This is a genomic window from Streptomyces sp. NPDC033180, from assembly GCF_055577645.1.
On the sequence record NZ_JBVIPU010000023.1, the window covers coordinates 1 to 56,575 of the forward strand.

Genomic DNA, 56,575 nt, shown 5'->3' on the forward strand with positions numbered 1-56,575 from the left:
CGTCCGCAGCGGAACCCCTCCAGTGGGCCCAGCCGATCGGACCAAGCCCGCAGCGCAACAGCGCTGCGGGCACACACGTGCGGGCATCCACGTGCGGGCATCCACGTGCCCTGAACAGCGCAAACACCCACCCGGACACCATTCACACCGCAGGTCCACACAGACACCGCGCGGACTCCGACTGACTCCGTGGGAAGGGCTGGGCACACGGCGACGTCCAGCCCGCCCACTTCGTGCTGGGCCCCGGACGCGGCCGCGCTGCTCTGCCCGGCCGCGTCGATGGCCCAGGTGCGACGTCGTGCCCTGCGCATACAGCTGCGGCGCTGCCCCCAACCTCTTTGAAGAGATCGGGTGGCAACACCGCGCCATACAGCTTGAGTTTGGCGCACACCGTCAAGGCGGGTGTGATGAGCGGTTGTGCGGCACACCGAGCCGGAGCCTGCCTCAGTTTCGCCACGTGTAGGTGAGAGGTACCGGCGCGGACGACGCGTACAGCTCGTTGATGGCGGTGACTTGGAAGCGCGAGGCCTTGGTCTTGCCGTTGCGCCGGATCTCCATGAAGTAGGCGGGCTCGCTCGTACCGCCGACGAATCGGAGGCTCTTGTCCGGCAGAACCTCGTGTACTTCGTAGTGGTGGACCTTGCTGGTCGAGCGGTTCCAGCGCAGGCGGATCAACGCAGATCCTTGGCTGGTCATGGATACCGTTTCAATCCTGACTGCGGTTGGTTTGGCCGGGGGCGCGGGCTGGGAGGGGGAGCTGCGGACGGTCAATGCCCCGAGTCGCCAGTTGGTTTCCTTCCTGGTGGCTGCGGTGAGCCGCACGGCGAGCCGGTGGATCGTCTTCCCGCGCAGGGCGGGGAGCAGGCGCCTCAGTGGGAGGTTCACGGTGGCCCACCCGCTGCCGCCTGCACGCAGCGACCCGGCGGGCACGAACAGAAAACGGGTCGGGGCGCCTGGGCTGTCAGGCTCGGCGAGGGCGACCGCGAGGTCGATACGCAGGGCGGGGCTGCCAGGATCGCTGCGGTGCACCAGCTGAACGGTGGCCTCGGGTGCGGTGATGCGAGTGGCATACAGTTCGACGGTGACCGGATCGGTGAGTGAGCCCGAGACCAGGAGACTGCTGCCGCCGCGCCAGGCGGCTTCAAAGTCAAAACTGACGCGAGGCTCTCGGCCCTTGGTGTAGGTGACTCCTCGCCGACTGGGCAGCCGGTCCTGCAGACCGAGGTGGTTCCACGGTGTGCGCGAGACGACCTTGCCGTTGCGGTACCAGCGAAGACCGTGGCCGGTGTTGAAGGTGGTACCGAAGGGCAGCGATGTCACCGTGCTGCGGTCGCCCTCGTAGACCGATGCAGGGCGCCAGGCCTCTCTCTGCGGCGCGGAGGGGTCGTGGTCGCGACCGGTCCAGAAGTGGTCGTCACGCTCGTGGAAGGCGACCGGCCTGCGCTGGGCGGTCCCCTTGCCCACCTTGAGGGTCCAGTCGGTCTCGAAAAAGCCGACGGACAGGTTGTGGGGGCTGTCGGCGGGAACGATTCTGTCCCAGTCGTACACCTTGTTGTATCCGGCGCGGCGCTGCCGGTCCGGCTCGGTGGTAATCCCGGCGTACAGGTCGTAAGGACTACGTCCCATGGACTTGGCGTGGCCCGTCGACCTCTCGAGGAAGCCGAGGGGACTGCTCGACCACCAGAAGTTGAGGAACATCGAGTTGGCCTGGGCGAACATCGGCTCGTTCTGGCTGTTGAGCTGGTTCTGCCAGGCCAGTTTGCCGTTCGGCAGCAGCGAGTCGTACCACTGGATGTGCAGATCCGGCGCGGTCTTGCGAAGGTACTTGAGGAACGCCAGCATGCTGGCGCCGATCTTGGGCGCGTCAGGGAAGTCCACACCACCCCGCTCCGTTTGCGTCTCAGGATTGATGAACCATCCGTCGAAACCGTAGGTGCGGGCCACTTGGATCAGTTTGTCCGCGATCGGGAAGCGTTTGCGTTTCTCGTCATACTCGAGCAGGTCACGCGTCCAGTCCAGGAGCCCGCCGTGCTCTCTCTGCGGCAGGAAGACGTTCCCCAGCACACGGACACCGTTACGGTGCGCGGCATCCACGATCGGCGCGGCCGGCGCGGTAATCACACCCTCGCCTGCTGAGCCCGCCCAGTAGACGAGTAGGTCGATCCAAGACCAGTGGGTGAAGGCGTAGTAGTCGGCGGTCGCCGCCCCCTGGGACGGGTGTCTGGAAGTCGATCCGAAGGACGCGAGGGCTGCGACACGTGCCTGACCGGTGTGCGCCGAGGCGTTGGCCGGTACGGGTGTGAAGCGTTTGGCCAACGGGACGACTGATCTGTTGAACGCCAGGTCCGGGTCAGACCGGGGCGTCCACTCGCTAAGCCGACGCCATACAGCTCCGGGATCCGGCTTGCGGTGCTCCTCCCCTCGGATCTCGTTGGGGAGCCTCTTGGGGAACCAGTACATGACGTACGGCCTGGCTGAACGAGGCGAAGGCGCCAGGGCGTTGGGAGCTTCCACCCATTCAGGGCTCTTGCCCGCCAGCGCAGTGGCGCTACCCGACGCCAGAGCTCCCACGGTCATCCCAACACCGGTGACCAGGATGCCTCGCCTGGTTGCACCCGCCCCCGGCATGGCGGGGTTAGCAGTTTCAATAGGGAGGCGTTCAGGCATGATCATTTTCCTTTACCTTCGCTGGATCCCGCTAACCTAGAACGCTCATGGTGTTGACCGCGGGGACGCGCAAGACAATCGCCCTGAATCACCTGCTCGGCCTCATCCGGCGAGAAGCGGTCGGATCACAGCCAGCCGACCTCGCTGACCGTCGGCGGCAAGACCTACGACGGCCCATACGGCTCCACGGACCAGAGCGAGCGCATCAAGCGCGGCGACACCTACTTCCACAGCCTCTTGTATGTAGCGGTAGACGGTCGCGACGCCGATGCCGAATCCAGCGGCGAGCTGAGCGTAGGTATCGCCGCACCGCAGGTGGGCCAGGGCGAGGAGAGCCTGTCGGCCTGCCGTCAGCCGCCGCCATCAGGTACCGATCACCCGTCCGCGGAGGGCGAGTTGGCCCGTCAGATACCGCAGAGTGCGGCTGGACAGGTCGATCGAGGACGGGTAGACAAGCACGCGAAGCTCCTGGCAGCGCGGTGGATCTTGGTCGTGACACCGTCCACCAGGAGCTTCGTCGTTGCGCAGCAACATCCAACTTGTGGCCTGCCCCGGCAGGTTGGAAAGGGCTCAGTTGCCGGCGGTGACACATACCACCGCCTGAACGACTTCACAGCAGCGAGCAATCCCCCGCACAAGCCGGAGCCGGCCTGATCGTCGGGTGGAGGTGAGCGAGGGTCACCTGCAGTGCGCCTGTGGCCTACATCGCGGCGCGGGTGTGTCAGCCGATGCGGCGGTCGAGGACCGTGCGGAGCTTGCCACTGCCGTTGGCGCGCTCGAACGCGGTCGGGGCGACCGCCTCGACCTGCAGGTCGAGCAGCCGTTCAGCCAGGACGCCTTCGCGCAGTTCAGGGTAGTGGGCGAGCAACGCCTCGTTCACTGCGTGCGGTTGGGGGCTGTGGTCGCGCTCCATCCGTACGGTCACACGCTCGCGCTGCTGCCCTGGTTCGATCACCAGTTGCAGCTCGCCGCAGTAGCCCAGCTGCTCGGCGGTGATTTGGACGAAGCGGCGATAGTTGAGGAAGTAGGTGCCGGTGCGCACTACATCACCTGTGCGGCCAAGTAGTTCGAAGCGCGGGGTGGTGCGTCCGCAATCGCACGGCTCCTCCAACCAGCGGCCCACGTCGCCTTGTTCGTATCGGTTGATGGCGGGGGCGCTGCGGGTATGCGGGGTGAATACCAGGCGGCCGGTCTCGCCGGAGGTCACCGGTTCGTCGGCGTCGACCTTGAGGATCTCCAGGGTGAACAGGTCGCTGAACAGGTGGTGCACGCTGCCTTCGGCATGACTGCACTGGTGGGCCATGGTGCCCAGGTCACTACCGCCGTAGACGAAGGAGCGGATCACGTCGATGCCGTAGTGTTCCCGCAGGTGGCGGCGCTGTTCCGGGCTGAAGTGCTCACCACCGTAGAAGATCTTCTTGATGCCTCCGTATTCCCGCAGCTGGTGCCCGCTGTGCTGGAACAGCTGCCAGATATACGAGGGCATGGCCAGCAAGGTGTTTGCGTCGTGCTGGATGAGGGTGCGGGCGATCTTCTCGTAGTCCAGACCGGCAGCCACCGGCAGCTGGGCGGCGCCGATCGCCGCCAGCATCCCGTTGCCGTACAGGAAGCTGCCGTACATGCCGCCCGCGTAGAAGAGGTTGGCGACACGGTCCGTGCGTACGTCGAGTCCGGCGGCGACGAGTCCTTCGCCCGCGTGCCGCTCTTGTATCCGCCAGTCCGCGTAGGTGTACACAGCTAGCGCTGGGGTGCCGCTGCTACCACCGCTGTGGATGTGCAACTGCGCCTTGTCCTGTGCGATGTGCTCATTGAGCTGCTGTACATCGGCCTTCGTCAGTACCGGCTGAGCGGTGTCGGGCAACTGCCAGGCCGGAATCTCGGTCGTGGTGCGGGGACTCAAGTCGTCCAGGCGGGCGTCGTGGATGAATCGTTCATCCAGGCGAACGCTGAGGCGGCGGCTGTAGCGCTGCAGCGGATACAGGCCGTCGTGCGGCTCGCCCGCGTAGCTGTCCAGCATCGAGTCCACGGGAGTGACGCGGAGCACGCCCGCGGTGAACAGCCGGGCGGTGAGCTCGGCCACGTCCGTTCGGGCGGCGGCCAGTCCCGCGGTCTGCAGGTAGCGGCGCATGGGCCGCAGGACGGGGCCGATCGCCTCGCGCGGCAGAGGCTTGACCCAAACCGTGCGGTACAGCGGCGAGGCCCGCAGCGCAGAGCGGTGGTCGACCAGGATCCGCCAGGCCCCGTCGGCGCTCTCGTGGACCTGGGTGAGACCGAGGTGTTCCTCGGCCTGGGCGACCAGGACTGTGGTGGTGATCTCGGCACGCTCCTGCACGCTCGGTGCGGCAGCGGAGAAGTTACCGCCGCGCTCGTCGAGCGCTGCACCCAACTTCGTGGCGAAGTCGGCGAGCTCGGTGCGGTCAGTGGTGTCCAGGTAGACCACCTGTGGGCTGGAGCATGCCTGCTGGTCCAGGCGGCAGACGCCGTCCGCGACACCGTTCAGGGTCTCGGGGTCGGCCCAGGCATCGGCCGTGAGGTAGGCGAAGGAGATGCGGTGGCCCCAGGAGATGAGGCGGCAGCCCGCCGGGACATGCTCCGCCACACCGGCGATGGCCTGCTCGCCGCCCCAGGCGGCGACCGCGTCGGCCGACGCGCACATCAGCTTCAGCCAGTCGGCGCGCGCCGAGGAGAAGCGCAGCACGATCAGGCGCTCGGCGATGCGGCCATCGGGGTCCTGGGCGGCCAGTTTGTCCAGGATCAGATGGGTGAACAGCGAGTCACCGCCACTGGTCTTGATCACGTTGAGATTGCCGCTGAGCAGGCCCTCGACCGCACTGAAGACGCCGACGATGGGGTCGTTGCTGGCGGTGATGTGCGCCAGCAGGCCCACCGGCGCCCACGCCTCGAAGACGGGCGTGCGGAAGTCGGCCCGGTGAAGGCTGTGCGGGTCGGTGCCGCCCAGTTCGACGGTCAGTTTGCGCTCCAGACCGTCGCGGCGCAGGAAGTCGGCCACCTCCTCAATGCTCTGTCGGGCCGCCCCATCGTCCATGCCGGAGGCGACGAGGTAACCGCGGAGTTCGGCGCGCAGCGGGTTGGCTTCGTCGGTCAGGACGCGGGAGAGCTTGTCGCACGCGGCGATGACCTGTCGGGCGGGCAGAGGTCGGGCGAGTACCTCACCGCTGAGGGCCGGCAGCTCAGTCAGGAGCTTCTCCGCTTCCGCGTCGTCGATCCAACGTCCCTGCCACAGGTGGTTGTTGAGGGCGGGCATTACGCCGCTCCCTTCATCAGTTCGGCAGCGGCGATGGCACAGCTGCGATTGGTGCTGGTGCCGGCCCGGCCGTGTATCTCGAACCAGTCGGTCTCCAGGCCGCAGCCGCAGTCGGAGCCGGGGCGCACGGAGACCAGATCGCCCATGAGCACGCTGTGCACGGGAACGGAGGTCATGAACGGCGATACGCAGTGCAGATTGCCCTGTTCGCCGTACGGCAGCGGGGACAGCGTCTGCACATCCCGGACGAAGATGCGCGACCACACTGGTGCGTGCAGGTGGTGACGGGCGCACTCCGCGTAGGTGACGCCATGCTCGACGGCGCCGTAACTGTCCCGCACGCGCTCGTGCGGGATGCCCAGCTGCTCCTCGATGCGGTCGTACAGCTCGGTCTTGCTGATCTGGCGACCAGTGTGGCCCTTCCAGCCGCCGCCGAGGTAGATGAAGGAGTCTGCGCGTAGCTTCAGCGGCGGGATGCCCATGGCTCGCATCCGCTCCAGGGTGAACCACAGGAAGGATGGGAAGCCCAGGATCCGTACGGGAAGGTCCTCTTCCGCATAGCGCAGCAGGGCGGCGACGCTGCCGAAGGGGTCGAAGACATGCTCGTCGCTGACCGCGCGCAGGGCGTAGGCACGGTCGTTGATCGGGGCCATGTCGCACAGAAAGTCATCGGTGAAGGCGGTGCCGAGCTTGAGGTCGTCGGTCGGCTCGTAGCTGTAGAGCAGGTAGTTGTTGGGCTGCTCGGGGGTGACGAACCCGTAGTGATCCAGGACGAAGGCGGCCATCCGCATGACCGAACCGATTGACCACTCGTCGAAGAACATCTGCGACTTCTGGCCGGTGGTGCCCGAGGAGGTCAGGTGCGCCGCGATCTGCTCGGGTGCGATCGACTTCACCTCGTGGGTCTTGAAGAAGTTGGCGTGTATCAGCGGCAGAGCAGCCGCGTCGTCCGCCGTCTTCAGAGCTGTTCTGCCGTGCTCCTGTCGCAGGCTGCGGTAGAACTCGGAGCCCGTGGCGTGCCATTCATCGACCTCGGCCAGAGCCTGGGTGAACAGCTCGTCGATCTCCCGGCCCGTCGCGTAGGGCGCGCGCAGGTCGCCGAGCTGCTGCAGATGCGGCAGGCGTGCGGGGTCGGGCACCGTCAGTGGTGCAAAGTACTTCAGATGCGCGGACCTGGCGCCCGTCGCGGCTTGGATGAGCGTCATCGCTTGAGGTCCTCCGAAAGGGAGTTGAGCGTCGAGGTACAGGTGCTGCGGTAGTGCTTGAGGTATGGAGTGAAGCCATGGTCCACGGACAGGGTGTGCGGGTCCGGCTGCCTTGAGGCGCGGGTAAGTACCACGTAGTCGTGCCAGACAGCGCCGAAGTGGCGCATCGCCGGGTACACCCCGCTGGGTACGAAGCCGTGGGCGAGATAGCGGTCCACCTGCTCGACGTCGGCCAGCGGCACCATCGTTTCGAGGTAGACCACACCGCGCTCTGTCGCGGTGCGGACGACGTTGCACAGCGCGCTGCCCATCGTGTAGGCCGACGGGACGACGTCCAGCAACACACCGCACCCGGTCTGCGGATCGATCGCGGCGTAAGCCTCGAACCGGCCGTCGTCCGGTGTGAAAAAGGTGTCCGGGGCGCTGAGCGGAAGAGTCATGTCGTGGCAGGTGTGCTTGCCGTAGCGCCGACGTACGAACTCGGTCGCTTGAACCACTTCAAGTGGTGCTGGTGCGGGTTCGGTACAGGTGTGAGATGCGGCCTGGTGGTGCAGCGATGTGACTGGGCGGGCGGGCCGCCCGTCGAAGTCGATAGCAGCTGCCTCGCGGGCCGCGTCCAGCAACGGCTGTATACGCTCGGAGACCTCCACAAGCGGGGCGCGCTCGGTCAGGATACCCGGGCGATGCCGGATCAACAGTGCCAGCGTCTCGCGCCCCTGCACTTCGATCGCCCCGGGCAGCAGCCCGAAGGGGCGAAACCCGTTCCTGATCAGGGCGCGTTGCGACGCCGGGGAGACACAGCGCGCGGTCGCGTACATCGAGTCCAGCTCGCTGTCCGGACCGAGGGCCTCCTCGCACAGTGCGGACAGCAGGGAGTGGGCAACACCCGCGCCGGCGTGGGCGGGGTGCACGGCGACGCCCTCGACCTTGCCGATTCGGGCAGCCGGATCTGCGCGCAGTACGGCCGAGCCCACCACCTCGTCGGTCGCCACGTCCCGGGCGACCCTCCAGCGGACGGTCGGGCTGCTGAGGGCCTGGCGCATTACTGTGGGGTCGGTGCCCAAGGGCAGCGGATAGGCGCCTCCGTAGACGGTGCGGTAGAGCTGGCGCAGCGCGCTGGTGTCGTGGACCGTCGCGGCGTCGATGAGTACGCGGTCTCGCCCTGTGGGGCGGGTCAACAGCTCGGTCATGGGGCTCCGTTCGTGAATGCCTTGAGTCATGGACGGGGGAAGTCAGCTTGTGGTGGGACCGGATGCCGACCGGTGGCGCAGCAGCAGTACAGCGGCGACCGGTAGCAGGCCTGCGGCCTGGACCAGGCACAGCACCTGGGCCGAGACGATGTCGCCGACCAGGCCGAAGGCCAGGGACGCCAGAGGGAAACTGACGCCCAGGAGGGCGAGCATGGCGGCGAAGAACACCGGCTTCGCCGCCGGTGGCACACTGCGCTGGAACAGCGCGACGAACACCACGTTCGTCACGCCGACGGCCCATCCCGCGGCGAAGAGGCACCCCAGGAAGAGGTTCCGGTCGGCGACGATGCCGGGAACCACGAGCGCTGCCCCGAACAGGGCCATGCAACCGGCGCCGATGCGGCCCGGATGCCCCGGGAGTCGCTTGCCGGTGAAGACGCCGAGCAGCATGCCCAGCCACAGGGCACCCTCAAGCAGCCCGAGGGTGAGCGCCGGGTGGTCGAGTACGTTCTTGGTGTAGAGCGGCAGGATCAGGAAGGTCGCGGTGATGAAGAAGTTGGCCACCGCGAAGCAGACCAAGGCCAACCGGATGAACGGCAGACCCGCCAAAAGGCGCCATGCACGCGTCAGCCCCCCTTGCACGTCGCCGTCCCCCTCCGCGGCCACCGGACGGAACCGGGCCCTGGCGAGGAGGGTGGCGGCCCCGATGTAGGCGAGCGCCCCGGCTGCTGTCACGCCGACCAGGCCGACCTGCTCGACCAGCATCGCGCCAAGGAGGGCGCCCGCCATGCCGACCAGAGAGAACGTCGACTGCTCAAAGGCGGTGGCGTCCTCAATATCCGCGTCGTCGACGAGCTCCGGCACGGCCTTGGCCAGGCAGGGGTCGAACAGCGCCTGACAGGCGGCCAGTCCCAGCATCACCGGATAGACGGCGACCGTGGGGATGTCGGACAGGGCGGTGTAGGCGGCGATCGCTGCGGCCAGGGCGGCTCCGACCAGCACGGCAGAGCGCAGCACACGGCGACTGCGGTGCCGGGCGATGGTACGGGCGATCAGTGGGGCGCACAGCACCGGCGGCAACGCGGCACACGCCAGGAACAACCCGGAGGCGATGCCGCGCGCATCACTGGCGACCCGGCCGAGCACCCACCACACGGCGGCCATCTGGTACATGCGGGTGGCGCTCTGGCTGAGCAGCTGGGCGCCCCACACACGGGCGAAGGAACGATTGCGGACGAGCAGTGGCCTCCGGGCCGGTTGCGGAATAGATCTGTGGGCAGAGGGTGCTGGGTCCCGAGCAGGGGGTGCGGCTGCGGCACCCCGGCGGTCGGTTATCTCGCTCAAGACACGTCCCCCATCAGACGCTTCACCATCGGCCGGCAGGCGAGCAGAACGGCGCCCGCGACGATCGCGAATCCCTTGTGCAGGGCGAAGTGGCCCACGCTGCCGACGGGTGTGCCGTCAAGGAGTTCGATAACGCCCACGACGGCCGATCCAGCCGCGACGGCCAAGAACCACAGGCCCACGATCTGACTCGCGTACTTCTGCGGTTGGAGCTGGGTGGAGGCGGCGAGGCCGACGGGGGAGAGGCACAGCTCCGCCACGGTCTGGATCAGGAAGACGATGATCAGCCACAGCGGGGAGACCTTGACCTCGCCCGCCGCTGCCCCTTGCGCCAGCGCCACGACGAGGAACGACGTGCCGATCCCGAACGGCGCCAGCGTGAACTTCGACGTCGTGCTCGGGTTGCGGCTGCCGAGCTTCATCCGGAGCGCGGCGAACAGCGGCGCGAGCACGACGATGTACAGCGGGTTGACGGACTGGAACCAGGAGGGGGGGAGATCCAGACCGAACAGGGGCTTGTCCGTGTGGCGCTCCGCGAACGCACTGAGTGGCGAGCCCGCCTGCTGGAAGATCGTGAAGAAGATCGTGGCGGCGGCGAAGAACCATAGGTAGCCCGACATACGGCGCTGCTCGGCCGCAGTCAGCTCACGACCACGCTTGATGCGTATGAAGCACACGACGGGCAGCAGCAGGATGCCGATCAACAGGGGCCACAGCGCCCACTCGACCGTGAGGCTGCCGGTGCTGGCGAGCAATGCGTATACGAGCAGCACGGGCCAAGCGAAGAGCGCGCTCCGGCTGAGGAGACGCGTGCGCTCCGGGCGGGTGATTGGGTTAGGGACGAGGGTGCTTTGGGGGCTCAGATGCCTTGCCCTGAGCAGGAGTTGGGCCAGGCCGAGAGGGGGCCCAAGAGCAGGCTGCATCAAAGAAGTCGGCAAGGCAGGCTCCCGAAGGTCAGGACGATGAACTAGATGTAAAGCGGAGAAGTTCCGCAAAAACACGTGATTGCGATAAATCAAGCATCAGGTGCCAAAAGGTACGCTGACAAACACATTGCCGCTCAGGCAAAGAGCCAACTTCGCCCTCCGTCAGAAGGGGCCCACGCCGGCCATGACGCCTGTGACCCGTAACCCGGAATCGACCGCCTTGTCCGGACCGCCCGAGCCGCTTCACGTGGGACCGCGCCTGAGGGAACTACGCCGACAGAGCTCACTGACGCTGGAGGCCGCGGCCCATCGCATCTGCCTGTCGCCCGCGTATCTCTCGAGGATCGAGACCGGAAAGCGACAGCCGCCCATGCCCGTGCTGCTGGCTCTGGCGCGCACTTACGGCACGACGGTGTCCGACCTGCTCGGCGAGACCATCCCCGAGCGCCACCAGATCCTCCGTGCCGATCAGGCGCAGGAGGCCACGGTCGGCGGCTGGACCTACTGGACGATCAGTGGCCCCGGTCGCGCACTCCAGGTCCTACGCCTGGAACTACCCGGACCCGCCAAGGGCCGTGGGACGTCCCAGAGCGTTCAAGAGGTGCGTATGCATCATGGGGAGGAGTGGCTACGCGTCGAGCGGGGGCAGATGCAGCTGACCCTCGGGGGCGGCGTACATCTGCTCGGCGAGGGCGATGTGGCCCATTTCGACTCCAGCACGCCGCACCGAGTGGTGGCGGTCTCGCGTGGCGGCGCCGAACTGCTTTTCATGCACACCCTGTTGCAAAGCAGTGCCGCCGAACTCTGTCTGGGAAACGTGGTGTCTGCCCATTCCGTTTGAGGCGGAGCGTTGCCACACGTTCGCCCGTCTGGCCCCCGGTGGCGCAGGCTGTCGATGCCCGGTTGCCTCCTGTGCGTCCGCCCGATCGTGCTGGGCGGTCGCTACACCGGCGCCGTGAACTCCGATGATCGGCAAGGCCAATGCGAACGCCGTACGCGATCCTGGCGTCCAGGCCGGATGTCGACCCGGCCGACTGCAACGCCTACGGGGGCATCCATCGGGCCCGATGCTCGCCTGCGTCGCTAGCCCCGTGGCCGCTGGCGACGATCCCGTGCGACGGGGCCTTCTCTCACAGACCAAGCATCAGGAGTCGCTTCGACGACAGTATTTTCGCGGCCACGGCCGCCATAGGTATCACCAGCACCGGCGCACACCTCCCTCAGCGAGTGGTCTCTAACGCACCCGTGGCCGAACGGGCGGGCGTCAGCGAGAAATGGATCGTCCGTAAGTCCGGCATTCAGGAGCGCGGTAATGCCGCAGGCGCAGAGGCGATACCCGACCTCGCCACCGAGGCCGTGCGTGCCGGGAAGGAGTACTCCGGCATCGCCGCCCGAGATGTCACCTGGCGATCGACGCGATCTCGTTCCCCGTAAGCCACAGCCGGACACCGCCTGCATCGTCCAGGACTGCCTGGGCGTCGTTTAGGCCGCCGCCTTCGATATCGACGCGGTCTGTGGGGGCTTCACCTTCGCCCTGCCAACCGGCGCCCAGCTATTGGTGGCCCGGCCGCAGCGAGCGCGATTGACAGCACGCCTGAGAAGCACCGCGACCGAGACGCGAGCACTCCGGCGATCCCAGCACAAAGGATCAAGGAGTGGCACATACGCACATCCGCACACTCGGACGCGCCCTGAAGGGTTCCGCGTTCGGCCTCGGTTGCACGGTGTCTGCCTTCCATGGCGGCAGCGAGGAAGCCGCTGCGATTGCCACCATCCACCCCGGAGTGCGCCCGAAGAGCCTGCGACGCCTCACTCGCCCGGCTGGACGTCCGTCGACTTCATCGACTTGGAGATTCCGCGGGTAGAGGACAAGGCGGCATGGTCGGCGGGCTGGCCGTGTGTCCCAGCGTTGGCTGGTCCAGGCTTCGCGGATGAGGCGTCGGATCACGATGATCGCGGTCATCAACGCGAGCAGCGCGTTGATGACGACCGGTCGACGTTCCGTGCAGGACAGGGTGAAGTTGAAGCCGCGGCTGTACCAGGAGTTGGTGCGCTCGACGACCCAGCGGCGAGTGTGGTTGATCGGGATCACGACGCCCTTGGGCTGGATCCGCCACTCGCAGCCGAGATCGGTCAGCAGTTTGCGGGTGACCGTGGAGTCGTAGCCCGCGTCAAGGTGCACCGTGATCTGCTCAGGCAACGCGAGCTCGAAACGCCCGAGCTTATCCAGCGTCGGGCGCAGCAACGGGGAGTCGTGCCGGTTCGCGCCGGTCACGACACAGCCCAGCGGGATCCCGCTTCCGTCGGTCATCCGCGACCACTTGATCCCGAGTTTTCCTCGGTCGATCGGTGATTTCCCGGCGACCTCGCCACCGCAGGGCGCTTTGGTGATCTGCCCGTCGACGGTGATGTCGGCCAGGTCCAGGCCCACGACAAGGTCGTAGGTCGCCAGCACGATCTGCTCCAGCCCTGCGAAGACACCGGCCGCGATCCACTCGTTGCGTCGGGCTCTCATCGTGGTTGCCGAGCACGATTGATCGGCGTGCTTCTCGTACGAGCCGCCGAAGACGAGTTTCGCGACGAGCTTGTCGAACACGATCCGGTCCGGGATCCGTGGGTTGTGACAGCCCCACGGATGTGTCTCGAGATGCGGTGGCAGGAGGGCCTCGAACTGGACCCACAAGGGCTCGATCGCCCATGCTTCGACGGCGGGCACCGGTGCTCCGTTGGCAGATGTGGAGATGTAGGAGTCCCACGTCAAAACGGATCCCGGTGCCCGCGTCACATCAGCCTGACGCCCCTACCCGCGAGATCTCTTACCAATTGACCAAACTCAGGAGCAGTCGGTGGACGTCAGCTGCTTCGGTGCCCACGGGCACGTTCCGCTGTGCGTGGCCCTGCTGCTGGCTGCGGTGGCGGGCATCCCGCACACCGCGCTGGAGGGCAGAGCGCAGATCATGCGGGTGCGCGCGACCGCCCGCAAGCACCGCCGGGCCCACCACAGGGCTGTGAAGGACGAGGCCAAGGACTAGGGCCTGTTCTGAGTTGAGATCACGGGATCGGTCATTCCCGCTTCAGGAGGGTGCTGGCTGCGGTAGACCGGTCCCGTGACTCGTGGTGATCTGGCCGATGCCGAGTGGGAGTTGATCGAGCCGCACCTGCCGCTGGGGGGCGTTCGGACCGATCCCTGACCTGCGCAGCTACTTCAACGCGGTGATGTGGCGGTTCCGTACCGGCAGCCCTTGGCGGGATGTGCTGGAGAGCTACGGCTCCTGGTCGACGATCTATGACCGGTTCCGGATGTGGGCGCGTGACGAAGTCTTCCAGACCCTCATGGAAGCGATGATCGCCGAGGCGGCGGCCCGCGACGACGTCGATCTCAGCCTGGTCAGCGTGGACTCGACCGTTGCCCGCGCACATCACCACGCGACGGGCATGGTCGTCGACCCCGAACTCCTTGAGGATCTGGAGAAGGCCGCGGCGGAGGAAAAGGGGCTGCAGCAAAGGGGCAAAACGACCCCGTAGGCGAGCAGCGCGACGGCGGTGCCGGGGTTCAGGGCGACCCCGTAGGCGAGGGGTCCGCGGACAGGGAGGATCCCGAGCGGGAACAGCGCCGCGCCGTGTGCCGACGCTGCAGGGTCCGACTGCGGGTCGCCGAACTGGGCCGCTCCCGGGGCGGGCTCACCAGCAAGGTCCACCTTGCCGTCGAGCGGCGCTGCCGCCCGCTGTCCATCATCCTCACCCCCGGGCAGGCCGCGGACAGCCCGCGCTTCATCCCGGTCCTCAAGAAGATCAAAGTGCGTGGTCCCGTCGGCCGCCCCAGGACCCGGCCGGACGCAGTGGCCGGCGACAAGGCGTACTCCTCCCGCGCCAACCGCGCCCACCTGCGCAGACGCAATATCAAAGCGGTGATCCCGGAGAAGGCCGACCAGGCCGCCAACCGCAAGAAGAAGGGACGCTTGGGCGGCCGCCCGGTCAGCCACGACGCCACGCTCTACAAGGACCGCAACACCGCCGAGCGCGGCGTCAACAAGATCAAGGAATGGCGGGGGCTGGCCACCCGCTACGACAAGACACCGGGCAGCTACCTCGCCGGACTCCACCTCTGCGGAGCCATGCTGTGGATACGCAGCCTCCCGGCCACTCCGTGATCTCAACTCCTGGTTGCGCTCGACGCGTCTGCGGGTTGGCCTGTTCGGATCCCGCCTCGGGACCCGAGCATCGAGCCTTACCCGGGTGGCCTCACTTCCACGGGTCGGTGAAGGACCGGCCGGGCACCGGCTTGGCGATGAGCGCCACGGCGATGAAGAAGTTGACCTGGCCGATCGCGAACATCAGCGTGGCCAGCGCCTTGTCCTCATAGTGCTCGGCTGCCTGTGCATACAGCTCGTTGGAGACCCTCTCGCCGTCTGCGGACGGCTGAAGCACGGCGTCCACAAGTGCCAGCGCGGCACGCTCAGCACCAGTGAAGTACGGCGAGTCCTGCCAGGACGCCACCGACATGATCCGCTCCTCCGACTCCCCGGCCTTGCGCAGGAAGCCCGTGTGCAGAACGGTCAGGTAGGTGCTGCCGACGATCTGACCTGCACGCAGCTGGATCAGGCTGATCGTGGAGCGCGGTACCGAACCGTTGCCGGTGACCTTGAACAGCGCCGCCGAGACCTCCGCCAGCTCGGGGACGAGCTCAGCGGGGTCCTCGGGCATCCGCGGAACCATCGGGACCTCTGCCGTGATCGAACGTGTTTCCATCGCCGTCTCCTTCGGGCTTCGTGTTGATGTCACTGCCCTGACGGATCGCGGCCGAGAAATGTGACACGGAAGCCAGTCGTTCTTGGTCAGGCAGAGGCCCGGTTCCAAGCAGTGTCAGTCAGTGGCACTCTCGCCCACCGTGATCTCAACCCAGAACAGGCCCTAGTCGAAGGCCCGGCGGTAGCCCGGACTACCGGGAGCCCGCCACAGGGCGCGACTTGTAGAAGGACTCCTCCAGGTAGGCGACCTCGTGCGGCTGGTAGGGCTCCTCCAAGTAGGCGGCCTCGTCTTCGTCGAGTGCGACGTCCACCGCGGCGAGTGCGTCGGCCAGCTGGGCCGGCTTGGTGACCCCGACGATGGGCGAGGTCACCGCCGGGTTGCGCATGACCCAGGCCAGGGCGACCTGGGCCGGGGACAGACCTCGCTTGCCCGCGATCTCGTGGACGCGCTCGGCCACTGCCTGATCCCCGTCGCGGTAGAGGATCTTGCCGCCCTCGTCGGTCTCGGCACGCGCCGTGGCGGTGTCCCGGACCCGCGTCAGCCTGCCCCGCGCCAGCGGGCTCCACGGGATCACGCCGATGCCCTGGTCGGCGCAGAGCGGGAGCATCTCCCGCTCTGCTTCTCGGTGGATGAGGTTGTAGTGGTCCTGCATCGACACGAACCGGGTCCAGCCGTTCAGGTCAGCCAGGTACAGGGCCTTGGCGAACTGCCAGGCGTACATGGAAGAGGCTCCGATATAGCGGACCTTCCCGGACTTGACCGCGTCGTGCAGCGCCTCGAGGGTTTCCTCAATCGGGGTGTCGTAGTCCCAGCGGTGGATCTGGTACAGGTCGATGTAGTCGGTCCCCAGCCGCTTCAGGGAGGCGTCGAGCTCGGCGAAGATCGCCTTGCGGGACAGCCCGGCGCCGTTCGGGCCGGGGCGCATCCGCATCCAGACCTTGGTGGAGAGAACGACCTCCTCGCGCCGGGTGAAGTCCTTGACCGCCTGGCCGACGATCTCCTCGCTGCTTCCGGCGCTGTACCCATTGGCCGTGTCGAGGAAGTTGACGCCGCCATCGAGGGCCTGCTTGATGATGTCCCGGCTGGCGTCCGCGCCCAGCGACCAGGGCTCGCCGCCCCGGTCCGGCTCGCCGAAGCTCATGCAGCCGAGGGTGATGGCGGAGACTTCCAGTCCGGTCGTTCCGAGTTTGACGTATCGCATGCGCCGAACCTAGGAGTTGGAGTGCGCTCTAACACAAACTCGGAGGCGTGGGCATGTTCCGCTGGTCCGGGCGGCGGTATCGCAGCGCTCGCGACGGCGCCCCTACCTATTTCACCTGCCTCGCCGCAACCCGGACTCGCCCATCGAGGAGACGGCCGGGGCCACCGCTCATTTCTCTCGCGAGCGCATCCTGCGCCCCCGTCACTGAAAACGATCTTTGACAACGCTCAGGCGCTCGGCACCCTATCCGTGCGCGTGGCAGATACCGGCGGGGCGCGGGTGCTGGCCTCAATCGTGTCCAGCACCGAGGCGACGTGGCAGGTTGCGGTGCAAAGAAGAACTCGACGGATGCCCTATGTCGGTTCAGCCGTCGAGTGTGGTGCTCCTGCGGCGCAGAGCGTGGGTCGTGTAGCCAAGGACGCCTGCGATGAGGACGGCACCGGTGATCAAGGCCGTGCGGGAATCGGTGAAGGTGCCGCCCTCGCCAGCGTGGACGCCACGGTTGGGGGGCGTGCCACGGGCCACGGTGAAGGAGGCCGTCCACTGTCCGTCGCCGGGGCAATTGCCGTCGACGCCCCATTCGGAGGAGGGGCCGACGGGGTTGGGGCCGCCCTTGAAGTTGCCGGCGGGGGCGACACGTGCGGTGCCGCTGTAGGCGGGGCCCGCGACAGTGTCGTCGTTGCCGGGGACGTGTGCGAGCTTGACCGTCCCCTGCTCGAAGGCCTGGGAAGTGGCGTCGATGGCCGGCGGGGGCGTGCCGCCGGTCGCCGGGCAGGAGACCGACACGGTGACGGTGCCGCCGGGGGCGATACGGCGCGGCGATACCTCGGCGTCTCCGCCCGCGTGAGCGACGGCCGTAGCGCCGAAAACCGCGGCGACGGCAAGAGCGAGGGTGGCCAAGGATCTGCTGGTACGCATGAGACCCATCAGAGCCTACCCGTACGTCACACGCACGGCGGGGGCCCCCGGCTGGGTCTCGGCGTAGTGCTCGCGCTGGGACGCCTGCAGTCCTTCTTCAGCCACAGGCTGTCAGCTACCCGAGCTCGGCGTGCCACGCTGATCTGTGCATCACAGGCCTGGCCCGTCAGGCGGGGGGTGCCCCTATGTCTTTGGTCAAGGGAAACAGGGCTGCGTTGTACCCGGGGCCGGGCGACATGGCGGGGTGACTGACCTGCTGTGGGATGACGTGAAGTGCTTCTTCGCCCCGGACTTGGTGGGGTCGTTGCCGGACATGCGTGTCCCGGATGCCTCGGTGGAGAACTGGCAGGCGGTCCTCGATCTCGTCGCGGAGAAGGGCTGGAAGTGCCAGTACTTGGAGGGAGAGATGGTGCTTCCGGTGCCCCGGGGCCCGGGCGGCGGCCGTGCTGTCCCGCTCTGCGGATGCCGAGTGCCCGGATCTGCGGGTCTGGCCGAAGCACAAAACGCACCACCCGTGCATGCCCCCACCGCGCCCCGCAGCTGAAAGGCCCCCGCGATGACCACCCCGTTCCCCTCCCCGTACGTGGCCGACGCCCTGCGCCCGCGCTTCGAGCTCGTCGTGAACCGTTACGGGGCAACGCTCGGCGCCCGCCCCAACTCGGCCGCGCGCTGGCTGTCGGTGATCGAGACCCGCAGCGCGTCGACCGTGGAGCGTGCGATGAAGATGGCCGGGGAGACAGCCCGCGGCCACAACATGATCATCCGATACCAGCTCGCGCGCCGGGAGAACGGGATGACGTACTACCCGTGCGTGAAGAGCACCGAGATCCCCGCCTGCTGATCGACGTTGTCAGTGCTGCCGTGCACCCTGACCAGACAGACCGATACCCACGAGGAATGGAGCCGCACCGTGTTGGACGTGTACCACCGGGCGAACGCGTGGGCCCAGAGCGCCAAGGCGGCTCGCGCGCACGCCGACGCGCTGCACACCCTGCGTGCAGCCGCACAGGCCCATCCTGAGATCGCTACGGCGCTCGCCGCCCTCGATCTTGAGCAGCTCGACGCCCACCGCCTCGACCCGATCGGCCTTGACCTCAACCTGGCCGAGGCGGAGCGCGAAGTCGATCTGTCGGCAGCCCACGCCGAGGGCTACCGACGCTCGGCAGAGGCCGACGGCAACCGCCGGTGCATGTGCGGGCACACGCTGAACCACCACGCACACGAGCTCACCGATGGTGGCACCCTGCCGTGCGGGATCAACGGCGACGAGGGGCCGTGGAACTGCCTCGACCTCACATTGACCAACACACGTTGGTCGTTTGCTAGTTGATCGCATACGGCACGTCGGCCAGCACTGTGTGAGTCCGCGGACGAGAGTTGCGCAAGCCGGGCCAGGCGGGCGGCGTGATCAGCTTCTTGCTGTACGTCGCCCGGGGCCGGCATTCTCATTGGCCCTTTGACCCATGCCTCGGTCAGTCCCCGTGTGGGCACACGCGCGCCGTGGCGTACGAGACTTTCGGCAAGTTGCTCCGCCGGGCCGACCCGGACGGCACCCGTAGGAGCCAGTACGACGCCATGGCCATCGGGCCCGCGAAAGAGCTCAAAGTTCCCAAGTCTGCTGCCCGAGGACGGGTCCTGAGTTATCGAATTCCGGTGCAGATGTCCGGGTACCTGGCCCATGCCGACGTCCCGGTGACGTCCGGCTGGGGCCGGGACAGCGTTATGTCTCGGCCAAGGGAGCCTCGTGCAAGTCGGCACGCGGGACGGCCGGCAAGTCTTCCACCGTCCGGTGCGCGCTGCGTCACATGCACCCCGGAGCCGGCCAGTTCAGACCTGTCGTCATCAAGGTGGTGGTGGCTAAGAACGCCCCGGCCAAGGTGACCGCCACCGCCACCGTCGTGTCCTCACCCCTGGACTCGGATAAGAAGGACAACACGCGCACGCTGGGTGTGGCCATCCGAAAGTAGCCGGCGGGTCCCATCCACCCCCGGGCCAGACCCTGGGCCAGCGTCCTAGGCCTGGAGAGGAACCTGCCAGTTGCCTCCTCCTTTAGCTGGGGTCCCACAGCCGACCGGAATGGCCTGCCCCTAGGAGGCCATTCCGGAACAGGGCGATCGACGTGTCTCACGAGGCATCGCGGGGGATCAGTTGTCCGAGCTGCAGGATGAGCCGCTCTTGATCAGCGTGCCGTACAGCAGGAAATCGTCGACCTTTTGCTTCACGCACTTCGAGGAGAAGTACGCGGCGTGCCCGTCGCCCTTGTTGTCGAGGACGACCGCCGAGTCTCCGAGCCGCTTGGCGGTCTCGACCGTCCAGCGGTAGGGCGTGGCAGGGTCGCCTCGCGTGCCCACCAGCAGAAACTTCGGTGTGTGCACGTTCTTGATCCTGCGGACGAAGTCGGTGCCTGCGGGGAAGCCCGCGCACATCTGGACCTGGAGCAGGGCGGTGGGGCCGAAGATCGGCGAAGCCTTGGCGTAGTCGCGCGCCATCCGCTCGAACTTGGCGGTGTTCTGAAAGTCGGCGACTGTGAGGCGGTCTGGGTCGTCCGCGCAGTTGACAGCCCTCAGCGCGATGCCGGAGTTGTCGTCCGGCGGTGGCTTGACCGCCTCCTCTTTCTGCGCTGTGCGCGTAGGGACGCGTGCGTTGGAGATGCCGTCGGGTCCCTCGTCGCCGGAGCCGTTGGGGTCGGGATCGGGCGGCAGCAGGGAGCCGCTGATCCGAAGCAGCGATTTGGGGTCGTCGTCGGTGATCAGCGAGGTGAGCGCCTGCGACAGGTAAGGCCAGTTGCCCCTGCCGTAGAGCGCTTTCGACAGGGATTGGACCAGGTCGTCGCCGGTGAGCTCCTGCCCGTTGCTGGCTGCCACGGGTTTCGCGTTGAGTGTGGTCACCAACTTGGCGATGTTCTGCTTGGCGTCTCGGGAGTTCGCGCCGAGCGGGCAGCCCTCGTTGTGCGCGCACCAGGTCACGAAGTTGTCCAGCGCGGTCTGCTGGCCCTGGGCGCCCACGAGCGATGAATCGCTCAGCGGTTCGGTGAGCGTGTCAACTCCGTCGAGCACGAGCCGGCCTGTGTGCTTGGGGAACTGGGCGGTGTAGACGGCGCCGAGCCGCGTCCCGTACGAGAAGCCGAGGAAGTTGAGCTTCTTGTCGCCGAGGATGTGGCGCATCACGTCGAGGTCGCGTGACACGTTGATGGTCCCCATGTGCTGCAGCACTGGCCCGGAATGCTTCTTGCACTCCTCGTACGCCTTGGTGAACATGTCCATGGCGGAGGCCGCGCTGTTCTCGTCACCGTTCGAGGCGGTCGAGGGCTGGTCGCTGCCGTCACCGCAGGTGGCGGGCGAGCTGAAGCCGACACCACGCGGATCAAAGCCCACTACGTCGTACGACTTGGCGAGGTCCCCGAACGCCTTTGCCCGGCCCGCAACCTGGGCGACGCCTACGGCGCCGGGACCGCCGAAGTTGAGGAGCAGGGAGCCGCGCTTCTTGCCGGAGGCTGGAAGCCTGTTGAGGAAGAGCTCGATCGTGCCCTTGTCCGGCGCTGCATAGTCCAGGGGAACGGTGACCTTGCCGCACTGCATGTCCCTGGGGATCTCTTCGAGGACGTCCCCCAATGCCTTGCAGCTGGACCACGTGAACTTCTGCTCGTAGATGTGGGACAGGTCGGGGTCGTTGCCATCCGCGGCTGCAGCGGGCGCTCCCACTCCCACCAGGGTGAGCGCCACGGCATTGCCGAGCACGCAGCGTATTCGCATGGCTACCTCCAGCGATTACCCCTCGCCTCACGATAGGTGGCCTCGAGCGGTGCCGCCTGTTCGGCCACTCTCCGTCGCCGGAAGGCTGCCGGGCTTGGAGATTCTTCCTGCGCGCGTCCCCGTCTTCACCCGTCCGCCGGTACCGCGATGGCCTCGGCTGGGCGTTTCCGTGGGTGTGGCTCACCATGATCGAGAGGGAGCTTTCCGGTCCCGAAAAGGGACTCCGGTGCTGATCACCTAGGGCGGTCCTGACGTGACCTGTGCCGTGACCGCTCTCGTCTCAGGGCCGTTCGGTCCGGCGGCATCGTAGGCACCGACCACATGACGGGCGGCAGGAGCATGGCGTTGCCGGATGAATCGCTGTACCGAGTCAGCTCCCGTGGGCTGTCGAGTACGCAGGTGGCCGAGCGGGTCGCGCGCGGCGAGGTCAACGACGTCCCGGTGCGCAGCAGCCGTTCCACTGCGGACATCGTCCGCGGCAACGTCTTTACCCGCTTCAACCTGATCATCGGTGTCCTGTGGATGATCATGCTGTGCATCGCTCCGTTCCAGGACACACTCTTCGGCCTCGTGATCCTGGCCAACACCGGCATCGGCATCTTCCAGGAACTGCGGGCGAAGAAGACCCTGGACAATCTCGCGGTGATCGGCGAAGCCAAGCCGACGGTGCGCCGCGACGGCAGGTCGGCCGAGGTGTCCGCGTCCGAGATCGTGCTCGGCGACCTGATCGAAATCGGGCCCGGGGACAAGATCGTGGTGGACGGTACATGCGTGGAGACGGACGGCCTCGAGGTCGACGAGTCGCTGCTGACCGGCGAGGCCGACCCGGTGGTGAAGAAGCCTGGCGACCCGGCGATGTCCGGCAGCTTCGTGGTCGCGGGCGGCGGCGCGTTCACCGCGACGAAGGTCGGCAGAGAGGCCTACGCGGCGCAGCTCGCAGAGGAGGCCAGTCGATTCACACTCGTCCACTCCGAGCTGCGCTCCGGCATCTCCGTCATCCTCAAGTACGTGACCTGGCTGATGATCCCTGCCTCGATCGGCCTGGCCATCACGCAACTCCGAGTAGAGAACGAGGGGATGCGCAGAGCCATTTCCCGGGCCATTGCCGGGATCGTGCCGATGATTCCCGAGGGTCTGGTGCTGCTGACCTCCGTAGCCTTCGCGGTCGGTGTGATCCGGTTGGGGCGCAAGCAGTGCCTTGTGCAGGAGCTTCCCGCCATCGAGGGCCTGGCGCGTGTGGACACGGTCTGTCTCGACAAGACGGGCACCCTCACCGAGGGCGGCATGGATGTCACGGAGTTGCGCCTGCTGAACGGCTCGGACGAGGCCTACGTACGTAAGGTCCTCAACGCTCTCGGCGAGTCGGATCCCCGCCCCAACGCAAGCCTGCAGGCAATCATCGACGCCTATCCGGACGGCGAGGGATGGCGTTGTACCGAGGTGTTGCCCTTCTCCTCGGCCCGCAAATACAGCGGCGCAAGCTTCAGCGAGGGCAACGGCGAGAAGTCGACCTGGCTGCTCGGCGCCCCTGATGTATTGCTCCAGGGCGACGACCTCGCCCTCACCGAGATCGAGCACCTCAACGAGCAGGGACTACGCGTGCTGCTGCTCGCCCGAGCAAAGAAGGAACTCGACGACACAAACGTCGCAGACGGCGCCCAGGCAACCGCACTCGTCGTCCTGGAGCAGCGGCTGCGCCCGGACGCCGCTGACACGCTGCGCTACTTCGGGGACCAGAACGTCGCCGCCAAGGTCATCTCCGGCGACAACGCCGTCTCGGTCGGCGCGGTCGCCGGCAAACTCGACCTGCCCGGCGCGGACCAGACGGTGGATGCACGCGAACTTCCCTCCGACAAAGAAGCGTTGGCCCAGGTCCTTGACGACAACGCAGTGTTCGGCCGCGTCACCCCGCAGCAGAAGCGCGACATGGTCAGTGCCCTGCAGTCCAAGGGCCACACCGTCGCGATGACCGGCGACGGAGTCAACGACGTACTCGCCCTGAAGGACGCGGACATCGGCGTTTCCATGGGATCCGGCTCGGAGGCGACGCGCGCAGTCGCCCAGATCGTGCTGCTCAACAACAGTTTCGCCACGCTGCCTTCGGTGGTCGCCGAGGGCCGCCGCGTCATCGGCAACATCACCCGCGTCGCCACCCTCTTCCTCGTCAAGACCGTCTACTCCGTCCTCCTGGCCGTACTCACCTCCATCTGGCAGGTCAGCTACCCCTTCCTGCCCCGCCACCTGACCCTTCTCGCCACGCTGACGATCGGCGTTCCTGCCTTCTTCCTCGCCTTGGCGCCCAACACGGAGCGCGCGAAGCCGCACTTCGTGCGCCGCGTCATGCGGCACGCCCTGCCGATCGGTGCGGTTGCGGGCGCAGCGACGTTTCTCACCTACGTCCTCGCCCTCGGTCATTACAGCGGGGCGGACGCGCGCAAGGCGGAGACCAGCGCCGCGACCCTGACGCTCTTCCTCGTCTCCCTGTGGGTCCTGGCGATTGTCGCCCGCCCCTACAACTGGTGGCGGATCTGCCTCATCGCCACGATGGGCGCCGGCTTCCTGCTCGTCCTCGTCGTGCCCTGGCTCCAGGACTACTTCGCGCTGCGCCTCGCAGGCAGCACCATTCCCTGGGCGGCGGCCGGAATCGGGATCCTCTCTGCGGGAGCAATCGAATTCATCTGGCGGTGCCTCGACCGCACCGAGAACGAGAAGGTGAGCGTTTGAGACGCGTGGGGGAGGGGCCGCATGGGGCCGCATGGGCCCAGCTCCTCCGGCTCTCACCAGCTGACGCGTCTGCGATGCCGAGCCCGCCGGTGGGTGGCATCGCGTATTCCAGGGCGTCGAGGAAGTCCTCGTCAAGTTCCATGGCCTCCGGCAAAAGCCCCCGGAACCTTGGCCGGCCAACCGCTCGCAGACGGGCGGCCCCTGCCCTCGCTCTGGGGCGGCCGTCCGGCTGTCGGAGGCGCGGTTTCCGCCATCCTGGTGCTCATGATCCGACTCTAGGAAGACCCCGCCGACATCGCCCCTCGGAACGCGCAGGGTTCGGACGGGCGCGGCACGGTGTGGAGTTGCCGACCCGTCGTGCGAGGTGTGAGCTGTACAGGGTCAGATTGGGAGAAGGCATGGCCTCTCCCATGGGCCAGCACGCCCTAACACGTCCGCATCCGCATCCGTATCCGTATCCGCATACGCATCCGCATACGACCGGCGGACGGTCGTTCAGGCACCGAACATCGACGTCAGGGCCTCCTGTGGGGCGTCATGTTTCCGAAGGAGCTAGGCATGGCGGGCTGGCACTGGTACCGCACGCGCCGTCGTCTGCGAGTACTGCCGGTGTGGCGACTGCCGCTGGCGATGCTGGCGGTCGCGGTGTTCCTGTCATGGCTGCTGCCGCTGGTGGACCGCAGCCTGGCCGGTTGGGAGGGCGACTACGGCGGTCAGTTCTTCCCCACGGTGGACGACAGCGCCATGTCCAACCTGCTCAGCGCCGTAGCCGGCGGCATGATCACGCTGACCGGTCTGGTCTTCACCGCGCTCACGCTCGCCATGCAGTTCGGGGCGGCACAGCTGTCCGTACGCGTGGTGCCGATCCTGCGCCAAGACCCGATCATGCGCTGGTCCATCGGGGTCTTCCTGGCTACGTTCGTCTATACCCTGCTGGTCTCCGTGCGCCTGGCGGTGCATGAGGAGGAATACCGCCCCATCCTGTCCGTCTTCTGCGCCATCGCCCTCTCGGTGATCTGCGCGGTGCTGTTCCTCGCACTCGTCACCCGCGTGACCGGCGTCCTGAACTCGGGCTACTTGCTACGCTCGCTGGCCGCCCAAGGGCGGCAGGCGGTACAGCGCACCCATCCTCGTCTCCCCGGCAGCTCTGTGCCGACGGCGCCCGTAGCCATACGGGACGAGGAACTTGTAGTAGTGCGGCTGGGCGCCCCGCCCCGCAACGGGCAGGTGCTGTTGTCCTTCGACGAGCGGCGCCTTGAGACGTTTGCCCAGGCGTGGGGCGTCAGACTCGAACTCATCCCGGTCGTCGGCGACTTCATCGCGCATCAGGCGCCGCTCTTTCACGTCCATGGCCCCGCCGACCACACCGCCCGCGCCGACCATGAAGTCCTCGTGCACTGCCTGCTCTTCGGCGAGACGCACAGCGCTGCCACCGACCCGGCCGGAGCCTTGCGCGCCCTGGTCGACATCGCGCTCAAAGCACTTTCCCCCGCCATCAACGACCCCGGCCGCGCCGTCCAGGCCCTCGACCACATCGAGGACCTGCTCGTCATGCTCGCGCCCCGCCTCCAGGGCACCTGCCATGCGGCGGGCGGCGGACACCTCACCTACCGCACCCGGTCGTGGCCGGATTACGTATGCATCGCCACTGACGAGATCCGGCACTTCGGCGCCACGTCCATCCAGGTCCAGCGGCGCCTGCGCGCCCTGTACGCCACGGTGGCCCAGGTCTGCGACCCAGCACAGGTCGCCCCGCTCTCTGTCCGTCTGGAGACGATGGACGCTGTAGCCGCCGTCCAGTGGCCCCAGGAACTCGACCGCTACCTGGCCCGCTGTGCCGACCCGCAGGGCCTGGGCACTGAGAGGGGCAGCGCTTTGGAGACACCCGGGACATCGACTTGAACTTCTGAGTGGCTGCAAGCTCATGAGAACCGACATCACAGCCCACGAACATCGGGGTTCCATCTCGCGGGCTGCCGAGCTCAGTAGCCGTTATGAGGCGTCGGCGTAGGCGAGGTGGGTGCCGCAGACGGTGCAGCGGAAGAGCATCGCGGTGGCGTCCTGGCCGAGGTGGGTGAGGAACTGCTCGAGGTGGGCCGCGTCGTGCCAGCCGTCCATGCGCAGGTCCTGCCTGAGCTGGTCGAGGGCTTCGGGGTGGGCTGCCAGTTCGCTGTGTCCGACCTCGCCGATAAAGGCGGCCGCGTCGTGGCAGTGGACGAGCCAATGCGGATCCTGCCAGGCGTGGAAGCCGGGCGTGCGGCGGGTGACGTTGTGCAGGATCTCGTCGCTGACGCCGTCGAGTCCGTAGGAGTCCGTGAACTCGCCGGCGAATCGTTCAGCCGCGTTGCCGTCGGCGATGCACCAGGGGCAGAAGCGTCCGCTGGTCTCATGTTCGGTGTAGAAGGTCGCGGTGTAGATCCACCCCGTGGCGCGGTTGCAGCACTCGCAGGTCTCGGTGCCCGCGCGGATGGACCCGCTGGCGAGCGGATCGGGGTGATAGCGGAAGGCAGGAAGGTCGGAGCTCACCGGTGCAGTGTGATCGCAAGGCAGCCCCGCGATCAAGCGGTGAGGGCGAATTCCTGCTGGTCGGGTGCCGGATAGAGGCGCTGGTGCTCATGTGTGGTGTGGTGACGCCAATAGGAATCGAAGTCACCGTTGTCGATCAACGTGCGGAGCCTGAGGACGGCTTCGGCGCCGGCGAGGCCCCAGCGGGCTCCGGTGATGTCCAGTCGGTCGCCGATCAGGTGTCGGCAGGCGCCCTCGATCGCGCCGGTGGCGATGGGGCCGGCTCGCGGCCAGGGCGATGCCGTAGCGGAGCTGGTCGAGGTGGCCGGACAGATAGCGACGGCAGGTATCGACGGCTTCTCTTCGGTTGGCACGGAGGCCGGCCTCGTCGGCTTGGGCGATCATCTCCCGGGCGGCACGGTCGGCTTGACCCGCGAGGATCGTCGTCAGATGGCCGGCGACCAAAGCGTCGGCCTCTGCGGTGCCGACCTTGTGGAAGGCGTGGGCTGCCGTCCAGACGTACTCGGTGACATGCACGAAATCCAAGAGCACGTTGATCGTGCAGCCGCGGCGGGCGGCTTCGCGCTGGATCAGGTCGAGTTGATGGCGGGCGCCGTCGACCAGAGCAACCCAGCAGCGATGATGGCCGGGATCGCGGGCCTCCGCCTGGGCGAAGACGTCGGCGATGACCTTCTCGGGCGGATGGCGGAGGGAGGCAGTGCACCATTTCCGTGTCGCGGCCGGGCCGCGGCGGATCCGTCGGCGGGTGCTGCGGCCGCCGGGCGGATGGATCACATCGTGCGGGCGGCGCGGAGCCGGGACGGCGTCGAAAACGCAGGCCACGGTGGCCATCCGCTTGCGGTTGGGCTTCTCGCCCGGCGTGAGTCGGCTGCGATGTCCGGCCTCGGCGGCGAGACGGGCTTTCTGAGTGGCGGGCCGCAACGCCTCCGGTCGCATGACCACGCCCCTGCCGTCGACCTCGATGACCAGCAGGACATCCCGGCTGCAGGGGACGGGAATGTGCTGTTGGTGGAAGGAGTCGATGTCACCGGAGGCGGCGGCCACGAGCTGTTCAAGACGGCGCTTGCCCAGCACTCGTCCGCAGCTCGCTCGATCGTCCTCTGAGCTTGGTCGAATGAGCCCCGCACCGCCTCGGCCACCGCGAGCCGCCGCAGTCCCATCGAATGCCGCCCCGCAGGAAGCGACAGCGTCGCATCGGCCGGATGAACATTGGCCATCAAAGGGCCTCGATAGGCCATGCGTTCCACACGCACCAGGCCGAACATGCAGGCCAGCCAGCGTGCATGGCCCGTCTCCCGCCACGGACACGGCCGCCCGTCCGAGCCGATCACCGGTGGCTGCACTTCCCGCCTGGCTGCCTTTTCTTCCCTGCGGGCCCGCAGATCCAGGTGATCCTGCAGTAGCTGCCGCAGCAGTTGACGTCCGGCTTCATCCAGGTGTTCTTCCAGCTCAGCGTGGGTCCACGACTGGGCCGGCTTGCCTTGCAGAGTGCGTAACAGCGATTCGAAGGCTCTGACCGAGCTGGCAAACAGGTCAGCACTCACGCTTGTGTCATACGGTTCCATCCCGGGGCTCTTCTCGGCTTGCGTCGATTTGGTTGGCACCTTCGACTCTTGAGAGAAGAGCCCCTCTCTCAAGAGGAGTTGGACCCCAATTCCGCCTCGTGGTGGGCCGGAGCGAACAAGCCCGGATCGCCCTCGGTCAGCCGGCCCCTGGCGACCAGCCGCTTCAACTTCCCCCGCGTCCCCTCGATCTTCCCCACCTCGGCGGGCAGCCCGATCCTCGGCACGACCTGCTTGGCCCGCACCGGCCCCGGCGCATCCCGAACCACCTCCACGATGTCCCGGTAGATCTTCGGGAGTGCACTCGTGTCCATCCCCGGCCGCCAGTGGGGCACCGCCAGCACCCCCACCATCTGCCGCTCGGCTCCGGCGTACGCAGATGCCTCCTCGGCCTCGTCCGCCCCCGACGGCTTCCGGCTCCGCAGGCATCGCGGCAGAGGCATCCGCCGACATCTCGGCCATCACCTCGGACACCGTCTCCCGAGCGATCCGCAACCGGTCCAGATTCTCCCAAGCCTCTTCCAACCCGGCCGGTCACCTCAGCCAGTTGCGCCCCAAGCTCGTCCACCCGCACCCGGGCAATCTCCTCCCGGGCCTCCAACTCCTCGAACAACGAGCCCATCAGGATCGCCTCCTCCACCGCCCACGGTAGAGAGAGGTTCAGCCGAACACACCCCGATCAGCACCGACCTACCGACTGCTTCCCTTCAAAGGAACCGCACCCGAACGAGAAGTGGGCGGCTCGGGGCGTGGTCCCGACGCGCACAACAGTGCCGCACATAGATGGACGCCGATGGCGTTCCCGGATGGCCTGGAATCACCAGCTGGAGTCGAGATCGCCGTCGCCCATCAAGGCATGAAGGTGCAGGAGGACTTCAGCGCCGGGCGCTCTCCGGCAGGGCACTGTCAGTGGTTGCGTGGGGTGACCAGGCCGGATTCGTAGGCGAGGACTACCAGTTGGGCGCGGTCGCGGGCGTGGAGTTTGGTCATGGCCCGGTTGATGTGGGTCTTTGCAGTCAGCGGGCTGATCACCATGTGGTCGGCAATCTCGTCGTTGGATAGGCCGTGGGCGACCAGGGTGACTGCCTCGCGTTCGCGGCTCGTCAGCTCCTTGAGCCCGATGCCGGCGGAGCCGAGGGACGGTTGGCTGACGTACCGGTTGATCAGCTTGCGGGTGATGGACGGTGCGAGCAGTGCGTCGCCGCGGGCGGCGACGCGTACGGCGTGCAGGAGGTCGTCCGGCACGATGTCCTTGACGAGGAATCCCGCGGCGCCCGCGCGCAGCGCGTCGAGGACGTATTCGTCCATGCCGTAGTTGGTCAGGATGACGACATGCACGCTGGCCAGGGCCGGGTCGGCCGCGATCCGTCGGGTAGCCTCGATGCCGTCGATGTGAGGCATCTGGATGTCGATGAGCGCGACATCGGGCAGGTGCTCCTTGATCAAGGCGAGCCCTTCGTGGCCGTCGGCGGCCTCGGCCACCACGTCGATGTCGTCCTCGAGGTCGAGCAGGGCGCGGAATCCGCTGCGGATGAGGGGCTGGTCATCGACCAGCAGGACACGGATCACGATGTCTGCTCCACGGGGAGTTCGGCCTGCACGGTGAAGCCGCCTTCGCTGTGCGGTTCCGCGCGCAGCCGGCCGCCGAGGGCAGTGACGCGCTCACGCATCCCGAGCAGCCCCAGGCCCGGCGTCGGCGCGGCAGGCGGGGTGGCAGTGCCGTCGTCATCGACGCGGACGGTGAGGGCGTCGGAGCGGTAGCCGATGCGGACCGACGCGGTGCCGGCGGCGGCATGCCGGGCGATGTTGGTCAGCGATTCCTGCACGATCCGGTACGCGGTCCGGCTGACCGCGGCCGGCACATCATTGCGGCTGCCTTCGATGGTCAACGATGCCTCCAGGCCAGTCGCCTGGAACCGTTTCACCAAGTCCGATATGTCGTCGAGACCCGGCGGGGGAGCAGTGTCGTCGTCGCGCAGCGCCTCCAGGGTCGCGCGCAGCTCTCGACTCGCCTCCCGGCCGGCCTCCTGGATCGCCAGCACGGCCTCCGGTACCTGCTCGCCACGCCGGCGGGCCACATGGACAGCCACTTCGGCCTGCACCTTGATGACCGAGATCTGGTGGGTGAGCGAATCGTGCAACTCCCGTGCGATGCGCAGCCGTTCCTCGTCCGCCCTGCGCCGTGCGGTCTCCTCCTTCGTGCGCTCGGCCTCCTCCGCCCGCCGCTCGGCCTGCCGTAGCGCCTCACCGGCGGCAAACGCGGCGATCAACCAGGCCACCTCGAGCACGTGCCGCGCCTGCGCCAACGCCTCGCTCGTAGGCCCGTCGCGAAAGACCAGCGCCGTCAGGTGCAGAACGACCAGCAGGGTCACGGATGTTGCCACCGCCAGGGCGCGGTGCCCGGCCCGTACCACACCGTAGATCGCGACCAGGTACGACACGGCGAGCATCTCGAAACCGGCCACCTGGTAGCCCACCGCGCACAGCCCGGTGACGGCCAGCACGGCGCGCGGAGCCCGACGGCGTGCCACCAGCGCCAGGCCCCCGGCCGCCAACAGCGCATAGCCGAGCAAGTCGTGATCGGCGTCGGGCTGCTTCCCGGACACCCCGGTGCCCAGCAGCAAGCCGGCAACGCCGAGGGCGATCGCCCAGTCCCCGGCCCCGGCCGGGACGCCGAACCGTTTGTCCATGCGCGGCACCCTAGCTGGACGCCAAGGCGGCGCGAGTCCTGCATGAGGACGAACGGCTCGCTACCGCACCCGTGGTACCTGCGCTGCGCCTGCCGCGTCCGCAGTATCCGGGTACGGCAACGGCGGCACTGCAAAGTGCCTGCGCCTGTGGGACGACCGGCGCCCTGGCCGGCAGGCATTCTCAAGCCACGTCCAAGACGCGGAATCCGCTATCGACGAACGAGGAGAAGGACAGTGAGCGCATCACAAACGATCCTGGCGGCTGCCGAGGGCGGAATCATCGGTGATGGGCGCACCGGGGCCAATCTGGCCCTCGGGGCAGCGCTGATCGGTGTGGCCCTCGGGTGGTTGGCCCTGGCCCGTGTCGGGGGACGCATCAACACCGGCAACGGCCGCATCGGTGCCCTGTCGGCCTTGGGGGCGGGGCTGGTCGGCACCCTCCTTGCAGTGTTGCACCTGGCCACCTCCAGTGGTGGTCCTGGCACTGGCAACGGGCTCGTCGGAGCGATCGCGGCCGTCCCGCTGGGGCTGACCGCCCTGATCCTCGGCCGCCGGGCGCTGACCCGCTCCCACCGCACCGCCCGGCCAGCCGACAGCAGCCGATACGAACGTACGGCTGAGTCTGCGTGAACATCGGCCATCACATGTCCCACCGCGCTCCCGGCCCCAGCCAAGACCTCATACCCAGCCACTCTCTCAGCGGGCGGCAAGGTGTTGGATGCCCTAGGCGGTTTTCGTTTAGATCAGTCTGTCCTGTCTGGGGTGGTTGGCCTGCACGTCGCCGGCCTGGCCGTGCCATTCGACCGGGCTATGACTTGTCGGCGAGGTTTTCCAGAGCGTCGTGGACTTCTTGTTGGGTTGGCTGGCTTGCGGTCAGGGGGTGACGGGCGGATGCGGCGCGTAGGCCGTCCAGGAGGAAGGCGGCTTGGCGGCGCCATCCGTTCGGGGCCGCCTCGGCGGTGGCTCGTGCCAGCAGTGCGTTGGCGGCGAAGGTGAACACCAGGTCTGCGTTGGTGAAATCGGGGCGGAGAGCGCCGGCTTCGTGGGCCCGCCCGACGATTTGCTGTGCAGCGTCCATGGTGCGGCGGCAGGCAGTCATGAGGCGCTCGGCGCCCGGGTAGCGGCCACTGATTACGTCGGCGACGGCGGGGTCGGTGGCCTGGAGTTCGCAGAGCTTCTCGACGTAGTGCGTGAATCCCTCCCAGGCATCCTCGAGAGACAGGGCCTCTTCGGCCACCTCATTCAGGCGACGTGCCGTGCGGTCGGTCACCACCTCGTCGATGAGCGTCTCGCGTGTGCCGAAGAGGTTGTAGAGGGTGCCGTGGCTCACTCCTGCCCGCCGGGCGATCTCTTTGAGCGGTACCTGCAGGCCGCGCTCCTGGAAGAGCTCCGCGGCGGCTGCCCGCAGCTTGTCCGCGTTGCGCTGTGCATCGGCCCGCATTCGGGGTCCTTCCTTCCGGCCTGATACCACTCATCGCGTCCTGTCCGCCCCACATATCTTGACCCACCGGTCAATCTGCATGTTACCGTCGAAGAGGAAGTTGACCAGGGGGTCAAGTTACTGGAGCGAGGAGCGCCCACATGTCTAAAGTGATCGCAGTGTTCGGCGCCGGCACCGGTCTTGGGTCCTCTGTCGCCCGTCGCTTCGGCGTGAGGGTTTCCGTGTCGCCCTGGTGGCACGCCGCCAGCATCGACTGGACGCCCTTGCCGAGCAGCTGGCGGAAGACGGCATCGAAGCAGCCGGTTTCGCCGCTGACCTGTCGCGGCCCGCCGAAGTTCCGGCGCTGATCGCGGCCATCCGCGACCGCTTCGGTCGCATCGACGTCATCGAGTACGGGCCCTTCAGCACCGAGCAGAGCCTCATCCCGGCTGCCGAGATGGGTGCCGCCGCCCTCGAAGAGGGACTCCCGATGTTCTTGCTGACCCCGGTGGAGGTGGTGCGCGCCGCCCTGCCGGAATGGACCGAGCGGGGAGACGGTGCCTTCCTCCTGACCACCGGGGTCACGGCCGTCCACCCCATGCCTCGGCTCAGCGGCCTGGCTCCCCTCGGTGCCGCCGCCCGCAACTACCTCTACTCACTCCATGGCGAACTGGCCGACGCAGGCATCTACGCCGGAACGCTCTCCGTGGGCGCGACGATCGCCCGCAGCGAGATGAGCGCCTTGATCACTCGGGCCGGAACTACCTCGGGATTTCCGGTTGTCGACCCCGACGACCTCGCCGAGCAGTACTGGGACATGTACACCAAGCGCGACCGGATCGAGCAGCTCCACCCTGAGCCGCAGGGCACATAGCGCACGGAATCAGCGAACGGACCACAGGAAGATGCCAGCAATGTGGAGCCCTGCCAAGGAGATAACAGCGGTCTTCTCGTAGCGGGTGGCGATGCCCCGCCACTGCTTCAGGCGGTTGATGCACCTCTCGACGGTGTTGCGCTGCTTGTATCTCTCGCGGTCAAAAGCCGGTGAAGTGCTGGGCCGACAAGGCCTATCAGTGCACCGGCGGCTCCACCCGGGTGCCCTTCCGCGGCCGTAAGGCTCAAGCGGTGGCAGCGTCGGCACAACAGCAGCCATGCCAAGCCCCGCTGCCTTGGCGAGCAGGCCATGGCCACCCTCAACGGCTGGCGGCTCCTGCAGAAGCTCCGCAGCAGCACCAACCGCATCACGACCTGGTGAAGGCGTCCTCGTTCTTCACCACGCACCAGCGTGAGAGGGGGCTTACTGGCCGATGACGGGGTCTCCCGCTCGGTCGGATCGCGGGGGTGCCGACGGAACAGAGAACAGACGCCTATCGCTCACTGTGTCCTCTTCGGCAGCGAAGAAGTCAGCGAGCTGCATCGAGCCGCAGCATTGGGCGTGTGCATGGTGCGGGGGGCGATACTGGCCTTCGCCGGTGGCGGGCACTCGTCGCCTGATCTCACCAGGACAGTCATCGTCGATTCCGCCACTTGCCCATGGCGTACGTCAGGCATGCGAGGAGGGCGCCCAGGGCCAGGCCCTTGATAGCGGCCCGGCTGGGCGCGGAGCCGGAGAGGCTGTCCAGGAAGCCGGCGGCGATGCCGAACACCGCCCCGCATACGGCCGCCTGGCCGCCAGTGCCCAGGAAGGGATAGACCCGCAGCACGACGTACGCCAACGCGATCACGACAGCGCAGATGACGGCGCCGAAAATCACGGCTTCGGTGGTCGAGGTGCCGTCGCCGGCGTCGACATAACCGGCCCAGGCACCCAGCCCGGCTCCCGCGAGAGACGCCACCAACGGAGCGGGCGCATGCCAGTGGCTTTCTGCGGCGTATGACATTACCTGTGTCCCCTCTCTCACCTCCTCCCGGCTCGCATCCGATACGCCAGGTCGGCAATCGTCACAGCCGGGTGGCCTATCCAGAGGTGGCCTATCCAGACCGCAGGCTGACGCCGGGCTTCATTCCGTCGCGGGTGCTCCGGTGGCCACTGAGGTGTGGTCGGTCCAAGATGAGCAGGTGGATCAGCAGGCGCCGAAACCACCCATAGCGAGCGACGGTGGCGCTGGATGAGCGTCAGCGGACGGCCGCGCTCAGTGAGGCGGTACGGGGGCTCACCGAGGCGGGATGGCGCGTGGAGACCAGCACTCCGCTGCGTGCGGTGCTGGTGAGAGGACGGCACCCGAACCGCCTGCTGCACGCGATGACAGTCGTCCTGCGGGTATTCACGCTCGGCGGCTTCAGCATGCCGCCTGCCGCACCACTCCAACAGCGCCAGGTGGTGACTGTGGACAAGTGGGGCGGCGTTCATCAAGACGGCGCTCGCCCGCCAACTGACCAAGGGGGCTAATACCGCGAACGAGGAACCGATGCCCACTAGCGCATGTTCCTTGGGGTTTTCCTTGCCTTGGACCGACTGGCAAATGGATCATTTGAGGCACCGGGTAGTGGGGCGAACGTCCCAGCGGTAGTGGATCGTTGCTCGGCGGATGAGCATGCGGAGCGTGACGAGAACGGCAGCGAGGTGGACGTGTTCCTGGACCTCCGCCCAGGAACAGGGCGATGTCGGTGAGGTGGGCGGTGAGGGCATTCGTGCGGCGTGCGTGCGTGCGTGCGTGCGTACGTGCGTACGTGCCGGCGGGTCAGGGCCGGGACCTGCTTGGCGAACGGCCCTTGGGCGCAACGGTCGTTGCTGCACACGAGACGACGTGCCCGAAGATCGAGCAGCACCCGTCGGCCGCCGACAGGGCGGTCTGAGAGAGACCGCTGGTAGTAGCAGTGCACCTGTGAAGGTCTCCGCCTACACCCCGGGTAGGCGGCCGAGCCTGCCGGAGACCGCACGACGATCCGGACCTCTGATGCTCCGAGGACCACCCTCTCGACCTCCACCCCACATCCGGCAGAAGTACGTCAGCGACGCTCACTGCATCCTTCACACAACAGGTGATGCCCACCCGTCCGCGATCGGTTGCACCCCCAAATCAGCGACAGAGCCCGCAAAGTAGACCAGAGCCCGTTCTCGTGAACAGAGCCAAACATCCCGTTCCTGCGGTGGGCAGTTGGAAGATGCCCGGTCGCCGCCGTAGATGTGGCGGCGACCGGAACCCGCGCGGGACCGCGGCTCCCCCTTGGTCCTCGCGCGAGGTGCCCTCCTGGCGTGGGGGCGAGGCTGCGGGAGTTGCCCCGCCGGCCGGTCACGCGTGGAGAGCGGAGGCTGGAGCCGTGTAGTCGGCGATGCGGCTCCAGCCGGCCTCGGTGGTCACGGCTCGGGGGCTGGGAGCCTGCGGTGCGGGACGAAGCCCAACTTCACCTGAAGTGAGGGTAGAGGGCGACCCGGGTGGATCGGAAGCGGGTGGTCGCGCTTGGAGCTGCTCAGCCGTCCTTGTCCTGTGCGCCCTGGGCTTTGGTGTGGGCGAGTTGGTAGGAGTCGGTGCCGGGTCTCAATGATTCCCCACGCCGGCATCCTTCCTCCCGTACCAAGGCCGCTGGATGCGCGACGTCGAGCATGCTGTCTCCGAGGAGGGAAATCGCATGTCAGAACAGCCTTGACGCCTGCGTGCGAGTAGGCGGAGCGGGTGCCTGTTACCGGAAACTGACCTGCTGGAAAGGGCGAGCGCAGAGGTGGGCCGGACGGGGGCAACCGCTTGTTGTTCAGCATTCAAAGGGTCGTTGGCGTATGCAGCAACTCGTGGAAAAACGGTTCATCATGGTCGGTGACGGATACAAACGAGTGTTGCTGAAATATCCGGATCTGGTAACACCCTCCAGTTGGCCCCCGCGCGGGCCCGCAGCAGTCCCACGCTGTGGTCATCCGGCAGCACGCCGGGGAACCCGCATCGTCCAGCGTCGCGCACACCGGGGCGAGGGACATGTACTTGAGGGGGCACTCATGTCCGCTGCACGTGACATCCGCCGTATCGCGGCTGCGATCCTGGCTTCCGGCGTCGTTCTGGGGGCCGGCGCTCTGCCGGCCGCTGCCGACGGCCACGGGGAACGACACCGCTCTGCTGTCGTCATCGGCGAGGTCCAGTACAACAGCCCCGGCCGCGACGACCACTCCAACCGAAGCCTCAATGCCGAGTGGGTGGAAGTGAAGAACAAGTCCCGCCACTCGGTGAAGCTGCGCGGCTTCACGCTGACCGACAAGCAGGGCAACCGCTACCGCTTCGACCGCCTGCGCCTCAAGGGCCACTCCAGCGTCAAGGTCCACACGGGCCACGGACACGACAGGCGCCACCACGTGTACCAGGACCGCCGCAACTACGTCTGGGACAACAACGACACCGCCACACTCCGCAACGCCCGCGGACACGTCCTGGACCGCGAAACCTGGGGCCGCGGCCACCATCACTGATCCCACCACCGGGCAGCCCCGCCCCCGCGGGGCTGCCCCACCGCACACCGCACCTGGCGGAACTGCACCCGGGCAGGATGGCCCCGACCGTGCCCGCCGTCTCCACGCGCAGCTGGCGGGTCAGCTTTCGAGCTCCGTACCAACCTCGATCGCCGTGGCGAAGAGCGATAGATGGCGGGCGTCCCCGGGAGCCATCAGCAACGCGCTGGACAAGCTGGTGGCGCTCGGGCTGGCGCGGCGGACCGGGGGAGGGCCTCGTCGGTTCACCGCGGTCGCGGGTGACAACCCCAAGCCTCGGGAGTAGTTCCGTCGGCAGCATCGGGCAGCCGCCAGGTCGGAGAACCGTTCTGGCGGGTGCCCTTTGTCTGCGACAAGGTGATGCCGCCCGCCGTCTCCGCCATCAAGCGCGAGATCGAAGTCGCTCGCGCGAGGGACCGAGTGCTAGGGCCTGTCCGATAGGTCGAGTCCTAGCGCAAGTTGAGCTCGCCGACTGTTTGGCCTCCGCTGGTCTCACCCATCAGACGGAATCCGAGCCCGAGGTAGAAACCTACGGGGCCGCCCGTGCCCGGATGCCAAGTGGTGGTCAGGCGGGAGCGGGGCTGCGTTCACACAGCTCGTCGAGACACTTGCGCTCGGCGTGTGAGTTGCTCGGGCCGTCGCATGATCCAGTTGGTGACGCGTCGGACGGTCAGATGCGGCAGCGGGGGACCGCTGGTAACAGCAGTGCACCCGTGAAGATCTCCGCCCACACCCCGGGGCTGGCCGTTGAGCACGCCGGAGACCGTACGACAAGCCGGACCTCGGATTCCCCGAGGACTACCACCTTCTCGAACTTCACCCCGATACCCGGCAGAAATACATCAGCGACGCTCCCATCACACACAGGTGATGCCCATCCGTCCGCAAGCCAGGAGCACCCCCAAATCAGCGACAGAGCCCGCAAAGTGGACCAGAGTCGATGAAAGTGAAAAAAGCCATCCGAGCGGCTCACGCTGGGAGACAAGCACACCCGACGACCCAAATGGCGGCTACCCAAACCCGCGTCAGACCAAGCACCCGACGACAGACGACTGAGGTCGACGACGGTGCTGTGCCCGCAGGAGGCCGGGACCGGCAGCGAGCCTGAGGTGCGCCAGTCCATGCCTGACGCGGTGGTGCGCCTGCCGATCGTGCCCTGCCCTCTGAGCGCGGACGTGGCCGGCCTCGTAGGGTTCAGCCCCTGCTGCCACGGTCGCAGAGGGCGCCGTGGTGGCGAGAGCCGTGCTGCATTCTCCGGTGTGATCCGGCGGCACAGTAGCTGCGGATGCATTTGGCCGACCGCAGGGCTTGGTTGCGCACGACCGCCTCCGGTGGCTGCTGCGAGTGGCGGGCGGTTCGTTCGACGCTGGCCTGGCTGAGACCCGACGCCGCGAATTCACGTGAGGGGAGGGGGTCGGCCCGAGGGCTCCGGCGGGGTCAGTCGGTGGACACGCGGATCGGGACGCCGTTGACATCGCGTTTTGTATACGCGGCCATGCTTCTTCGTGATCTTCTGCTCGATTTCGGCGGAGAGGTCGAGGTTGTTCATCTCGGCTACGGCTACGGCTACGGCTACGGCTACGGCTACGGCAGCGACGTAGAGGACGATCTCGGCGAGTTCCTCGCCGAGATCGGGCAGGTTCTTGCGCCAGGCGGTGGAGGATTCGCCGACTTCTGCGTTGAGCAGAGCGAACTCCAGGAGCACGTTTGTGGTGTTGAATCCCTTGGCTACTTCGTTGGCCCAGGCGCGTTTCTGCGCCTCGCGGATGTCTTGCCGCCGGAACGGCCGAAAGCGCTGAACCAATACCGCGAATCAGGCCGCGACGAGCTCCCGCTCGCGGTCCGGCGTCTTGACCTTGACCTTCTTGTTCGGCAGCGAGAGCCGGAAGACCTTGTGCCACGCGGAGAACACCTGCTTGGGCAGCGGCCCGGTGACGTACTCCAGCTCGTACTTCTCGAACAGCGCGCGTACCTTCACCGCGACCTCGGCGTACCGGTTGCTCGGCAGGTCCGGGAACAGGTGGTGCTCGATCTGGTGCGACAGGTTGCCGGTCATGAAGTGCATGGCCTTGCTGCCGCTGATGTTCGCCGAGCCCATCATCTGGCGCAGGTACCACTGGCCGCGCGTCTCGCCCTTGATCGACCGGCGCTCGAAGACTTGCACGCCCTCGGGGAAGTGCCCGCACATGATCACCGAGTGGGTCCAGAGGTTGCGGGCCAGGTTCGCGGTGAAGGTGGCGGCGAGCGTGGGGAGGAACGACGGGCCCGAAAGGAGCGGGTGGATCACGTAGTCCTTGAGCACCTGCTTGCGAATCTTGCGGCCCACGGCCTTGGCCCGCGCGCGGAACTCCGGGGTCTTGCGGCGGTGCGTGGGCAGGTTCTTGCCGAGCTCCAGGTCGTACGCTGCGATGCCGTACTCGAAGAAGCAGGCGTTGATGAAGTTCCACAGCGGCTGGCCGAGGTGGAGCGGGTGCCACTTCTGGTCCTCGTCGACGCGCATGATGCCGTAGCCGAGGTCGTTGTCCTTGCCGATCACGTTGGTGTACGTGTGGTGCAGCTCGTTGTGCGAGTGCTTCCACTGCTCGGACGGCGAGACGTGATCCCACTCCCAGGTGGTGGAGTGGATCTTCGGGTCCCGCATCCAGTCCCACTGGCCGTGCAGGATGTTGTGGCCGATCTCCATGTTGTCCATGATCTTCGCCACGGACAGACCGGCGGTGCCGATTAGCCACGCGGGCGGGAAGATCGAGAACAGCAACACGCCCCTGCTGGCCAGCTCGAGCTTGCGCTGCGCCGAGATGACTTTACGGATGTAGGCGGCGTCTTTCTCGCCGCGTACGGCGATCACCTCGTCGCGGATCGCGTCCAGCTCGCGGCCGAGCTCCTCGATCTGCTCCGCGCTCAGGTGGGCGGTGGGGTCGATGGCGGTCAAGGTGCTCCTACCGTTCGATGTCGCAGGGGCCCGCCGCGGCGGACACGCAGGTCTGGATGAGGACGCCCGGATCGGCCTCGGTGATTTCGCCGGTGCGCAGGTCGCGGACAGCGCCTGTCTTGAGCGGCGTGACGCAGCCGAAGCAGATGCCCATGCGGCACCCGGAGGGCATGAGCACGCCGGCCTCCTCGCCGATGTCCAGCAACGGTGTGGCGCCGTCCGCGTCGACGGTCTTGCCGGTGGCGCTGAACGTGACCTCGCCGCCGTCGCCGGCGACGACGATGCTGGGGCGGAAGCGTTCGGTGTGCAGGCGTTCTGGGACGCCGTGCTCACTCCAGTGCTTTTCGGCGGCGTCGAGCAGGCCCGCGGGCCCGCAAGCCCAGGTCTCGCGCTCGGCCCAGTCGGGCACGAGTTCGTCGAGACGGGCGATGTCGAGGATGCCGTCGGTGTCGGTGTGCACCTCGGTGAGCCGGAGCTTCTTGTCCGCGACCAGGCCGTGCAGGTCGTTGCGGAAGATCACGTCTTGCGGCTGTGGCGCGCAGTGGATCATGGCGACATCGTTGAACTCGGCGTCGCGCAGCATGCCCATCACGGGCGTGATGCCGCTGCCGGCTGTCAGGTAGAGCACCTTGGCGGGCTTGGCCTCTGGCAGCACGAAGTCACCGGTCGGCTGGTCGAGCTGGATCAGCGTGCCCGGTTGCGCCCTGCGGACCAGGTGGTTGCTGACCTTGCCGTCCGGGATCGCCTTCACGGTGATCGTGACGCGGCCGTCCTGGCGGTGCGTCGGCGAGGTGATGGAGTAGGCACGCCACAGGCGCACCCCGTCGACGTCGACCCCGATCCGCACGTACTGACCGGCCGTGTGGCCGCGCCAGCCCCGCCCCGGCCTGATCACGATGGTCGCGGCGTCACCGGTCTCGGGGTGCACGGCCTCGATGCGCCCACGCAGGTCAGCGCCCGCACGCAGCGGGCTGACCAGGTCGAGGTAGTCCGACGGCAGAAGCGGCGTCGTGACCATCTCCAGCAGTTTCCGCGCCCTGCTGCGGAGGGCTGTACTCGTCATGACTTCAGCTTGCTGCGCCCCACGGCGTAAAGTCCTAACCGCAGAACGTAAATCTGGTCGGCTGAATTGTTCGCAAGGAACAAAAACGTGAGCCATGCAATCCGGAGGGCCAGCGAACTGGCCCTTGATGAGACGACGGTCACCGCACTTCGGGCCGCGCTGAAGACCACCGCCGACGAGGTGGTCCAGGCGATCATCGACGAGGTCCCTCCCTACGCCAACGCCCTTTCGGGCAGCATGGGCGCCACCATCCGCCGAGCCGTCCGCACCGCCCTGGGGCACTACCTGGACCTCGCGAGCGGGAACGCCACAGGCGGCGACGCCGGTGACGCAGCCTACGAGCTGGGCCGCGGCGAGGTGCGCGACGGCCGTTCGATGGACGCCCTGCTCGGCGCCTACCGCGTCGGCGCCCGCGTGGCCTGGCGATGCCTGGCAGCGGGTGCCGTACCCGCAGGCCTGCCCGCCGCCGAGGTCGCCAAGTTCGCCGAGCTGACCTTCGCCTACATCGACGAGCTCTCCGCCGCGAGCGCCGCGGGCCACGCCGACGAACTGGCCGCCCGGGGCAGGGACCAGGAACGCCACCTGGAACACCTGGCCCGCGACCTCCTCGGCGGCGCGAGCCCGGACGTGCTGCTGGTCTCCGTTCAACGGGCCGGGTGGCAGCCTCCGGTTTCGCTGACCGCGGTCCTGCTGCCCGCGGCCCAGGCCCGGCCGGCCTACCGCGCGCTCGACCCGAGCACCCTCGTCCTCGACGATCTTCCGGACGCCACCGGTCTGCTGCTCGTCCCCGATGCCGACCGATCACGTCTTTTGCGGCAGCTGACCGACCGCACCGCCGTGGTCGGCCCGGCCCGGCCATGGACTCGTGCGTCCGCCTCGTACGCACGGGCCGTACGCGCACGCTCCCTCTCCCCTGAAATTCGCGACACCGAGGACCACCTGCCCGAGCTGGTGCTGAGCGCCGACGTGGACGCGCTCGCCGACCTGCGTGCCCGAGCCCTCGCACCGTTGCGGACCCTGCCTGCCGCGAAAGCGCGGCGGCTGGAGGAGACGTTGCGGGAGTGGCTGCTGCACCAGGGCAGGCGCGAGGAGGTGGCGGCGGCGTTGTTCGTCCATCCCCAGACGGTCCGGTACCGGCTGTCGCAGCTGCGGGAGCTGTTTCCTGATCTCGCTTCGCCACACCGGGTCCTTGAACTGACGCTGGCGGTCGGCCTTCGGGTCAGCTGACGCGTTCTTCGACCGTCCACGACCGCGTCCGTGAGCGGACCAGGGAACCGTGCCTCGTTCTCGGTCCCATCAGCTGGCTCATGCGGCCATTACAAGAGCGCTATCAGCCAGCTGAGACCGGGGGTGCGGTGAAGACCAGACAAGGGATCGGGAAGCCCGTCGGGGAGGCTGTCTCTGAGAAGCGCGGTGGCGGATACGGCTCGACCGGAGCCGGTGGACGGTGCGCACAGGCTGCCCGCTCATCGGGCATCTCGTCGGCAATCTGGGCCGCTATGTCCTTAAAAGCGGCCTTCATGTAGCTGTGGAGGGCACTGTCCTGGCGCAAGCTGCGACGGCTCCGTGCCTCCGTGCCGACAGGCCAACTGGACGATCGACCGGGCGGGCCCGGCACACCGAGCAAGGGATGATGGGGGTGGAATGACGGAATGTGAGGTCAGGAGCTTGCATGGCGAAGCGGGTCCACCGCCCCCGGGAAGACGCGGAGTTCAATTTCATCCTCGAGATGAGCGGAGTTCCGGTCCTCGCATACTTCACCGGGACATGGCCCAAGGCAATCGAGCCCTGCCGGGTGATGGACCTCGTCGTGGGTGACATCGCCGACGACTACACGGGCCGCCTGACGGCCGTCCGCGCCGACATCACGCGTTGTCCGGCCGCGACCGAGCGATACGGGATCACCGGAGCCCCGTCCTGCGTCCTGCTGAAGGAGGGAGAGGTGGTGGCGCACGGCACGGGACCTATGACCGTCGCCGAGGTACGGAAGTTCCTGGACGGCCACCTCTGAGCGGCCGCTGCGGCACGTGGCCGCGGCGCCGTCACGTCTCGTCTATGGGAGGTGCGCCGCCTGGGACACCTTGGGGCTGAGACACCCGCACAGGTCACATAGCGTCGTCCAGCACGGGCCCGGGGCGCAGCGCTGTTTGGCCGACCACTGCGAGGTCCAACTACGAGCTCGTGACCGTGGGCCCTGATCGGGTTGGCAGCGCGTCGTCTCCTCGGCCCGCTACATGACCAGTCGATGACCGTCGTTCACCAGACTTCGTGCTGTCTCATGAGACAGCTGGCAGCTCGTTCTCCGCCGAGCCGGTCACGGAGCAGGAGAGGGGCTGGTTCAGCCTGATGATCTCTATAACCTTGGCCAACTAGGAAGCTATTGCTTTGTAAGTAGCATTGCGCAGCAGCCTTTACGGCGCTCAGTAGCAAGCCGTAGCTTTATTGTATGGCTGTGGATGATGAGGATCTGTACACCGCCGAGCAGCTGCGCTGGGGTGTCTCGCGCCTGGCGTCGCGGCTGCGTGCGGAACACGTGGGAAGCTCCGAGCCACTGACTCGGCTGTCGGCCTCGGTTCTGGCCAATCTCAAGCACCGTGGTCTGCTGGCGATCAGTGAGCTGGCGCTGATCGAGGGGGTGCAGGCGCAGTCGCTGACGCGCGTGGTGCAGGAGCTGGAGGGACAGGGACGGGTCGAGCGGAGCCGGAGCCTCGTCGACAAGCGGCGTCAGGACATTGTGATCACCGAGGCGGGCCGTGCCGCGCTGGACGAACATGTCCGTGACGGCAATGTGTGGTTGGCGTCGGCAATGGCCCGCAGCCTGTCGCCGGCTGAGCGGGGGCTGTTGCGGCTGGCCGGCGGGTTGATGCAGCAACTGGCCCTGGTTGACCTGCCGGAGGCTGAAGACAGCGGAGGCCGCGGCTCCGGCCGCGGTGGGCAGGGCCGGCCGCGGTGATGATCCGTCAAGCTCGGGTGGGGCGGAGGCCGACCGGTGTCGGCGGGCGTTCGCAGGTGTTGTTTCTGGCGGTGATGGCAGGACTGGGTGCCGCCAGTCCACTGGCGACGGACATGTACGTCCCCGGACTGCCAGAGATGGCGCGGTCGTTGGACACCAGCAGCGCAGGGACGCAGGTGACGCTCACCGTCTTTCTGCTGGGCGTCATCGCTGGGCAGCTGGTCCTGGGGCCGCTGAGCGATCTGGTGGGGCGGCGGCCGGTGCTGCTGCTGGGTACGTCGGCGTTCGCTCTGTTCGGCTTCGGGTGCGCGTTGGCGCCGACGATCGAGGCGATGACGCTGCTGCGCTTCGGGCAGGGTTTCTCAGGGGCCGCGGGTCTGGTGATCGGGCGGGCCGTGGTTGCCGACCTCTTCCACGGCGTGGAACTCGCCCGTGTGTATGCGACGTTGGCGGGGGTCGGCGCGCTGGGTCCGGTGCTCGCCCCGGTGCTCGGCGGGGCTCTGTTGGCGATGGTGCCGTGGCAGGGCGTGTTCGTGGTGCTCGGTCTCGTCGGTGCTGCCCTGGTGCTGGGTCTGGCGCGGGGCGTGCCTGAGTCTCTGCCTCCGCAGCGCCGCATAGGTGGCGGTGCCGCGGGGGCGATGCGGGCCACGGGGAGCCTGGTGGCGCAGCCTCGTGTGCTGGTGCCGGTGCTGACCATGGGCTGCATGGGCGCGGCGGTCTTCGCCTATGTCGCGGGAGCCACCTTTGTCTTGCAGGATCTGCTGCATCTGTCGCCCACGATGAGCAGCGTCGTCTACGGCGTGAACGCGCTCGGGAACCTGGGGGCTTCCCTGCTGTACGGGCGTCTGGTCCGGCGGCACCGGGCGGAAACCTTGATGGTGCTCGGCGCGGCGGCCGGACTGTCGGGGCAGCTGGTGCTGCTGGGCCTGGCGACGACGGTGGGTGCGGGCCTGTGGGAGACCTGGCTGTGCTTGCTGGTGTCGGTGTCGTCCTTCGGGTTCCTCTTCCCGGCCCTGACCACGGTGGGTCAGAGCCGGGGGCGCCACGCGCCAGGGACGATGTCGGCGCTGCTGGGAGCGTCCCAGTTTGCCTTCGGCGCCGTCGCTTCGCCGCTGATCGGGGTGTTCGGCACCAGCAGCGCTACCCCCATGGCGCTGGTGATGGGCGTCTTCCTGGCGCTGACGACGGTGGGGGCGGCGCTGTGCCGACGGCAGAGCGCGGCGGTGGCGTCCGCCGTTCAGTACCGGCAGTGAGTTCGCCGCTGAGCCTCTCGTGGTCGCCCTGCCGCCTCCGGCTGGATTCCGTGACGGGCGGCCCCCAGGCGTGCGGGACCGGGAACCGAACCTGTGCTGCTGATCGAACCCCGGTCACTTCGTGTTCTGTAGAGGCGCGGCGCTTTGGAGGTCTTGCGGTGCAGTCTCTGTGAACGCCATCTCTGGTGGCGGAACGCGGAACATCCGAGTCAGACAAGCCAGGTACACCACGCCGAGGCCGAGCCAGATCAGGCCCAGGGTGAGCGCCCTGCCGTCAAGGTGGAAGAGCAGGTAGAGGTCCACGATCGTGCCGATCGCGGGGGCGACGACGTACGACAGCGGGTTCGGGCTTTCACCGACGCGGCGGCGCCGCACATACGTGGCCAGTACGGCGACGTTGACGAAGGTGAAAGCGGTGAACGCGCCGAAGTTGATGAAGGACGTCGAGGTTGCCACGTCCAGGCGCAGGGCGATCAGGCCGATCACGCCGGTCAGCAGGATGTTGAGCGCTGGGGTGCGGTAGCGCTCGTGGAGGCGGGCGAAGACCCTGCGTGGCAGGGCGCCGTCGCGACCCATCGCGTACAGCAGGCGGGAGGTGCTCGCCTGCGCGGCGATGCCGGATGCGAACTGCGCGACCACGAGCCCTGCCAGGAACACGGAGGAGAACAGGTCGCCGCCGATGGTCTTCGCGATCTCGAAGGCGGCAGAGCTGGGGTCGTCGAAGGCGCTGCCCGGATGGGCGAGCTGGGCGGTGTAGGCGACCAGGACGAAGATGCCGCCGCCGATCAGCGCGGTCAGCAGGATCGCGCGCGGCATGGTGCGCTTCGGGTCGACCGTCTCCTCCGTCAGCGTGGTGACCGCGTCGAAGCCCAGGAAGGAGTACGCGGCGATGGCGGCGCCCGCCGAGATCCCGGCGGCGGTGGTTGCGCCGTTGGCGAAGGGCGTGGCGCTCACCAGCGCACCGGCGCCGCCGGTGTGGAAGACGTGGCGCACCGAGAGGACGACGAAGATGCCGATGACCAGTACCTGAAAAACCATCAGCAGGTCGTTGACGCGCTCGGCGGTCTTGATGCCCCGGATGTTCAGCGCGGTGGTGACGGCGACGAAGCCGATGATCCAGATCCAGTGCGGCACACCGGGGAACTGCGCCTGGAGGTAGGCGCCGCCGATCAGCCAGATGACCATCGGCAGGAAGAAGTAGTCGAGCAGGGTCGCCCAGCCGACGATGAAGCCGAGCCGCCCGTCGATCGCCTTGCGGACATAGGTGTAGGCGGACCCGGCGACGGGATGCGCGGCGGCCATCTTTCCGTAGCTGTGCGCCGTGAACAGCATCGCGACGAGGGCGAGCAGGTATGCCGTCGGGACCGCTCCGCCGGTGCTGGCGGCGACCACGCCGAAGGTGCCCAGCACGATCAAAGGAGTCATATAGGCGAGACCGAACAGGACGACGGCTCTGAGGGTGAGGGTGCGCGCGAGTGCGGGCGCACCATGGGCGTCGTTGGCCATGGGGGGGCTCCGGGGACGTACGGGTGGGGGCGAAAAGAGGGTGAGAGTCGAGGTGTCAGGCTCGCGGACGCCAAGTGAGCGGGTCGATGCGGCCGCCGTACAGCGGCAGCTCGATGGGGGCGTCGGTATCCGTGAACTGGTCCCACATGCGGGTCACGCCTGCGGTGCCGTACTTCCGGACGCGGGTCACGTCGTCCAGGTCGATCACGTCGGTGAGGATGGTGCTGCCGTCGCCGGGCGCCTCGGCCCGGATCCGACCCTCGGGGTCGACCACCAGGCTGTGGCCGCTGCCCATGGGGCCCGCGGTGTTCACGCTGACCACGTGCACCTGGTTGACGATGGCGTTGGCGCGGGCCAGGACGATCTCCTGCGCGCGGTCGGCGGTCGTCGTCATCACGGGGTTGACGATGACCTCGGCGCCCTGCCAGGCCAGGTGGCGGGCGACCTCCGGGAACCAGGCGTCGTAGCAGATCGCGAAGCCGATCCGTCCCGCCTCCGGGACGTCGAAGACCACGAACCGGTCGCCGGGGTCGTAGGGCTCGCTCGGCCGCCAGGGGAATACCTTGCGGTACCAGGCCGCCAGACGCCCTTGCGGGGAGAAGGCCAGGGCGGTGTTGAACAGCTCCCCGGCAGGGCCGCGCTCGCACACCGAGCCCGGCAGCAGCCAGATGCCCAGGTCTCCGGCCAGCGCGGCGAGATCCTTGACCCGAGGACCGTCCAAGGGCTCGGCGATCTCCCGCAGCTGTGCGTGCGCCTCGCCGCCGAGGGCGTCGACGCCGCACAGGTGCAGCTCGGGGAAGACGGCCATCCGGGTGTGCGGGAAGCGGGTCAGGATGCTCTCCGCCTCGGCCGCGAAATCTGCGAGCGGGGAATGCGCGAGCCGCGGCGGCAGCTGGGCGAGAGCCAGGGGCAGGGGACGGGACATGGACGCGAAACTAGTTCAATATGATCAGTTAAACAAGAGTGCTCAAGATGAGCATTCTTCAGCGATGATCGGTGCGGCTGGTTAGGGTGACGCCATGCCCGGCAGCGACAACGCCCCGACCACCGGTCTCACGGCGCCCGAACTCAATGGCGTACGCAGGCTGTCCGCCCTCGAAGCGGTCCGGGCCCGGATCGCTCTCGCCGTCGATCTGGGCCTGCTGACCCCCGGCGACCGCCTGCCCGGCACCCCGCAGATCGCCCAGGCCCTCGACGTCAGCGAGATCACAGTCCGACGGGCCCTGGTATCCCTGTGCAGTGACGGCGTTCTGGAGCGTCGGCGCGGACGCGGCGGCGGCACGCTGGTCGCCGCGCACCCCACCCCCGGGGCCGTCCTCACCACGGACGCCTACCGCACGGCTGGCGACGCCGTGCGCCGGCTGATCGACCACCGGCTCGCCCTGGAATGCGGTATCGCCCACCTGGCGGCGGTGCGTGCCTCCGGCGAGGACCTGTTCGAGCTGCGGGAACTCGTCGAGGAGATGGACCGCGCCCCCAGCTGGGCCGAGTTCCACAGCTGCGACGAGCGCTTCCACCTCCGGCTCGCCGAGGCAACCGGCAGCTCCTCGATCACCGCCCCCTACGGCGCGGTTCTGCGCGAGCTCTACCGCTACTACCTGCCCTACCCCATGGACGCGCTGCGCGCTTCCAACCGCGAGCACCGCGACCTGCTCGACGCCCTGCACCGCCAGGACACCGCCACAGCTGGGGAAGTCGCCCGGCACCACGTGGAAACCCTGCACCAGACCATGTTCGTAGGACTGCTCGGCCCGACCGACGCCCCCGGAACAGCCACCACCAGCGGCTGAACTTGCCACGGGTCGACCGGCTGTTGACGATCAGGGGTCGGCAGTCGGGCCAAGAAGGCAAGAAGTGCCGCTCGTGGTTGTGGGACGGGAGGGCTCGGGAGGCTATTCGGTGCGCACGCGGGAGCGCTGGATCGCGGCAGCCCCAGGCGGGACGCGTGCCCGACGTGCGTCCCCCGCGGGGGAACGCAGCCTGGTCGAAAGCTGCAACTCGCTTTCTACACAGCTTACTTCACTACTTGACGAAAGCGGTCCAGACCTTTAGGTTCACGGCTCAGCATCGCACCGTGTGGCGCATCCAGCGTTCATGAGGTGAACGCTGCCTCGGTTGCTCATCCCACGAAGGGCCACCTGCTCGCATGCCCACACCTCTTTCAACAGTTGTATCCTCCGCCACCGGCCTGTTCACCGCGTCCCCCTCGCAGGCGGCCACCGGCAACATCACCGGCCTCGCCGGAAAGTGTGCGGACGTCGCCGTTGCGAACTCCGCCGACGGCACGGTCGTCCACCTCAACGACTGCAACGACACCGTCGCCCAGCGATGGACGGTCGACTGCGGCGGCGTCCGCCACCCCTTTGGCAAGTGCCTCGACGGCACGGGCAATTCGAGGGCCGACGTCGCCACGGTGCCGCTGCGGAACTGCGTCGGCGGCGCCAACCAGAGATGGACGGTCTCCTCCGCCGGCGACATCGTCGGCCCACGGACCGGCAAGTGCCTGGACGAGGTCGACGACGCCGTCACCAGCCACCAGGACTACGGGCTCGGCAGCTGCTGCGACGTCAGCCCGAGCATGGCCGCCGAGCGGGCCGTCGAGGCGCCGAACAACGCGTGTGTGTGCTTCACCGGCACGGTGGCCGTCCCTCTTGGGGGAGTGGGCGCCATCCGGCATGTCGCAGGCGGTACGGGCGGCCCGTCCAACTCCACGACCAGCATGGCCAATCTGGCCGGCTCCCCCTAAGTACGCCAGCTCCGCAGACGACTGTCCCTAGCACGCCAGCTCCGCAGACGACTGTTCCTAGCACGCCAGCTCCGCAGACGGCCGTCCCTGCGCTCGAGGGACGGCCGTTCCACCCCCCCACACCCAAGGAGCGTCCTCAACCATGCACGGACCCCGTTTCCTCGGCCGGTCCGCGGTCTTTGTCGCGCTCCGCTCGCCGCCATCCTCACCGCCTCGTTCGCCGTGACGCCCACCCAGGCCGCCGACGGCTCGATGACCGGGCTCGCCGACAAGTGCGTCGACCTCGCGGGCGCTTGCGGTGCCAGCGGCACCGACACCCACAACCGCTCCACCTCGATCCTCGACGTCTCACCGAACAGCAACCTGTACTGCTGATGCCGACCGCTCAACAGGGAGCCCCCATGCGCAAGTTGCGATCCCTCACCCACGTCCTTCTCGGCACAGTCGGCGCGATGACACTCGTCGTCGCCATCCCGGCGGCCGCCCACGCGAACGTCCTGCCCCCACTGCCGGCGAACGCGGGCGGCTTGGAGCAGACCTTCTCCCCTACCTACGACTACGACAGTGACGGCTGCTACGCCACCGCCGCCATCGGCGCCGACGGCACCATCAACCCCGGGTTGAAACTCGGCGGCGACGTCAACGGCAATTGCCACGACCCCGCCCAGCTGAACAACGCCAACACCTACTCTCGCGAGAAGTGCAACAACGGGTGGTGCGCGGTCATGTACGCCAGCTACTTCGAGAAGGACCAGATCACGCTCGGCCCGGCGGCCCTCGGGCACACCCACGACTGGGAACACGTCATCGTGTGGGTCAACAACAACGAGGTCCAGTACGTGTCGGTGTCCCAGCACAACACCTATCAGACACTCGCGCGGTCGGAGATTCGCTTCGACGGCACCCACCCGAAGATCGTGTACCACAAGGACGGAATCTCGAGTCACTGCTTCCGCTTCGCCAACAGCGCCGACGAACCGGCGGAGAACGCCACGGGCAACTGGTTCTACCCGCGGCTCGTCGGCTGGGATGGCTACCCGGCCGGCTACCGCGACAAGCTCAGCGGCGCCGATTTCGGCTCGGCCACCTTCAAGATCGACGACGGTGACTTTCAATGGGCTCTCGACTCCACGAGTCCAGCCGGAATCCCCTTCGACCCGTATGCCTGACGCTCGGCCCTCCCGGCCGCCGACAACGGTACGGACCTCGCTTGCCAGGCGGCCGGACGCCGCGAAGTGATGCCGTCGGCGCAGGTCACCCGACCGCACCTACCGCCTCTCCGCCGACGGCAGCCAGAATGCCCGCCGCGCACAATGTGGCGGCGGGCAGGGAATGAACCGCCCCGTCAGGTGGCGGCGCCCGCGATGTCGCCGTTCAGCGTGGCCAGCAGCCAGTCGTGAGCCGCGCCCGGTGTGGGGTACGCGGGGCCGGTCAGTTCGGCGACGAGCTGCCAGTAGTGGTCGATGCGGGGGTCCGCCGCAAGTACGCCGGCGAGTCGATGCCGGAAGGCGGGCGTGTCGCGCGCGCCGCGCGAGCGGGCGTATGCGGCGACGAAGCAGTCGAGCGCGTCCCCCCGCGTCCGGCGGCCGCTGCGCTTGCAGGGCTGGGCTCGCCAGGGCGTAGGCCTCCGTGAGCCCTTCGTAGAGCACCTCGGGACGGTAGCCCACCTCCGGTCGGTGTGCCGCGGGCTGGGCTCGGTCGTTTCCGGCACAGGGGCGGGAGACGAAGGCGTGCAGGCGGGCGAAGGCCAGCACCTGAGCCAGGTCCGGATCTTCAGGAGGCTGTGGAACCGTCTGTTCGAGGATCGAGGACACCAGCGGGCCCGGAAGGCTCGGCGGCAGCCAGCGCCGCCAGAACCGCGCCAGCGCCTCCGTACTGGGCGGGGCGGTCACGGCCCCCACGAGCCGCAGCCGCTCAGCACGTTGCTCGATACGGGCGCGGCCATGGCGGCTGCGTAGGCTCCGGAACGGGTGGTTCGCCGGGTGGGCACGCGTTACTCAGATGGGCTTGAAAGGCTCGCACGACAGACTCCGGCCATTGCAGATGCACCAGACGTGGCTGAGTGGTGCAACGGATGAAGAGCGCATCCCGTCCACCACTGCCGCGGCCCGCAAGAACTTTCTCCCGGCCGGGATGGAGTGGTCGTACGCGGCGATGTCCTCGAGCCTGATGATCGCGGGCGCCGCCTTCGCCCTCGCCTACGGTCCGCTCACCATCGCGGCGACCGACAGCGTGGCCAAGCAGGAGCAGGGCCTGGCCGGCGGTCTGCTGTACACGTTCACCCAGTTCGGCTCAGCGGTTGGGATCTCCGCGGTGACCGCGGTGTACGGGATCGCCGCTGCCGGCACCGATGGCTCGCCGAACGCGGTGCTTGACGCCTACCGAGCCGCCCTCGTAGCCCCGGTGGTCATGGTGCTGCTGGGAGCGGTGCTCTGCGCCTTCGGCCTGCGCGGCACCAGGACATCCGGCTAGCGGAAGAGCCAGGCGGCCGCTACCGGCGACGAGGCCGAGGCGGCGTTCACCCCAGCCCTGCTCGCCAAATACCCATCGGTGCCCCGCGATCAGGCTGCCCTCGACACTTCGCGACCTCGGCGGTGACACGGACCCCGTCGCCGCGGTAGCCGGAGGCCTCGCGGGCGTACCACGGGCTGGACGCAGTCCCCGTCCGCTTGACCCAGGGGAATCCATGTGGCCCCACGTACTCCAACCCTGAGCCGCAGTCACTTGACCAGCGGCTCGGTGAGCCGCACCGCGGCTCAGTTCAGACGGCCTCCCCAGGCACGAATAAGCCCAGGGCGGGCGGGGGTTAGGAGGAAGACCCGAATACTTCGTCCGCTGTGGCGGGCGTAGTCGTCGAAGCAGGGCATTGCGGCCAGGATCTCGTCCTGGGCTTCTTGTTCCTCCTCGGGGGAAAGGAGGCGTGCTCGGACCGGCCAGGAACGGCCGCGCCAATGGACCGTGGCGTGCGGTTCGCGCAGCAGGTGCCAGGACCAGGCGGGGTGCTGGGGGCGACCGAAGTTGGTGGCCATGACGATGAAGGTGTCTGCGTCGCTCTGACTGGCCAGCAGGGGGGTGTGACAGGCGGTGCCGTCGCGACGTGTGGTGTGCAGGATCAAGACCGGAACCAGCAGCCGGCTGGGCATCCAACGACCCCGGGTCCAGCGATGGAAGCGGCGGTCCAGGCCGGGCAGCAGGTGAGGCCCACAGCGACGCAGGAGCCAGCTGTTGCCGACCGCGCGAAGCACGCGCTGTCGGCCGCCCAGGGGCCGGTTCGGAGGAGCGATCGGCGTTGTCACGAGCGCTCCTCTTCCTCTCCCGGCCGTGCTGGGAGAGAGGAGAATGGATACGCGGTCAGCTGTTGGGACAGCTGCCACAACTGCCCGGCAGCGCGTGTCTCGCACGCACGTCGGGCGGCTCGCACCGGCACGGGTGGGCCGGACCATTCCCAGCGGCCGCCCGGCCCGAAGAACTCACTGCCCGCAACATGTGGCTCGATAGCGGCCCTGAGCAACGGCCAGGCCGCCTGGCAGGGAGAGTGCCACCGCGCCTGCATCCATTCCAGCACCCGCGCCTGGCGGTGCAGGCCGTCGGCGTGCAGGGCGCTGGAGCCCAGGGAGGTATTCACCAGGCCGGGGTGGGCGGTGATTGCGCGCAGCGGCAGGTTGCGGGTGTGAGCCCACGTGGAAAGCCCGTGTGTGAACAGCAGGTTGGCGACTTTGGAGTCGAAGTAGGCCATCCAGCGGTGGTAGAGGCGTGGCCGGTGCGGCCGGTGGGGGTGGCACCGCCCCAGCCAGTGCAGGACGGAGGAGACGTTCACCACCCGCGGCTGCGGCGTATTCAGCAGAGCGGGCAGCAGATGGCCGGTCAGCGCGAAGTGACCGAGGTGATTCACGGCGAAGTGCATCTCGCAGCCCGCCGCGGAGCGAGTCTGCGGCAGCGCGGCTACACCAGCATTGTTGATCAGAAGATCCAGTCTCCCTTCCACTAGTCCCGTGACCCGCTCGGCGGCCTCGCGGACCTGGCCGAGTTGAGACAAGTCGCATACGGCGCTGTCCACTTGGGCCGCTGCGACGCGATGACGCACCGCTTCAGCTGCCGCCAGCCCGTGTGCCTCGGAGGGGCACAGGATGATCACATGTGCTCCGTGGCGGGCCAGGTGCTCGACCAGCGCGGCACCGATTCCGCGAGAGGCACCCGTGACCACCGCCGTACGTCCGGAAAGATCGCCCGCCTGCGCCGGAGTCCAGCCGGTGTTCCCGGCACGCCAACGCCCCCACGGACCGGTCAGGTGTGCATGTCTTGCCTCACTCACCGTCGGTGCCCTCGCCTCGTCGTCATGGACATTTGGTGCAACGACACGTAGGCCGGGCAGGCAACGGCCGCCCCCCCCGGCGGGCGAGAGCGTGCCGTTGCCCGGCCCCAGCTCCTGGGCGGCACGCTCTTCAGCCCAACTCCGGCTCCGCGGGGCCTGGATCAGGATGCGCTCGCGAGCTGGGGCGCTGTGGGCGGGCGGGGGTCGGCCGGCCGTAGTGACGGGTGCGCAGGTGGAAGATGACCAGCGCCAGGAGGCTGGTGGCAGCGAACCAAGGCAGCGCCCGGCCGGCGCAGGCGAGGGTGTGCGCATGAGTGAAGGAAGCGGCCAGAGCGGCCTGGGCGGGCCCGTACAGCGGCAGGGCGCCCAGCAACGCCTGGTCTCCGGAAGGGTTAGAGACAGGGCTTTGCATGCCGACGTCGACGAGCGTTGCCATCACCACGACGAAGAACCCCTCGAGTTCACCGCGCAGCAGATAGCCGCTCATGATCCCCAGGCCGCCGTAGGCAAGAATCGCCGCGGCCACCGCTGCCGCGACCGCATGCGGCTGGGCCAGCGGCCAGGACATCCACAGCAGACCAGTGGTATAGCCGGTGAGCAGCACCGTGATGATGAGCAGGGCAAGCACCTTGGCTGTCAGAAGTTGCAGCCGAGGGTAGCCCGCCAGGACCAGTCGCAGATCCATGCTCCGGGCGTTGAAGGTCGCCATGAACATCATGAACCCGGCGATCACCGTCACGGCGTGCAGAGCGCTGGAGATCTGGATGGTGCGGTTCATCGACGCGGTCACCTCGATGCCCAGGACGCTGGTGAACGTGATGTCCTTGTCCAGCGCGGTCGCCCGCACCACGTAGATCCAGGTGGGGATGAAGAAGGCGATCATGCCCATTGCCAGGCGGTTGCGCAGGTGGCCGGTCAGGGTGAAGCCGAGCGCCACGGTGAACGCCGTCCACTGATGCCTCACTGGTTCGCCCCCTCGTGCAGACGGCCATCACGCAGGTGATGCACGGTGTCAAAGTGCTGCAGGTCGTGCAGCAGGTGTGAGACCACCACCACCGAACGCCCCAGGGAACGCAGTCGGACTGCCAACTGCCAAAAACGCTGATGCGTATCCCAGTCGAAGCCCTGATAAGGCTCATCGAGGATCAGAAGCGGCGGATCATGCATCAGTGCCAAGGTCAGATTCAGTTTCTGCCGGGTTCCGCCGCTCAGCTCTCCCGCCCGCGTACGCCGTTCGGCACCGAAACCCAGCAGGTCCACCAGTTCCCACGCTGGGTTGAGCCGTGGTAGCCGGTAGGCGACCTGGAACAACCGCAGATGCTGGGCAACCGTCAGCGTGTCATTGACCACTGCCTGCTGCGGGCAATACCCCAGAGCGCCGTAACACTGCACGCTACCTCCGTCCGGCATGAGCTCGCCCACTGCGATCCGCAACAACGTGCTCTTGCCCGAGCCGTTCTCGCCCACCACGCCCGCGAGCATTCCCGCCGACACCGTGAAATCCGCGCCCCGCAGCACTGCTCGTCGTCCGTACGCCTTGTGCACGGCCCTGATCTGCAGCCGCATGTCTGATGCCATCTCACTGTGCCCTTCGCTGCCTACCGCCCGAGCAATCTTCGCCAGGCCAACGCAACCAGGCGCCTACGGACACGCAGGACGAACGTGGTTGCATCCGTCTGAATGGGGGAGGCCCAGGAGGTTGGGCGTGCACTTGGGACGCAGGGCCTCGTTCATCGGTCGTGACGCTGATCATCGCCAGAACCGGCAGAACGAGAGTTGCGCGGCAGCTGAGCCGGTACTTCGCTCCGCCCTGCATGCCGGTCTTTGCCGGCGCTGCGGTCAGTTGGCGCGTCACCTGGCCCCACTACGACGGTCTTTGGTGGGGACTGTGCGGCAGCGGCACGTGGGCGCTGTTGTCTGCGGCCGTGGCCTTCTCCGGCACACGCCTGCGGTGGTGGCCGGCCCCCGACCCCTCCGAGCGTCGGCCCCGGCTCATGCTGCTGGCTGCCAGCGTCATCACCGCAGCGGCCGTCTGGCTTGTCTGCGACAGCCTCGGCGCCCCAGCCGCGCTCCTGGCTATGGGATGCATGGCCCCACTCCTGGCAACATTGCTCTTCGCCTGCACCTACGCCGGCAACATCTCCCTGCACACCAGCTCCGCAGCTGCCAGCGTCACCCTCTTGACCCTGCAACTAGGCCCGGCCTGGGCTCTGCTGTACCTCCTCGTGGCAGCCATCGGCTGGTCCCGCCTGCACCTGCGTGCCCACACACCCACCCAGGTCGTTGCCGGTGCGGCAGCGGGGGCCATGGTCTGCAGCACCATGCTCTACTTCGGTCCGCTGGGCGCGAGCTAGCCCCTGCGGCCGAGACCGCGACGCCGGACAGGGATTACACCGGCTCCTCATATACGTCCATCTCGGAGGGCACGCGTTCAAGCAGCATGTCGAGATGCTCCTGCATGGTGGCGAACCACTGACCGAACTCCGCCTCGGTGTTGAGAAGGAACCACGAGCCGAAGCGCCCCAGGGCCTCCAAGGCAGGTTCGGACTCGTAGCGCAGTTCGCAGTGGACCTGTACATAGTGGTCATGCTCACCAGCGGCATCGCTGATGCCGAACTGTCGCGCGAGATCCACCGTAAACATCGGTCGGCCGCTGAAGGCGTACGTGCCGTATTGGAAGAGGAAGCCGTCGGAATCGGGTGTTGCCGCCGTGTCAAAGTGCTGCCGCCCGAATCGCATGTAGGCCAGCCATGCAGCCTTCGTGGTCAACTCGCTCGCCATCGACCGTTCAGCCGCCAGCTCGGCACGCACGACGTCGAGCGCTTCCTCCGGCCGCGATCTGTCGGGCACGCCGGCTCTCCTCGCTTCGGGAACCACAAAACGATCTCTATGAGGGTAAGGGGCGCGAGATGTCAGGCAGCTCGAACAAACAGGTGGCACGGAGCCGTGCGCTCCGTCTACCTTGCGCCCGTGACTGGTGATCCGAAGTGCTCATCACCTCGCCGCCGGTGATGGTGTACATGTTCTCGGCCGGCCCTTGTGGGGCGTAGTTCGGGTTGCGGGAGGTCTTGAGGTCTTCAGGCGTTGAGAGAAGGTCCCTTCGGCACGGAGCGGGATGCGCAGGCTCTCGTGACTGATGTGGTCGACCACCCCTCAGCGACCAAGGAGGTCGCCGGCTCGGACAGACTCCGGGGAGCGGCAACTCGTATTCGGCGGACTTGGACGTGGCGATCTTCTTGATCTCGCGGGCTCGGGCAGTG

Annotated in this window: 46 protein-coding genes and 9 pseudogenes; 21 read left to right on the forward strand and 34 right to left on the reverse strand. The window is 67.7% G+C overall.

Going from position 1 to position 56,575, the window contains the following annotated elements:
- Positions 1-444: 444 nt before the first annotated feature.
- The 7 genes and pseudogenes from ACZ5WE_RS36520 to ACZ5WE_RS36550 form a co-directional block, all read right to left on the reverse strand.
- Positions 445-2,667 carry an endo-beta-N-acetylglucosaminidase gene (locus ACZ5WE_RS36520; protein ID WP_467695713.1) on the reverse strand — a complete coding sequence of 741 codons (2,223 nt, stop codon included), beginning with the start codon at positions 2,665-2,667 and terminating at the stop codon, positions 445-447.
- A gap of 105 nt (positions 2,668-2,772) precedes the next feature.
- Positions 2,773-3,126: pseudogene (locus ACZ5WE_RS36525) on the reverse strand (helix-turn-helix domain-containing protein); the annotation flags it as partial.
- A 262-nt stretch (positions 3,127-3,388) separates the two neighbouring features.
- Positions 3,389-5,932, reverse strand: coding sequence for an acyl-CoA reductase (locus tag ACZ5WE_RS36530; RefSeq protein WP_467695715.1), 2,544 nt, complete (start codon positions 5,930-5,932; stop codon positions 3,389-3,391).
- The gene (locus ACZ5WE_RS36535) at positions 5,932-7,137 is read right to left on the reverse strand and encodes a LuxE/PaaK family acyltransferase (protein WP_467695717.1); all 1,206 of its coding nucleotides are present in this window, start codon (positions 7,135-7,137) and stop codon (positions 5,932-5,934) included. The genes ACZ5WE_RS36530 and ACZ5WE_RS36535 overlap by 1 nt, the downstream gene beginning before the upstream one ends.
- Complete coding sequence (locus tag ACZ5WE_RS36540) at positions 7,134-8,327, reverse strand: GNAT family N-acetyltransferase (protein ID WP_467695719.1); 1,194 nt, start codon at positions 8,325-8,327, stop codon at positions 7,134-7,136. The genes ACZ5WE_RS36535 and ACZ5WE_RS36540 overlap by 4 nt, the downstream gene beginning before the upstream one ends.
- 42 nt (positions 8,328-8,369) lie before the next feature.
- Entirely contained in the window at positions 8,370-9,671 is a 1,302-nt protein-coding gene (locus ACZ5WE_RS36545; protein WP_467695721.1) for an MFS transporter, read from the reverse strand.
- Positions 9,668-10,594: a peptide MFS transporter gene (locus tag ACZ5WE_RS36550; protein WP_467695812.1), complete on the reverse strand. Its 927-nt coding sequence runs from the start codon at positions 10,592-10,594 to the stop codon at positions 9,668-9,670. The genes ACZ5WE_RS36545 and ACZ5WE_RS36550 overlap by 4 nt, the downstream gene beginning before the upstream one ends.
- A gap of 187 nt (positions 10,595-10,781) precedes the next feature.
- Between ACZ5WE_RS36550 and ACZ5WE_RS36555 the strand changes: the two genes are divergently transcribed.
- A complete protein-coding gene (locus ACZ5WE_RS36555) occupies positions 10,782-11,438 on the forward strand; it encodes a helix-turn-helix domain-containing protein (protein WP_467695723.1) in 657 nt (218 codons plus the stop codon).
- Positions 11,439-12,476: 1,038 nt separating this feature from the next.
- On the opposite strand, the pseudogene ACZ5WE_RS36560 reads toward ACZ5WE_RS36555, so the two are convergent.
- Positions 12,477-13,313: pseudogene (locus tag ACZ5WE_RS36560) on the reverse strand (IS5 family transposase); the annotation flags it as partial.
- A 130-nt stretch (positions 13,314-13,443) separates the two neighbouring features.
- Here ACZ5WE_RS36560 and ACZ5WE_RS36565 point away from each other — a divergent pair.
- Positions 13,444-13,629, forward strand: coding sequence for a LapA family protein (locus tag ACZ5WE_RS36565; protein ID WP_467695725.1), 186 nt, complete (start codon positions 13,444-13,446; stop codon positions 13,627-13,629).
- A 136-nt stretch (positions 13,630-13,765) separates the two neighbouring features.
- Positions 13,766-14,748, forward strand: a pseudogene (locus ACZ5WE_RS36570) (IS5 family transposase); the annotation flags it as partial.
- Positions 14,749-14,839: 91 nt separating this feature from the next.
- On the opposite strand, the gene ACZ5WE_RS36575 reads toward ACZ5WE_RS36570, so the two are convergent.
- The 3 genes from ACZ5WE_RS36575 to ACZ5WE_RS36585 form a co-directional block, all read right to left on the reverse strand.
- Entirely contained in the window at positions 14,840-15,346 is a 507-nt protein-coding gene (locus tag ACZ5WE_RS36575) for a carboxymuconolactone decarboxylase family protein (protein WP_467695727.1), read from the reverse strand.
- A 190-nt stretch (positions 15,347-15,536) separates the two neighbouring features.
- The gene (locus ACZ5WE_RS36580) at positions 15,537-16,547 is read right to left on the reverse strand and encodes an aldo/keto reductase (protein WP_467695729.1); all 1,011 of its coding nucleotides are present in this window, start codon (positions 16,545-16,547) and stop codon (positions 15,537-15,539) included.
- A gap of 363 nt (positions 16,548-16,910) precedes the next feature.
- Positions 16,911-17,465 carry a hypothetical protein gene (locus ACZ5WE_RS36585; RefSeq protein ID WP_467695731.1) on the reverse strand — a complete coding sequence of 185 codons (555 nt, stop codon included), beginning with the start codon at positions 17,463-17,465 and terminating at the stop codon, positions 16,911-16,913.
- 244 nt (positions 17,466-17,709) lie between these two features.
- On the opposite strand from ACZ5WE_RS36585, the pseudogene ACZ5WE_RS36590 reads away from it, so the two are divergent.
- The 3 genes and pseudogenes from ACZ5WE_RS36590 to ACZ5WE_RS36600 all read left to right on the forward strand — a co-directional run.
- Positions 17,710-17,959 (forward strand): annotated as a pseudogene (locus ACZ5WE_RS36590) (hypothetical protein); the annotation flags it as partial.
- A 62-nt stretch (positions 17,960-18,021) separates the two neighbouring features.
- Positions 18,022-18,306: a hypothetical protein gene (locus ACZ5WE_RS36595; protein WP_467695733.1), complete on the forward strand. Its 285-nt coding sequence runs from the start codon at positions 18,022-18,024 to the stop codon at positions 18,304-18,306.
- Positions 18,307-18,375: 69 nt separating this feature from the next.
- Entirely contained in the window at positions 18,376-18,795 is a 420-nt protein-coding gene (locus ACZ5WE_RS36600; protein WP_467695735.1) for a hypothetical protein, read from the forward strand.
- Between the two features lie 814 nt (positions 18,796-19,609).
- On the opposite strand, the gene ACZ5WE_RS36605 is transcribed toward ACZ5WE_RS36600, so the two are convergent.
- Complete coding sequence (locus ACZ5WE_RS36605) at positions 19,610-21,217, reverse strand: alpha/beta hydrolase (RefSeq protein WP_467695737.1); 1,608 nt, start codon at positions 21,215-21,217, stop codon at positions 19,610-19,612.
- A 339-nt stretch (positions 21,218-21,556) separates the two neighbouring features.
- Between ACZ5WE_RS36605 and ACZ5WE_RS36610 the strand changes: the two genes are divergently transcribed.
- Positions 21,557-23,941: an HAD-IC family P-type ATPase gene (locus tag ACZ5WE_RS36610; protein WP_467695739.1), complete on the forward strand. Its 2,385-nt coding sequence runs from the start codon at positions 21,557-21,559 to the stop codon at positions 23,939-23,941.
- Between the two features lie 558 nt (positions 23,942-24,499).
- Positions 24,500-25,843 carry a DUF2254 domain-containing protein gene (locus ACZ5WE_RS36615; RefSeq protein ID WP_467695740.1) on the forward strand — a complete coding sequence of 448 codons (1,344 nt, stop codon included), beginning with the start codon at positions 24,500-24,502 and terminating at the stop codon, positions 25,841-25,843.
- A 90-nt stretch (positions 25,844-25,933) separates the two neighbouring features.
- Here the strand turns inward: ACZ5WE_RS36615 and ACZ5WE_RS36620 are convergent, their stop codons facing one another.
- The 5 genes and pseudogenes from ACZ5WE_RS36620 to ACZ5WE_RS36640 all read right to left on the reverse strand — a co-directional run bounded on the left by ACZ5WE_RS36620 (position 25,934) and on the right by ACZ5WE_RS36640 (position 30,719).
- On the reverse strand, positions 25,934-26,467 hold the full coding sequence (locus ACZ5WE_RS36620) for a CbrC family protein (protein ID WP_467695742.1): 534 nt from the start codon (positions 26,465-26,467) through the stop codon (positions 25,934-25,936).
- A 32-nt stretch (positions 26,468-26,499) separates the two neighbouring features.
- Positions 26,500-28,032 (reverse strand): annotated as a pseudogene (locus ACZ5WE_RS36625) (ISKra4 family transposase).
- A gap of 68 nt (positions 28,033-28,100) precedes the next feature.
- Positions 28,101-28,472: a hypothetical protein gene (locus ACZ5WE_RS36630; protein WP_467695744.1), complete on the reverse strand. Its 372-nt coding sequence runs from the start codon at positions 28,470-28,472 to the stop codon at positions 28,101-28,103.
- Between the two features lie 463 nt (positions 28,473-28,935).
- Positions 28,936-29,598 carry a response regulator gene (locus ACZ5WE_RS36635; RefSeq protein ID WP_467695746.1) on the reverse strand — a complete coding sequence of 221 codons (663 nt, stop codon included), beginning with the start codon at positions 29,596-29,598 and terminating at the stop codon, positions 28,936-28,938.
- Positions 29,595-30,719 (reverse strand): sensor histidine kinase, encoded by a 1,125-nt coding sequence (locus ACZ5WE_RS36640; RefSeq protein WP_467695748.1) that lies wholly within the window; start codon positions 30,717-30,719, stop codon positions 29,595-29,597. Before ACZ5WE_RS36640 ends, ACZ5WE_RS36635 begins: the two co-directional genes overlap by 4 nt.
- Before the next feature lie 234 nt (positions 30,720-30,953).
- Here ACZ5WE_RS36640 and ACZ5WE_RS36645 point away from each other — a divergent pair, with 234 nt between their 5' ends.
- Entirely contained in the window at positions 30,954-31,349 is a 396-nt protein-coding gene (locus tag ACZ5WE_RS36645) for a DUF6223 family protein (RefSeq protein WP_467695749.1), read from the forward strand.
- A gap of 178 nt (positions 31,350-31,527) precedes the next feature.
- Here ACZ5WE_RS36645 and ACZ5WE_RS36650 read toward each other — a convergent pair whose 3' ends face one another.
- Positions 31,528-32,160, reverse strand: coding sequence for a TetR/AcrR family transcriptional regulator (locus ACZ5WE_RS36650; protein ID WP_467695751.1), 633 nt, complete (start codon positions 32,158-32,160; stop codon positions 31,528-31,530).
- Positions 32,161-32,392: 232 nt separating this feature from the next.
- On the opposite strand from ACZ5WE_RS36650, the gene ACZ5WE_RS36655 reads away from it, so the two are divergent.
- Positions 32,393-33,013, forward strand: a complete 621-nt coding sequence (locus ACZ5WE_RS36655; RefSeq protein WP_467695753.1) for an SDR family NAD(P)-dependent oxidoreductase — start codon at positions 32,393-32,395, stop codon at positions 33,011-33,013.
- A gap of 9 nt (positions 33,014-33,022) precedes the next feature.
- Here ACZ5WE_RS36655 and ACZ5WE_RS36660 read toward each other — a convergent pair.
- From ACZ5WE_RS36660 to ACZ5WE_RS36675, 4 genes and pseudogenes are all read right to left on the reverse strand, one after another.
- Positions 33,023-33,184, reverse strand: a pseudogene (locus ACZ5WE_RS36660) (IS5/IS1182 family transposase); the annotation flags it as partial.
- A gap of 463 nt (positions 33,185-33,647) precedes the next feature.
- Positions 33,648-34,019 (reverse strand): hypothetical protein, encoded by a 372-nt coding sequence (locus tag ACZ5WE_RS36665; RefSeq protein ID WP_467695754.1) that lies wholly within the window; start codon positions 34,017-34,019, stop codon positions 33,648-33,650.
- A gap of 587 nt (positions 34,020-34,606) precedes the next feature.
- Positions 34,607-34,696, reverse strand: a pseudogene (locus tag ACZ5WE_RS36670) (IS5/IS1182 family transposase); the annotation flags it as partial.
- 182 nt (positions 34,697-34,878) lie between these two features.
- Positions 34,879-35,067, reverse strand: a pseudogene (locus tag ACZ5WE_RS36675) (ISL3-like element ISMex26 family transposase); the annotation flags it as partial.
- Positions 35,068-36,067: 1,000 nt separating this feature from the next.
- On the opposite strand from ACZ5WE_RS36675, the gene ACZ5WE_RS36680 reads away from it, so the two are divergent.
- Complete coding sequence (locus ACZ5WE_RS36680; RefSeq protein ID WP_467695756.1) at positions 36,068-36,532, forward strand: lamin tail domain-containing protein; 465 nt, start codon at positions 36,068-36,070, stop codon at positions 36,530-36,532.
- Positions 36,533-36,999: 467 nt separating this feature from the next.
- Here the strand turns inward: ACZ5WE_RS36680 and ACZ5WE_RS36685 are convergent.
- From ACZ5WE_RS36685 to ACZ5WE_RS36700, 4 genes and pseudogenes are all read right to left on the reverse strand, one after another.
- Positions 37,000-37,122: pseudogene (locus tag ACZ5WE_RS36685) on the reverse strand (GNAT family N-acetyltransferase); the annotation flags it as partial.
- A gap of 824 nt (positions 37,123-37,946) precedes the next feature.
- Positions 37,947-38,354, reverse strand: a complete 408-nt coding sequence (locus ACZ5WE_RS36690; protein ID WP_467695758.1) for a nucleoside triphosphate pyrophosphohydrolase family protein — start codon at positions 38,352-38,354, stop codon at positions 37,947-37,949.
- Between the two features lie 9 nt (positions 38,355-38,363).
- Positions 38,364-39,482, reverse strand: a complete 1,119-nt coding sequence (locus tag ACZ5WE_RS36695) for a fatty acid desaturase family protein (protein WP_467695759.1) — start codon at positions 39,480-39,482, stop codon at positions 38,364-38,366.
- Positions 39,483-39,489: 7 nt separating this feature from the next.
- Positions 39,490-40,545 (reverse strand): ferredoxin reductase, encoded by a 1,056-nt coding sequence (locus tag ACZ5WE_RS36700; protein ID WP_467695761.1) that lies wholly within the window; start codon positions 40,543-40,545, stop codon positions 39,490-39,492.
- 87 nt (positions 40,546-40,632) lie between these two features.
- Between ACZ5WE_RS36700 and ACZ5WE_RS36705 the strand changes: the two genes are divergently transcribed.
- From ACZ5WE_RS36705 to ACZ5WE_RS36720, 4 genes are all read left to right on the forward strand, one after another.
- A complete protein-coding gene (locus tag ACZ5WE_RS36705) occupies positions 40,633-41,772 on the forward strand; it encodes a PucR family transcriptional regulator (RefSeq protein WP_467695762.1) in 1,140 nt (379 codons plus the stop codon).
- A 445-nt stretch (positions 41,773-42,217) separates the two neighbouring features.
- Positions 42,218-42,556, forward strand: coding sequence for a thioredoxin family protein (locus ACZ5WE_RS36710; protein ID WP_467695764.1), 339 nt, complete (start codon positions 42,218-42,220; stop codon positions 42,554-42,556).
- A gap of 435 nt (positions 42,557-42,991) precedes the next feature.
- Positions 42,992-43,498: a MarR family transcriptional regulator gene (locus tag ACZ5WE_RS36715; RefSeq protein WP_467695765.1), complete on the forward strand. Its 507-nt coding sequence runs from the start codon at positions 42,992-42,994 to the stop codon at positions 43,496-43,498.
- The gene (locus tag ACZ5WE_RS36720; protein WP_467695814.1) at positions 43,498-44,751 is read left to right on the forward strand and encodes a multidrug effflux MFS transporter; all 1,254 of its coding nucleotides are present in this window, start codon (positions 43,498-43,500) and stop codon (positions 44,749-44,751) included. Before ACZ5WE_RS36715 ends, ACZ5WE_RS36720 begins: the two co-directional genes overlap by 1 nt.
- Before the next feature lie 114 nt (positions 44,752-44,865).
- Here ACZ5WE_RS36720 and ACZ5WE_RS36725 read toward each other — a convergent pair whose 3' ends face one another.
- Both ACZ5WE_RS36725 and ACZ5WE_RS36730 read right to left on the reverse strand, forming a co-directional pair.
- Positions 44,866-46,257 (reverse strand): APC family permease, encoded by a 1,392-nt coding sequence (locus ACZ5WE_RS36725; RefSeq protein WP_467695767.1) that lies wholly within the window; start codon positions 46,255-46,257, stop codon positions 44,866-44,868.
- Positions 46,258-46,312: 55 nt separating this feature from the next.
- Complete coding sequence (locus ACZ5WE_RS36730) at positions 46,313-47,182, reverse strand: carbon-nitrogen hydrolase family protein (protein ID WP_467695769.1); 870 nt, start codon at positions 47,180-47,182, stop codon at positions 46,313-46,315.
- Positions 47,183-47,276: 94 nt separating this feature from the next.
- Between ACZ5WE_RS36730 and ACZ5WE_RS36735 the strand changes: the two genes are divergently transcribed.
- The 4 genes from ACZ5WE_RS36735 to ACZ5WE_RS36750 all read left to right on the forward strand — a co-directional run bounded on the left by ACZ5WE_RS36735 (position 47,277) and on the right by ACZ5WE_RS36750 (position 50,172).
- Positions 47,277-48,047, forward strand: coding sequence for a FadR/GntR family transcriptional regulator (locus tag ACZ5WE_RS36735; RefSeq protein WP_467695770.1), 771 nt, complete (start codon positions 47,277-47,279; stop codon positions 48,045-48,047).
- 356 nt (positions 48,048-48,403) lie between these two features.
- Positions 48,404-49,003: a ricin-type beta-trefoil lectin domain protein gene (locus ACZ5WE_RS36740; RefSeq protein WP_467695772.1), complete on the forward strand. Its 600-nt coding sequence runs from the start codon at positions 48,404-48,406 to the stop codon at positions 49,001-49,003.
- 222 nt (positions 49,004-49,225) lie between these two features.
- Positions 49,226-49,378 carry a hypothetical protein gene (locus tag ACZ5WE_RS36745; protein WP_467695774.1) on the forward strand — a complete coding sequence of 51 codons (153 nt, stop codon included), beginning with the start codon at positions 49,226-49,228 and terminating at the stop codon, positions 49,376-49,378.
- Between the two features lie 26 nt (positions 49,379-49,404).
- Positions 49,405-50,172, forward strand: coding sequence for an NPP1 family protein (locus ACZ5WE_RS36750; protein ID WP_467695776.1), 768 nt, complete (start codon positions 49,405-49,407; stop codon positions 50,170-50,172).
- A 176-nt stretch (positions 50,173-50,348) separates the two neighbouring features.
- Here ACZ5WE_RS36750 and ACZ5WE_RS36755 read toward each other — a convergent pair whose 3' ends face one another.
- On the reverse strand, positions 50,349-50,714 hold the full coding sequence (locus tag ACZ5WE_RS36755; RefSeq protein ID WP_467695777.1) for a hypothetical protein: 366 nt from the start codon (positions 50,712-50,714) through the stop codon (positions 50,349-50,351).
- A gap of 326 nt (positions 50,715-51,040) precedes the next feature.
- Here ACZ5WE_RS36755 and ACZ5WE_RS36760 point away from each other — a divergent pair, with 326 nt between their 5' ends.
- Positions 51,041-51,475 (forward strand): hypothetical protein, encoded by a 435-nt coding sequence (locus ACZ5WE_RS36760; RefSeq protein ID WP_467695778.1) that lies wholly within the window; start codon positions 51,041-51,043, stop codon positions 51,473-51,475.
- Between the two features lie 284 nt (positions 51,476-51,759).
- Here the strand turns inward: ACZ5WE_RS36760 and ACZ5WE_RS36765 are convergent, their stop codons facing one another.
- The 4 genes from ACZ5WE_RS36765 to ACZ5WE_RS36780 all read right to left on the reverse strand — a co-directional run bounded on the left by ACZ5WE_RS36765 (position 51,760) and on the right by ACZ5WE_RS36780 (position 54,893).
- Positions 51,760-52,299 (reverse strand): nitroreductase/quinone reductase family protein, encoded by a 540-nt coding sequence (locus ACZ5WE_RS36765; RefSeq protein WP_467695779.1) that lies wholly within the window; start codon positions 52,297-52,299, stop codon positions 51,760-51,762.
- Positions 52,296-53,315 (reverse strand): SDR family NAD(P)-dependent oxidoreductase, encoded by a 1,020-nt coding sequence (locus tag ACZ5WE_RS36770; RefSeq protein WP_467695780.1) that lies wholly within the window; start codon positions 53,313-53,315, stop codon positions 52,296-52,298. The genes ACZ5WE_RS36765 and ACZ5WE_RS36770 overlap by 4 nt, the downstream gene beginning before the upstream one ends.
- Before the next feature lie 130 nt (positions 53,316-53,445).
- Positions 53,446-54,252, reverse strand: a complete 807-nt coding sequence (locus tag ACZ5WE_RS36775) for a hypothetical protein (protein WP_467695781.1) — start codon at positions 54,250-54,252, stop codon at positions 53,446-53,448.
- A gap of 23 nt (positions 54,253-54,275) precedes the next feature.
- Positions 54,276-54,893 carry an ATP-binding cassette domain-containing protein gene (locus ACZ5WE_RS36780; protein ID WP_467695783.1) on the reverse strand — a complete coding sequence of 206 codons (618 nt, stop codon included), beginning with the start codon at positions 54,891-54,893 and terminating at the stop codon, positions 54,276-54,278.
- Positions 54,894-55,129: 236 nt separating this feature from the next.
- Between ACZ5WE_RS36780 and ACZ5WE_RS36785 the strand changes: the two genes are divergently transcribed.
- A complete protein-coding gene (locus ACZ5WE_RS36785) occupies positions 55,130-55,669 on the forward strand; it encodes a phosphatase PAP2 family protein (RefSeq protein ID WP_467695784.1) in 540 nt (179 codons plus the stop codon).
- 34 nt (positions 55,670-55,703) lie between these two features.
- On the opposite strand, the gene ACZ5WE_RS36790 is transcribed toward ACZ5WE_RS36785, so the two are convergent.
- A complete protein-coding gene (locus ACZ5WE_RS36790; protein ID WP_467695786.1) occupies positions 55,704-56,165 on the reverse strand; it encodes a hypothetical protein in 462 nt (153 codons plus the stop codon).
- Positions 56,166-56,575 lie beyond the last annotated feature (410 nt).

Bases quoted from the DNA above. Each gene is read 5' to 3' on its own strand.
- ACZ5WE_RS36540 (WP_467695719.1), bottom strand. From the start codon at position 8,327: ATGACCGAGCTGTTGACCCGCCCCACAGGGCGAGACCGCGTACTCATC.
- ACZ5WE_RS36550 (WP_467695812.1), bottom strand. From the start codon at position 10,594: ATGCAGCCTGCTCTTGGGCCCCCTCTCGGCCTGGCCCAACTCCTGCTC.
- ACZ5WE_RS36715 (WP_467695765.1), top strand. From the start codon at position 42,992: ATGGCTGTGGATGATGAGGATCTGTACACCGCCGAGCAGCTGCGCTGG.
- ACZ5WE_RS36740 (WP_467695772.1), top strand. From the start codon at position 48,404: ATGCCCACACCTCTTTCAACAGTTGTATCCTCCGCCACCGGCCTGTTC.
- ACZ5WE_RS36640 (WP_467695748.1), bottom strand. From the start codon at position 30,719: ATGGACAAACGGTTCGGCGTCCCGGCCGGGGCCGGGGACTGGGCGATC.
- ACZ5WE_RS36580 (WP_467695729.1), bottom strand. From the start codon at position 16,547: ATGCGATACGTCAAACTCGGAACGACCGGACTGGAAGTCTCCGCCATC.
- ACZ5WE_RS36555 (WP_467695723.1), top strand. From the start codon at position 10,782: ATGACGCCTGTGACCCGTAACCCGGAATCGACCGCCTTGTCCGGACCG.
- ACZ5WE_RS36605 (WP_467695737.1), bottom strand. From the start codon at position 21,217: ATGCGAATACGCTGCGTGCTCGGCAATGCCGTGGCGCTCACCCTGGTG.
- ACZ5WE_RS36730 (WP_467695769.1), bottom strand. From the start codon at position 47,182: ATGTCCCGTCCCCTGCCCCTGGCTCTCGCCCAGCTGCCGCCGCGGCTC.
- ACZ5WE_RS36615 (WP_467695740.1), top strand. From the start codon at position 24,500: ATGGCGGGCTGGCACTGGTACCGCACGCGCCGTCGTCTGCGAGTACTG.
- ACZ5WE_RS36785 (WP_467695784.1), top strand. From the start codon at position 55,130: ATGCCGGTCTTTGCCGGCGCTGCGGTCAGTTGGCGCGTCACCTGGCCC.
- ACZ5WE_RS36680 (WP_467695756.1), top strand. From the start codon at position 36,068: ATGTCCGCTGCACGTGACATCCGCCGTATCGCGGCTGCGATCCTGGCT.
- ACZ5WE_RS36735 (WP_467695770.1), top strand. From the start codon at position 47,277: ATGCCCGGCAGCGACAACGCCCCGACCACCGGTCTCACGGCGCCCGAA.
- ACZ5WE_RS36575 (WP_467695727.1), bottom strand. From the start codon at position 15,346: ATGGAAACACGTTCGATCACGGCAGAGGTCCCGATGGTTCCGCGGATG.
- ACZ5WE_RS36780 (WP_467695783.1), bottom strand. From the start codon at position 54,893: ATGGCATCAGACATGCGGCTGCAGATCAGGGCCGTGCACAAGGCGTAC.
- ACZ5WE_RS36650 (WP_467695751.1), bottom strand. From the start codon at position 32,160: ATGCGGGCCGATGCACAGCGCAACGCGGACAAGCTGCGGGCAGCCGCC.
- ACZ5WE_RS36535 (WP_467695717.1), bottom strand. From the start codon at position 7,137: ATGACGCTCATCCAAGCCGCGACGGGCGCCAGGTCCGCGCATCTGAAG.
- ACZ5WE_RS36665 (WP_467695754.1), bottom strand. From the start codon at position 34,019: ATGTCATACGCCGCAGAAAGCCACTGGCATGCGCCCGCTCCGTTGGTG.
- ACZ5WE_RS36630 (WP_467695744.1), bottom strand. From the start codon at position 28,472: ATGCCTCTGCCGCGATGCCTGCGGAGCCGGAAGCCGTCGGGGGCGGAC.
- ACZ5WE_RS36725 (WP_467695767.1), bottom strand. From the start codon at position 46,257: ATGGCCAACGACGCCCATGGTGCGCCCGCACTCGCGCGCACCCTCACC.
- ACZ5WE_RS36750 (WP_467695776.1), top strand. From the start codon at position 49,405: ATGCGCAAGTTGCGATCCCTCACCCACGTCCTTCTCGGCACAGTCGGC.
- ACZ5WE_RS36595 (WP_467695733.1), top strand. From the start codon at position 18,022: ATGACCACCCCGTTCCCCTCCCCGTACGTGGCCGACGCCCTGCGCCCG.
- ACZ5WE_RS36710 (WP_467695764.1), top strand. From the start codon at position 42,218: ATGGCGAAGCGGGTCCACCGCCCCCGGGAAGACGCGGAGTTCAATTTC.
- ACZ5WE_RS36520 (WP_467695713.1), bottom strand. From the start codon at position 2,667: ATGCCTGAACGCCTCCCTATTGAAACTGCTAACCCCGCCATGCCGGGG.
- ACZ5WE_RS36610 (WP_467695739.1), top strand. From the start codon at position 21,557: ATGGCGTTGCCGGATGAATCGCTGTACCGAGTCAGCTCCCGTGGGCTG.
- ACZ5WE_RS36530 (WP_467695715.1), bottom strand. From the start codon at position 5,932: ATGCCCGCCCTCAACAACCACCTGTGGCAGGGACGTTGGATCGACGAC.
- ACZ5WE_RS36585 (WP_467695731.1), bottom strand. From the start codon at position 17,465: ATGCGTACCAGCAGATCCTTGGCCACCCTCGCTCTTGCCGTCGCCGCG.
- ACZ5WE_RS36700 (WP_467695761.1), bottom strand. From the start codon at position 40,545: ATGACGAGTACAGCCCTCCGCAGCAGGGCGCGGAAACTGCTGGAGATG.
- ACZ5WE_RS36720 (WP_467695814.1), top strand. From the start codon at position 43,498: ATGATCCGTCAAGCTCGGGTGGGGCGGAGGCCGACCGGTGTCGGCGGG.